The 43,249-nt window shown below is 46.9% G+C and carries 34 protein-coding genes and 1 tRNA gene (1 of these 35 cut by a window edge); 3 read left to right on the plus strand and 32 right to left on the minus strand.

Features of this window, described 5'->3' with window-relative positions:
• From CIK98_RS12860 to CIK98_RS12890, 8 genes are all read right to left on the minus strand, one after another.
• On the minus strand, positions 1-105 hold the 5' portion of the coding sequence (locus CIK98_RS12860; RefSeq protein ID WP_094384837.1) for an HXXEE domain-containing protein. Its footprint begins 405 nt before the window's first position; 105 of the gene's 510 nt are visible here — the first part of the coding sequence; it begins with the start codon at positions 103-105; its stop codon lies off the left edge, out of view.
• An 11-nt stretch (positions 106-116) separates the two neighbouring features.
• Positions 117-251, minus strand: a complete 135-nt coding sequence (locus CIK98_RS18955; RefSeq protein WP_256387777.1) for a hypothetical protein — start codon at positions 249-251, stop codon at positions 117-119.
• Between the two features lie 262 nt (positions 252-513).
• Complete coding sequence (locus CIK98_RS12865; protein WP_253249731.1) at positions 514-1,836, minus strand: nucleoside hydrolase-like domain-containing protein; 1,323 nt, start codon at positions 1,834-1,836, stop codon at positions 514-516.
• Between the two features lie 184 nt (positions 1,837-2,020).
• Positions 2,021-2,407 (minus strand): rhodanese-like domain-containing protein, encoded by a 387-nt coding sequence (locus CIK98_RS12870; RefSeq protein WP_094384839.1) that lies wholly within the window; start codon positions 2,405-2,407, stop codon positions 2,021-2,023.
• Positions 2,408-2,654: 247 nt separating this feature from the next.
• Complete coding sequence (locus CIK98_RS12875; protein WP_094384841.1) at positions 2,655-4,658, minus strand: alpha-L-arabinofuranosidase C-terminal domain-containing protein; 2,004 nt, start codon at positions 4,656-4,658, stop codon at positions 2,655-2,657.
• Between the two features lie 121 nt (positions 4,659-4,779).
• Positions 4,780-7,758: a protein translocase subunit SecDF gene (secDF, locus tag CIK98_RS12880; protein WP_094384843.1), complete on the minus strand. Its 2,979-nt coding sequence runs from the start codon at positions 7,756-7,758 to the stop codon at positions 4,780-4,782.
• A 114-nt stretch (positions 7,759-7,872) separates the two neighbouring features.
• Positions 7,873-8,958, minus strand: coding sequence for an endonuclease/exonuclease/phosphatase family protein (locus tag CIK98_RS12885; protein ID WP_094384845.1), 1,086 nt, complete (start codon positions 8,956-8,958; stop codon positions 7,873-7,875).
• Positions 8,959-8,966: 8 nt separating this feature from the next.
• Entirely contained in the window at positions 8,967-9,887 is a 921-nt protein-coding gene (locus tag CIK98_RS12890; protein WP_094384847.1) for a rhomboid family intramembrane serine protease, read from the minus strand.
• Positions 9,888-10,106: 219 nt separating this feature from the next.
• On the opposite strand from CIK98_RS12890, the gene CIK98_RS12895 reads away from it, so the two are divergent.
• Positions 10,107-10,379, plus strand: coding sequence for an HU family DNA-binding protein (locus CIK98_RS12895; protein ID WP_094384849.1), 273 nt, complete (start codon positions 10,107-10,109; stop codon positions 10,377-10,379).
• A gap of 131 nt (positions 10,380-10,510) precedes the next feature.
• Here the strand turns inward: CIK98_RS12895 and CIK98_RS12900 are convergent, their stop codons facing one another.
• The 11 genes from CIK98_RS12900 to miaB all read right to left on the minus strand — a co-directional run bounded on the left by CIK98_RS12900 (position 10,511) and on the right by miaB (position 20,857).
• Positions 10,511-11,314, minus strand: coding sequence for a gluconate 5-dehydrogenase (locus CIK98_RS12900; RefSeq protein WP_094384851.1), 804 nt, complete (start codon positions 11,312-11,314; stop codon positions 10,511-10,513).
• Positions 11,315-11,350: 36 nt separating this feature from the next.
• Positions 11,351-12,196: a 5-dehydro-4-deoxy-D-glucuronate isomerase gene (kduI, locus tag CIK98_RS12905; RefSeq protein WP_094384854.1), complete on the minus strand. Its 846-nt coding sequence runs from the start codon at positions 12,194-12,196 to the stop codon at positions 11,351-11,353.
• Positions 12,197-12,345: 149 nt separating this feature from the next.
• Positions 12,346-12,416 (minus strand) — tRNA-Gln (locus tag CIK98_RS12910).
• A 68-nt stretch (positions 12,417-12,484) separates the two neighbouring features.
• Positions 12,485-13,783 (minus strand): tyrosine--tRNA ligase, encoded by a 1,299-nt coding sequence (gene tyrS / locus CIK98_RS12915; protein ID WP_094384856.1) that lies wholly within the window; start codon positions 13,781-13,783, stop codon positions 12,485-12,487.
• A gap of 56 nt (positions 13,784-13,839) precedes the next feature.
• Positions 13,840-14,082, minus strand: a complete 243-nt coding sequence (yidD, locus tag CIK98_RS12920) for a membrane protein insertion efficiency factor YidD (RefSeq protein WP_094384858.1) — start codon at positions 14,080-14,082, stop codon at positions 13,840-13,842.
• Positions 14,066-14,485 (minus strand): ribonuclease P protein component, encoded by a 420-nt coding sequence (gene rnpA / locus CIK98_RS12925; protein WP_094384923.1) that lies wholly within the window; start codon positions 14,483-14,485, stop codon positions 14,066-14,068. Before rnpA ends, yidD begins: the two co-directional genes overlap by 17 nt.
• Before the next feature lie 42 nt (positions 14,486-14,527).
• Complete coding sequence (locus CIK98_RS12930) at positions 14,528-15,280, minus strand: uroporphyrinogen-III synthase (protein ID WP_094384860.1); 753 nt, start codon at positions 15,278-15,280, stop codon at positions 14,528-14,530.
• A 6-nt stretch (positions 15,281-15,286) separates the two neighbouring features.
• Positions 15,287-16,303 (minus strand): DUF4271 domain-containing protein, encoded by a 1,017-nt coding sequence (locus CIK98_RS12935; RefSeq protein ID WP_094384862.1) that lies wholly within the window; start codon positions 16,301-16,303, stop codon positions 15,287-15,289.
• A gap of 23 nt (positions 16,304-16,326) precedes the next feature.
• Entirely contained in the window at positions 16,327-17,583 is a 1,257-nt protein-coding gene (metK, locus tag CIK98_RS12940) for a methionine adenosyltransferase (RefSeq protein ID WP_094384864.1), read from the minus strand.
• A gap of 114 nt (positions 17,584-17,697) precedes the next feature.
• Positions 17,698-19,530, minus strand: coding sequence for an ABC transporter ATP-binding protein (locus tag CIK98_RS12945; protein WP_094384866.1), 1,833 nt, complete (start codon positions 19,528-19,530; stop codon positions 17,698-17,700).
• A gap of 19 nt (positions 19,531-19,549) precedes the next feature.
• On the minus strand, positions 19,550-20,857 hold the full coding sequence (gene miaB, locus CIK98_RS12950; protein ID WP_094384868.1) for a tRNA (N6-isopentenyl adenosine(37)-C2)-methylthiotransferase MiaB: 1,308 nt from the start codon (positions 20,855-20,857) through the stop codon (positions 19,550-19,552).
• Between the two features lie 220 nt (positions 20,858-21,077).
• Here miaB and CIK98_RS12955 point away from each other — a divergent pair, with 220 nt between their 5' ends.
• A complete protein-coding gene (locus tag CIK98_RS12955) occupies positions 21,078-23,378 on the plus strand; it encodes a glycoside hydrolase family 2 TIM barrel-domain containing protein (RefSeq protein WP_094384870.1) in 2,301 nt (766 codons plus the stop codon).
• 103 nt (positions 23,379-23,481) lie between these two features.
• Here the strand turns inward: CIK98_RS12955 and CIK98_RS12960 are convergent, their stop codons facing one another.
• The 4 genes from CIK98_RS12960 to CIK98_RS12975 are packed head-to-tail and all read right to left on the minus strand — an operon-like array spanning position 23,482 to position 28,699.
• Positions 23,482-24,333: a DUF5119 domain-containing protein gene (locus CIK98_RS12960; RefSeq protein ID WP_094384872.1), complete on the minus strand. Its 852-nt coding sequence runs from the start codon at positions 24,331-24,333 to the stop codon at positions 23,482-23,484.
• Between the two features lie 14 nt (positions 24,334-24,347).
• A complete protein-coding gene (locus tag CIK98_RS12965; protein WP_094384874.1) occupies positions 24,348-25,166 on the minus strand; it encodes a DUF3108 domain-containing protein in 819 nt (272 codons plus the stop codon).
• A gap of 4 nt (positions 25,167-25,170) precedes the next feature.
• Positions 25,171-27,126, minus strand: coding sequence for an Ig-like domain-containing protein (locus CIK98_RS12970; RefSeq protein ID WP_094384876.1), 1,956 nt, complete (start codon positions 27,124-27,126; stop codon positions 25,171-25,173).
• A gap of 58 nt (positions 27,127-27,184) precedes the next feature.
• Positions 27,185-28,699, minus strand: a complete 1,515-nt coding sequence (locus CIK98_RS12975) for a GH3 auxin-responsive promoter family protein (RefSeq protein ID WP_094384878.1) — start codon at positions 28,697-28,699, stop codon at positions 27,185-27,187.
• A 175-nt stretch (positions 28,700-28,874) separates the two neighbouring features.
• On the opposite strand from CIK98_RS12975, the gene CIK98_RS12980 reads away from it, so the two are divergent.
• Positions 28,875-30,182 carry a DUF389 domain-containing protein gene (locus tag CIK98_RS12980; protein ID WP_253249732.1) on the plus strand — a complete coding sequence of 436 codons (1,308 nt, stop codon included), beginning with the start codon at positions 28,875-28,877 and terminating at the stop codon, positions 30,180-30,182.
• A gap of 71 nt (positions 30,183-30,253) precedes the next feature.
• Here the strand turns inward: CIK98_RS12980 and CIK98_RS12985 are convergent, their stop codons facing one another.
• The 9 genes from CIK98_RS12985 to CIK98_RS18295 form a co-directional block, all read right to left on the minus strand.
• Complete coding sequence (locus tag CIK98_RS12985) at positions 30,254-31,129, minus strand: carbohydrate kinase (RefSeq protein ID WP_094384882.1); 876 nt, start codon at positions 31,127-31,129, stop codon at positions 30,254-30,256.
• Between the two features lie 7 nt (positions 31,130-31,136).
• Complete coding sequence (locus CIK98_RS12990) at positions 31,137-32,297, minus strand: MFS transporter (RefSeq protein WP_094384884.1); 1,161 nt, start codon at positions 32,295-32,297, stop codon at positions 31,137-31,139.
• A 5-nt stretch (positions 32,298-32,302) separates the two neighbouring features.
• Positions 32,303-34,006 carry a DUF4980 domain-containing protein gene (locus tag CIK98_RS12995; protein WP_094384886.1) on the minus strand — a complete coding sequence of 568 codons (1,704 nt, stop codon included), beginning with the start codon at positions 34,004-34,006 and terminating at the stop codon, positions 32,303-32,305.
• 315 nt (positions 34,007-34,321) lie between these two features.
• Positions 34,322-35,860: a glycoside hydrolase family 32 protein gene (locus tag CIK98_RS13000; protein ID WP_094384888.1), complete on the minus strand. Its 1,539-nt coding sequence runs from the start codon at positions 35,858-35,860 to the stop codon at positions 34,322-34,324.
• A gap of 4 nt (positions 35,861-35,864) precedes the next feature.
• On the minus strand, positions 35,865-37,367 hold the full coding sequence (locus tag CIK98_RS13005) for a DUF4960 domain-containing protein (RefSeq protein ID WP_094384890.1): 1,503 nt from the start codon (positions 37,365-37,367) through the stop codon (positions 35,865-35,867).
• A gap of 21 nt (positions 37,368-37,388) precedes the next feature.
• Positions 37,389-39,122 carry a RagB/SusD family nutrient uptake outer membrane protein gene (locus tag CIK98_RS13010; RefSeq protein WP_094384892.1) on the minus strand — a complete coding sequence of 578 codons (1,734 nt, stop codon included), beginning with the start codon at positions 39,120-39,122 and terminating at the stop codon, positions 37,389-37,391.
• Between the two features lie 25 nt (positions 39,123-39,147).
• Complete coding sequence (locus tag CIK98_RS13015; protein ID WP_094384894.1) at positions 39,148-42,264, minus strand: TonB-dependent receptor; 3,117 nt, start codon at positions 42,262-42,264, stop codon at positions 39,148-39,150.
• 158 nt (positions 42,265-42,422) lie between these two features.
• Complete coding sequence (locus tag CIK98_RS18290; protein ID WP_172409944.1) at positions 42,423-42,545, minus strand: smalltalk protein; 123 nt, start codon at positions 42,543-42,545, stop codon at positions 42,423-42,425.
• A 264-nt stretch (positions 42,546-42,809) separates the two neighbouring features.
• The coding region (locus CIK98_RS18295; RefSeq protein ID WP_172409945.1) for a DNA-binding protein at positions 42,810-43,249 on the minus strand (440 nt) is incomplete at its 5' end.

Below are 43,249 nucleotides of genomic sequence, written 5' to 3' on the forward strand. Positions count from 1 at the left end.
ATGAGATAGTATCCAACGATGTTGTACTATTGCTTCCTCCGCATCATGCAAAATGAATGCGAGCGGAAATGGAAGGGCTAAATATAATATACTTAATGCGCTCATATTGTTGGTGTTCAGAAATTGACAACCGATGTGTCAGAATTGAGCAACCGCGTCTTTCCCACTTGGCGTGCGCCGTTGACGATAAGTGTTTTATGCCGTGGATTATTCTTCCATTCCAACAATTGCTTGTAAGCTTTTCTTTCCATTGTTTACATTTTTATGCACGAACTTTAGTTTATTCGCTACATTTTTATGCATGAACTTTCGCTTTCTTGCTGCACTTTTATGCATGAATATTTTTGGCAAAGTTAATCAAAATATTCAATATATGGAATAATTCCTTGTGATATTTACGGGAATTTAACAGAGACTTATGATATTACAACTCCACTCGTGTTACGAACAGTATGTGACATTGTTATGAAATAGTACGTTTTTGTGACGAATGGATTGCCGATAGTTTTTTGTTCAACCTTTTACATTAATAAATATTCTTCTGTATGAGCAAAGATTTGGCAATGCATTGTCACTTACCTTTAATATAATATGTATGGTCTTGCCTCGTGCTTCCCCGGGAATTAGAATGCGCGTTTTCTCTGTGTTATGGCTTTCTAATAGCAAATTTCCTTTGTAGGAGGATGGTTCTTTGTAAAACTGCCACACAAATGACAGAGGATTATCATCCGGATCAAAACTGTTCTCAGCATTCAGACATATTTCTTTGCCAGCCTTAGCTGAAACTATAATAATACGTCGTGACTTGTCATTCCCAATGACAGCCACAGGATGATGATTGGCATCAGAATACTTATTTGTCACTGTCCATGCCATTCGGGCCATAAAGTCATTATGAATATCATCAGTCCAGATGTTTATTGCCCTGCCTCCCTCCTCTGAAGCGCCATACATCAAATAAGGAGCATATTGCATTTCGTCCAAATTGTTTTTCCTGACCCAATCCATGCTTTCGATATTCTCCTTCCGAATACAGGAGAATCGGCCTCCCCAACCACCATAGTCGATGTGTTCTGGGCAGTTGAGGCCATTATTAATGCAATATAAAAATGAGGGGGAATCACCTTCAGTGGCCCATATTCTCGAAGCATACACCTTTCCCAACGGACCTACCTCTTGTACATGTTTCCTATACCATTCATCATTCTTAGGCCAACCATATACACTCTTGTTACGAATGTAAATTAGCTTAGGATAATTCTTCGCTATCCACGCTCCGGCATCATCCTGCCCGAGAATGTCATACACTCTCAGTTTGCTTACAAATTTATCAACATCTTTCGGAGAGCGAGTATGACTTACTTTCCATAAAGCCTGTGCCAGTGTATTCATTCCCGACCATGCCGCAATCCACAACGGACGGGCATCATTTTTGTCCACTGCTTTGATAATCCATTCCGACCCCTCGGAGTCTTTACCTTCTCCCACACAAGCCATTGCCGCTTGAGGTTGTCCTGTTTTTACCATCTCCCGGATAACGTTTGCGTCAGGATACCGTTTGTCATGAACAATCAGGTTGGGTAATACATCTTCATATGCGTCAATCACGCCATTGATAATGCTATCAGCGCCAGTGCCGTATGGCACCCAAGCGTGTTGAGAAATAATGCCTTCCAGGTCAACATCATTCAGCATCACCATAAGATGTACTAACGACTGAATATCGTCGGGGTCAGAACCTCCGATATCTGTCGTAACAATCAATCTCGTATTACTCTGTGCTAATACAGGATATATTGCGACTAACTGCACAATAATAAAAAAGATCTTTTTCATGTCATCATAAAATTACTTCTATCATTTTACGGCTGGTATGTGTATGCTAACATTTTTCTTATCATCTACAAAGGTACATAAATTCTATCACATAGAGGAATAGATAGTTATAAATAATCGTTAATATTTAACGACACTCCCTAATTATGGTATCTTTTAATAATTGTGTGCAAAAGGTTCTCAATTATCTGACAATCTCCTTTTGGGCATTTATCCATCCCGAAATGCCAGAGTTGAGTTCAATCACTTTATAGCCGTTTTCTACAAGTATTCCGGCAGCCTTCTTGCTTCTTCTTCCGCTACGGCAATATAGCGCAATGGTTTTGTCCTTGGGCAGGAGGGATGTTGCTTTGGTCGTGAAGTCGTCTTTCATCACGTCGATGTTTATAGCCTTGGCAATGTGTCCACTTGCATATTCGTCGATGGAACGAACGTCAAGCCTTACTACCGTTGTGTCAGAAATCACTTTCTCGAAAGCGTCAACGTCGAGGCTTTCGAATTTCTCTTGTTGTGCAGTACATCCCAAAAGGTTGCACAATACTGCAGAGATAATCATAAAAATCTTTCTCATAATGTTATAGTACGTCTTATTTCGGCAAAGATAATAAAAATACTATATATTTAGATATGTATAGTGTGATATTTACGGGAATTTAACAAAGGGAACAGCTCAAATCGGGTTGCAGTCTTACATAAAGTAAAGACCATACAGCGGAAAGCAACAAAAAATATCGTACGTTTGATTTCTATTACAAAAAAGTCATCCTCTGCCAATGCGAGAGGATGACCTTCTATTGTTTGTTTTTGACGAGAAAAGACTACTTGCACTGAATCTTAATCATAATGAAAGAGTAAGGGGCAAGTTCGAGTGTCATGTTTTTCTTTACCTTTATCTGTGTTGTTACAGGAGCAATGGGCTGAGAATCGAAATTGTTTTCGTCTTCAGGCTGTCCGCTCAGGGTAACTTGTGTTGCAAGAGGCTTCATTCCGCTGAAACGCGAGAGGTTTACCTTTGCTGTCTTAGTATTTGCAGTGGCGTTGCAGATCTTCACAAACAGTTCGCGGGTCTTTGTGTTAAGTACCACGCTCTGCTCCTGAAGTAAGCCTTCGCCTTCCGATTTGTCAGGATTGTCGATTGTCACGCAGTTGCCGTAGTAGTAGTTGCCTGCCGACTCGCCAAACATCTTCTGTACATAATAGCTGCAAGTGGGATATACGCGTGAGTTGTCGTAGTATATGAGGTCAGGATTCCACTGTGTACCGTTTTTGCGGGCAAGCAGCGGTGCGTATGATGTCATACATACAACATCTCCGTTACGCTCTATATGTAGTAGGTAAAGGGCCTCAGACAGGGCATCGATGAGTTTTTTGTCCTTTGCGGCATATTCGCCAAGGTACACCTTGGTCTTGCGGTCGCGTGGATAGCTGTCATATTGGCGCGATTTTTGGAAGTATTCGCGTGGCTCGTAGTAGTGTTCGTCAAGAATAGGCATTGCCAGTTCTTCTGCTATTCTCCAACCATTGTCGTAGTCTGGATTGCCTTTGTGTGAACCAGGTCCTGCTGTGCCTACGATAATGATTTCAGGATGAGCCTTTGTCACACGCTCGTAGATATACTTGAAACGCTCTTCGAATTCTGGAGAAATGCGCTCCTCGTTGCCTATGCCAAGATATTTGAGGTTGAATGGAGCTGGATGGCCTGCTTCTGCACGCACTTTTCCCCATTTGGTGTCCACACCGCCGTTTGCCCATTCGATGAGGTCGAGAGCCTCTTCAACCCATTCGTCCATCTGTGCCATGGCAATGGTGTCTTGAGCTTGGTTTTTCATTCCCCAACCTCCGTTTGTGCCTTGACAGCTTACACCACATGGAAGTATTGGCAGTGGCTCCATGCCCATGTCTTCGCAGAGCTGGAAATACTCGTGATAACCTATTTCCATCGACTGGTGGTAGCCCCATGTGTTCTTCAATTGCTTACGCTGATGTTTCGGGCCTACGGTATTTTTCCAACGATATGTGTTCCAAAAACCATCTCCACCGCCGTGTACTACACATCCTCCGGGGAAACGCATGAAGCGAGGACGAATGGCCTCAAGTGTCTCGGCAAGGTCTTTGCGTATGCCGTGACCATGATATGTGTCTTGTGGCATGAGCGACACTTGGTCGACGTCCATCACGCCTGTTTTGAGTGCGAGTATCTGAAGCACTGCTGTGTTACAGTCTTTTGTGGCTGTGATGGTGGCTGAATACTGTTTCCACTGGTTGCCGCTAACGGTTACCGTGGCTTCTCCCAGAACGTTCGGGTCCTTGCCCCATCCTGTTGGTTCGGCAATGACGATGCGTACAGGCTTGTCGTCTCCTTCCACATTGCGTGCGAAGAAAGAGAAATCGTACTTGTCACCAGCCTTGATTGTCATAGCGTCGAATCCATCGTTCTGAATACCGAAACCTGTCCATCCGGTATAGTCATAGTAATGACCTACACGCTCGATGTTTAGTCGCATGTAGTTTGGATTGTTTGGATGAAGCGGTTGCTGCTGCTTTGCTTCGAGGAAGCCTAAGGAATGTCCTGGGCGTATGGTGCGCCATGCTGTACCAGGACCCCAACCGTCGTGGTCGGAAGGAGAATACTCGAACGATCCGTTTTGAACGAGTTGTGCGTTAAGTCCGCCGTCGGCAGAATTGTTGATGTCCTCGAAGAAAATACCGATAAGTTGGTCACTTATCTGCTTGCCTCCAGACGGGGCTTTCATTTGCTTCTGGGCTGAGACACCCAGTGCTGAAGCCAACAATAGGGCTCCGAATAAATAACGTTTGTTCATTATAATATTAGTTTTAGTTAGTAAATGTCTTATTGAAAAGGTTGGCGGCTGCCGTTCGTAATAGAATTGCAGCCGCCTGAAGAGAGGTGTTACCTTATATATAATAAGGTGGGATAGGGTCTTATTCTTCTTCCTTAATCTTGCGGCCCATAGTGCGGAAGGCGATAGGAGCTGCAATGAAGATGGAAGAGCAAGTACCGAAGACAACACCGAGAATCATCGCAAACGAGAAGCTGCGGATGCTGTCGCCACCAAGGATGAAGATGCAAAGTAGCACTATCAATGTGGTAACAGAGGTGTTGATGGTACGTGCCAAGGTCTGGTTCAGCGAGTCGTTGAACAGTTGCTGGCGGTCACGCTTCGGGAAGAGGTTAAAGTTCTCGCGGATACGGTCGAACACCACCACCTTGTCGTTGATAGAATAACCGATAACGGTAAGTATGGCACCGATGAATGTCTGGTCGATTTCGAGCGACATTGGAACGAAGCCCCATAATGCCGAATAGATACCAATAACGATGAGTGTGTCGAGAGCCAAGGCGATGGTAGAACCCCATGAGTAAGCAATGTTGCGGAAGCGGATGAGGATATAGAGGAAAATGGCTATCAATGCGAAGATAACGCTTATGATAGCACCATGTGTGATATCCTTAGCCACAGAAGGACCCACCTTTGTGCTGCTGATGATTGATCCACCTTCGCGTACGTCAGGATTCTTGAAGGCTTCAACGCTCTTCTGTGTCACGAGACCTGCGCTTGACATGGCCTTGTAGAGAATGTTTTCACACTCGTCGTCGACGTTAGGATTGTTTGACTCAATCTTATAGTTGGTTGACACGCGGATGGTCTTGCCGTCAGTACCGAGGGCGATGGCGCTCACATTGGCGTCGCCGAAGGCACCCTGAAGGGCTGTACGAACATCCTCAGGCTCAACGGCCTTCTCAAGTTTCACAACATAGTTGCGACCACCGGTGAAGTCGATGCTCTTGCTCAGTCCGCGGGTGGCGAGACATACGATGAGCAGAACAGCAGCAATACCCCAGATGGTGAAGGTCCTCTTGTAGATGCCCATGAAGTTGAACTTCGTGTTCTGCATAAGGTTCTTGGAGAAACCTGTAGAGAAGGTGAGGTTGAGCCACTTGTCCTTGTTCATGCGGTTCTCGTATACCAGACGTGTGAGGTAAACGGCTGTGAAGAACGAGCAGAAGATACCGATGATAAGAGTGGTGGCGAAACCGCGGATAGGACCTGTACCGAAGGCGTAAAGTATGAAACCTGTGATGATAGATGTCAAGTTAGAGTCGAAGATGGCCGAGAAAGCGTTGGCATAACCTTTCTTTATGGCTTCGCGAACGTTTGAACCTGCTCTAAGCTCTTCCTTGGTACGCTCATAGATAAGCACGTTGGCATCGACTGCCATACCGAGCGAGAGCACGATACCAGCGATACCTGGCATTGTAAGGGCGGCCTGGAACGAGGTGAGGATGCCGAGAGTGAAGAAGAGGTTGAAGATAAGTGCGATGTTGGCCATCATACCTGGGATGACGCCATAGAGGCAGAGCATGTAGATCATCAGGAGGATGAATGCCACGATGAACGACATCACACCTTGCTGTATTGACTGTGCACCGAGTGACGGACCAACCACTTCTTCCTGCACGATACGAGTAGGAGCTGGCATCTTACCAGAGTTGAGCGTGTTGGCGAGGTCCTTGGTGTCCTCGATGGTGAAGTTACCTGAGATTTCTGAGTTACCGCCAGAGATTTCACCATTTACGCGAGGTGCGCTATAAACAGAGTTGTCGAGCACGATGGCAATGGCGCGGTTGATGTTCATCTTTGTGAGTTGAGCCCAGCGGCGTGCACCGTCGCTGTTCATCTGCATTGATACGTTAGGCTGTCCATACTGTGAGAAGCCATCCTTGGCAGATGTGATTACGTCTCCTTCCAGTGGAGCGCGGCCAGAAGGCTCGGTCACCTTGATGGCATGGAGTTCATATACCTGACCCTTTGTGTCGAAATCGGCAGGCTTGGCGCTCCATAAGAGCTTAAGGTCAGACGGAAGCACTTGGCGTGCTATTTCAGAATAGATGACTTTGTTAACATCGGCTGTATCGCGTGCCATGGCATAACCTACAGTACTCAGTCCTTGACCCTGTACAGGCTGGAATACAGAGAACAGAGGGTTCTGCTTCTTTAATGCCTCCGCGCTCTTGTCGGTGCTGGCTTCTGTCTTCTTCAGCTTTGCAAGTGCAGAAGATTCAGCCTTTGCAGTATCAGCCTTTGCAGTATCAGCAACAGCCTCAGTAGTCTTTGTAGAATCAGCAGTAGCCTCTTCTACGTTGCCTGCTGCATAGCGCTGGTTGAGCTGAGCGAGCAGAGGAACGATTTCCTGACTGTTGTATGTCTCCCAGAACTCAAGGTTGGCGCTTCCCTGAAGGAGCTTGCGCACACGCTCAGGCTCTTTGATACCAGGCATTTCCACCATGATACGTCCAGACTGTCCTTCGAGCTTTTGTATGTTAGGCTGAACAACACCGAACTTGTCGATACGGTTGCGCACTACGAGGAAAGAGTTGTCAACAGCCGACTGTACTTCAGCCCTTACGGCAGCCTCCACTTCAGAGTCGCTGCTTTGTGTGTTCACCTTTCCCTTCATCTGCTGTGTTGCAAAAACCTCAGCAAGACGATGGCCTGGAGCATTCTGCTTGTAGTACTTGATGAAGAGTGAGACGAAGTCAGCCTGGCTGGTCTCTTCTTCTTTCTTAGCCTGCTCCATAGACTTTGTGAAGGCAGCGTCGGTTTTGTGGTCAGCCAGAACGGCAACAACGTCGGGCACCGACACTTCGAGGATTACATTCATACCGCCCTTCAGGTCAAGTCCGAGGCCGATTTCCATTTCACGGCACTGCTTAAGCGAATAAGCGCCGAGATACACTTTCTCGTTCATGATTGAGTCGAGGTATTCCTGTCCAGCCTCTTCACCCATCGCAGCCGCCTTGTTTTCATAGTGGCGTGTGACGAACGAGAAGGACAGATAGAATACGCACACCAGAATCAGGACAAGTGCGATAAACTTTACAATTCCTTTGTTTTGCATTTTTTTATTATTATATTTTTAATTTATTATTGTCAAGCTATTGTCGAAAAAAGCATGCAAATATAATGATTTTTTTACAATTTAAAAAATAAAAACAAGATTTTCTCAATTTTTTTATGGTTTATAGTTGAATTTAAGCCAACAATATATGGGATAATGGTCTGATGCGAGGATTTTGTTGTCCACTCGACAGTTGTATGGTGTGAAATGGCTGGAACATAAAATGTTGTCGATACGTACGTTAAAACCTTTCTGATTATATGACAAACCGGGACCATTTGCTGTCTCTATATAGCAGTCTGTGAGACCATCGGCTACGGTGCGGTGTGTGTAGGATATGGGGCTGTCGTTGAAGTCTCCGCATACTATTATAGGGTAGTCGGGATGACTTTTTATATAGTTAGCCACCGCCCTTGCCTGGGGAGCTCTCAGCTTTGCGGCATTTGCCAGTTTGCCTGCAATGTATTGTGTTTCCTTTTTTACCGTGTCTCTTTCTATGTCTCCATGAAACATTTGTTTATAGCGTGTCTTGTCATCGTTTGTCAGATGGTTGCTCTCAAAGTGGTTGTTTATGACTATCACGGTTTTTCCGTTGACATTGAGCCAACATGCAATGCTTCCGTTACGTTTTGACTCGTAGTCAATGCGTTCGGTCTTAATAATCTTGTATTTTGAATATACGCTCACGGCGTTCATTTTCATATCTCCCACTTCAAGTCTTGAGCTATATTGGTAGATGCTGTCGAGATGCACCTTTGGGTTTAGCCATTGTCCGAGATCTTCCTGTATACACAATATGTCGGCCTTGCTGTTTTTCACGTAGTTCATTGTTGTTTCAAATGAATTGTCCACGCCTTTGTCGTATACGTATCCATGTACGTTGAACGACAATACTTTCATACATCCTATTGGAGTGTCGTGAGGAATATTAAATGGTATGTATTTCCTTATCGGCACATAACACATTATGAATCCGATGATGGGAATGAATATCATTCTTTTGCATACTATTAGCCATACCATAAGAAATCCGAGATTTATCAGCAACATTACAGGAAAAGCAAGCCCTATTGTGGCTGCTAACGGATGTACTGATGGATTTATGTAGTCGGAATATCCCACTGCAAGCATTACGACAATAGTGGCGATGTTTGCCCCTGCCACTATGTTTCTGGCAATCAGTTTTATTTTGCTTATCATTGTTTTTCTTATCCGTTGCTGCTGTCGAAGAGTTTTTGCTTTTCTTCTTTTGTCAGACTATCATATCCACTTCGGCGTATTTTGTCGAGTATGCGGTCAATTTCTTCCTGGTTTTGCTTTTTCCTTGCATTAAATTCCCAGTCGTCTTCCCTGTCGTTGGTGCCGCCTTTGTGTACTTTCATTTTTGGCTGGCTTCTCTTTTCGAAGTTTTCCTTAAGCCTGTCAAAAAACTGTCGTCCGTTGCTTCTTCCGTATCCAGCTGTGGGATGGTTGTTCCAATATCGTATCATGAGATATCCGAAAAGCATACCTCCAAGATGTGCCATGTGGGCAACATTGTCTCCAGAAGAGCTCATGGCAGAGAAGAGATCTATAGCCACGTAGAACATCACAAACCATTTTGCCTTGATCGGGATGGGCAGTGGGAAGATGAATATGCGCTCGTTGGGGAATATCATTCCGAAGGCGAGAAGTATGGCATACACAGCTCCAGAGGCTCCAATGGTGGTCCATCCGTTGAGTTGTGTAGATAGCTGATGTCCAATGGCGAACAGTTCGCCGAATCCAACTGTCGGGTCTTGTGCTGAGATGGTGAAATAGAAGGAGAAGAATTGGGCAATCTCCTGCATTATGCCAGCTCCCACTCCGCATGAAATGTAATAAAATAAGAATTTCTTAGGTCCCCAAACATTTTCTATCACAACACCAAACATCCAGAGTGCAAACATGTTGAAGAGAATATGTGTGAAACCAGAATGCAAAAACATGTATGTCAATAACTGCCATACCTGAAAATCGGCAGCCATAAAAAAGTGCAATCCCAATAGGTCGTTGAGGTCTAATCCTCTGAGTTGCAATATCCATGTTGCCACGAATGCTATGATATTGACCAACAATAGATTTTTGGTCACAACAGGAATGTTTCTCATAATCAATTTACCTTTCTATTATTAATAATCATCTTTATGGCCGCAAAATTACTAAAAATCTTCGTCAATTCATACAAAAAAAGGCATGTATAAGAAGAAAATTAGAGAAAAAACTATTTTTTTTTCTTTTTTTGTTTGAATTGTGAATTCTTTACCCTATATTTGCGTACGAAAAGTACAGAAATCATTTTATATAACAACAAATAACTTATTAAAATTATGAACAAGACAGAATTAGTTGAAAAAATCGCCTTAGGTTCAGGTCTTTCTAAGGAAGCATCGAAAAAGGCTCTTGATGCTACAGTGGCAGCCATAAAGGAGGCTTTGGTTGCTGGTGACAAGGTGGCACTTGTTGGTTTCGGTACATTCAGTGTAACTGAGCGTCCTGCCCGTGAGGGTGTGAATCCGTTGACTAAAGAGAAAATCCAGATTGAGGCAAAGAAGAGTGCAAAGTTCAAGGCTGGTGCAGAACTGGCTGATGCCTTGAATTAATATTGTAAAAAAATATTTTACTCTACTACTGCAAGTGGGTAAAGAAGTATAAAGGAGATAAGAGGAGATTACGTTTATCTCCTTTATCTCCTTTTTTATACTCTTTTTCTACCTTATAGTTTTATGAAGCATCAGGGCTGCTTGCCGATGTAGGCAAGTATACCACCGTCTACATAGAGTATGTGGCCGTTCACAAAGTCTGATGCGTCTGAAGCCAAGAATACAGCTGGACCCATAAGGTCGTCGGGTGTACCCCAACGTGCGGCTGGAGTCTTTGAGATGATGAAACGATCAAACGGATGGCGGCTGCCGTCGGGTTGTATCTCGCGCAGTGGAGCAGTTTGTGGTGTAGCTATATAGCCAGGGCCAATACCATTGCACTGTATGTTGTGTTCACCAAACTCAGAGCAGATGTTGCGTGTGAGCATTTTCAGTCCGCCCTTTGCTGCAGCGTATGCCGAAACGGTCTCGCGTCCGAGTTCGCTCATCATTGAGCAGATATTGATAATCTTTCCGTGTCCTTTCTTTATCATTCCTGGAATGACAGCTTTCGACACGATAAAAGGAGCGTTGAGGTCGATATCTATAACCTTACGGAAGTCTTCTACCGACATATCAGTCATAGGTATACGTTTGATGATACCAGCGTTGTTAACAAGTATGTCTATGGTTCCAAGTTCTTTTTCTATGTCTGCCACCATAGCCTTTACTTGTTCTTCGTCGGTCACGTCGCAGATATATCCCTTAGCCTCAATACCTTTTGCCTTATAGTCAGCGAGTGCTTGGTCGAGGTGTTCCTGACCGCGGCAGTTGAATGCTATTTTTGCTCCTGCCAGTGCGTATGCCTCGGCAATGGCGAAGCCGATACCGTAGGCTGCTCCTGTCACGAGGGCCACCTTGCCCTCAAGTGAGAATCTTTTGCTGAATGTATCCATGTGTAGTTTATATTTCGAATATTTTCAACTCCTTAACTACTTCAAGTCAGTGATTAGCGAGAAGTCTTGGTCGCCGTAGTCGAGGTTTTCTCCACCCATACCCCAAATAAAGGTGTAGTTGTGGGTTGCGGCTGCAGAGTGGATGCTCCATTCTGGTGAGAGTACAGCCTGGTCGCCCTTCATCCAGATGTGGCGTGTCTCGTCCACTTCTCCCATAAAATGGCATACAGCCTGGTCTTGTGGCACCTCGAAGTAGAAGTATGCTTCCATTCGGCGGCTGTGTACGTGTGCCGGCATGGTATTCCATACGCTGCCAGTTGCAAGTTCAGTCATACCCATCTGTAGCTGACAAGTGGGCAGAACCTGTGATACGAGCATCTTGTTGATGTTTCTCTCGTTGCTCATTTCGAGCGAGCCCATGTGAGCCACTATAGCGTCTTCCTTTGTCACCTTGCGGCAAGGATATTCTTTGTGGGCAGTGGTGCTATTGAAGTAGAACTTTGCCGGACAATCAGGATTGGTGCTGCTGAATATCACGTCACGGTCACCTCTTCCGATATATAGAGCTTCCTTAAATCCGAGAGTGAAAGTCTCATCTCCCACTTTTATTGTTCCTTCACCCTGGCCAACGTTAAAAATACCGATTTCGCGTCGTGTGGTGAAGAAATCAGCTTTCAGGGGGTCGATAGCCTCGAGCTTCAGAGCCTCGTTAACAGGCATTGCTCCACCAACCACCATTCTGTCATACATAGAGTAAACCATGTTTACTTCGTCGGCAGCGAACACTTTCTCAATAAGAAAGTCGCGGCGGATGCGTGCTGTATCATAGTTTTTTGCATCCTGTGGGTGTGCTGCATAGCGCACTTCATAATTTGTTTTCATATATAATTTGTTTGTTTATATTGATTTGCTTGCACAAAGGTACTTAAAGTTTATTGAAAATCAAAATATAATACGCATTTTCTTTGCTTTTTACTTATTTTTAAGAAAAGAAAAAGGCTGCACGACTATCGTACAGCCTTTTCTTGGAGTTGGACCAACGGGACTCGAACCCATAATGACAGAACCAAAACCTGTAGTGTTACCATTACACCATGGTCCAATCCTATAAAATTTTGTGCAAAGGTAGTGGTTTTTTGTTCCACCACCAAATTTTTTTAGATATTTTTTCTATTTTACCGTGATTAGATAGTAATTTTTCTTCCCTCTTTGCACTAAAAGGTACTTTTTGTCTATCAAATCGTCGGTTGTGATGACACGGTCAAACGAAGCGAGCTTCTCTTTGTTGAGTGAAACACCGCCACCCTGAACGAGCTTTCTCATCTCTCCCTTGCTGGCAAATACGGGTGCAGCCTGTGTGAGAATCTCCACGGCGGGCTGGTTTAGCTTGTCGGCATCGATAGTAAACTGGGGCACTCCGTCGAAGATGTCGAGCAGTGTTTGCTCGTCGAGCTTAAGCAGCGAGTCTTTTGTAGACTTGCCGAAGAGGATGTTGCTTGCCTCAATAGCCATGTCGAGAGCCTCCTGAGAGTGAACGAGAATGGTGGTTTCCTCTGCCAGACGCTTCTGTAGTATGCGTCGTCCCGGATCCTGCTTGTGTTCTTCCACGAGGGCGTCGATGGTAGCCTTGTCGAGACTTGTGAATATCTTTATGTAGCGTTCAGCATCGTCGTCGCTTACGTTGAGCCAGAACTGGTAGAACTTGTATGGCGAAGTACGTTTCGGGTCGAGCCAGATGTTTCCCGACTCAGTTTTTCCGAATTTCTTTCCGTCCGATTTTGTTATCAGCGGGCATGTGAGTGCAAAAGTCTCCACTTCGTTGCCGAGTGTGCGTCTGATAAGTTCTGTACCTGTGGTCATGTTTCCCCATTGGTCGTTTCCTCCGAGTTGCAGTTTGCAATTTTTGTGCTGGTAGAGGTAGAGGAAGTCGTATCCCTGCAGCAGCTGGTATGTGAACTCGGTGAAAGAGAGTCCGTCGCGTGCAGTACCGTTGAGTCTCTGTTGTACGCTTTCCTTAGCCATCATATAGTTCACGGTGATGTGCTTACCTACCTCGCGTGCGAAGTCGAGGAAAGTGAAATTCTTCATCCAGTCGTAGTTGTTCACCATTTCAGCCTTATTGGGAGCGTCAGTGTCAAAGTCGAGGAATTTCGACACTTGCTGTTTGATGCATTCCTGATTATGGCGCAGAGTCTCGTCATTGAGCAGGTTTCTCTCTTGGCTTTTACCCGACGGGTCGCCAATCATGCCTGTTGCACCTCCAACAAGAATGATAGGTTTGTGTCCGCAATGCTGCAGGTGGCGCAGCATCATTATGCCACAGAGGTGTCCGATGTGCAGTGAGTCTGCAGTAGGGTCAGTGCCGAGATATGCGGTCACCATTTCCTTTTGTAGCAACTCTTCTGTTCCTGGCATTATTTGTGCCAGCATTCCACGCCATTTTAGTTCTTCGATAAAATTCTTCATAATTCAAGTATTGTCTTTAACTCCTTAACTCCTTAACTCCTTAACTCCTAACCTCCTTTTCAAGGCACCGGGTCATATCCGCTTCCTCCCCAAGGGTTGCACCTAAGAATTCTCCATATCGCCAGTGCGAGACCCTTTATCGGTCCGTGTTTTATTATAGCCTGGCGAGCATATTCTGAGCAGGTTGGAGTAAATCTGCATGATGGCGGTGTGAACGGAGTGATGAAACGTCTGTAGAAGAGTATAGGCATCAGTAGTGTCCATTTAGCCAAAGCTGAAATGAAATTAACGATTTTCCTCATTATGAAGACTGTTAGCCACTTTTTCACTTAGTCTTGCAAGAAGTTTCCTTATGCTTTCCTCTATGGTTTCAGAAGTCATCAACTCGTCGGCAAGATATATGAACGCCAATGCGAATTTTTTGTTTTCACATTTCTCAACCTCAGATATCAGTAAGGCCTTATTTTTTCTGTAAGCCTCTCTGATTTGTCTTTTCACCCTGTTCCGTTTCACAGCTCTTTTAAAGTGCCTTTTTGAAACGCTGACCATCACTTCCACCGGTACATCGTCCATTTCAGCTTGCATGTATACCATTCTTATGGGGAAAACCACCATCGAACGATTGCCGCCGCTGAAGAGTTTATCGATAGTCTTCCGACTGACGATATGTTCTTTTTTGCTAAATGTCAGTACCGGTTTATCCATCATTATTTATTCAAGTATATCAGTTTGGCCTACCTCCTTGTCCTATTCTTCTTCGTGTTCAAGAAGGTAGTGTTGAAGTGCTCCGGTCATCGAGGGATATTTCTCAGTAGGAGCCTCGAGGTCGAGTCTAAGTCCAGCTTCTTTCACTGCACGTGCCGTTGCGGGTCCGAATGTAGCAATGACAATGTCTTTCTGCTTGAAGTCAGGGAAGTTTTTTGTCAGGGCGTCAACACCCACAGGACTGAAGAACACAAGCATGTCGTAGTCGAAGTTTGCCACTTCTTCCTCAGTGAAGTCATTGCTCACTGTGCGATACATCACACATTCCGTGTGTTTAAGGTTCTTTGAGTCAAGCAGTTCCTTTATATCGTCATTGTGAACATCGCTCATTGGCACGAGATATTTCTCGTTTTTGTGCTTAACCATTTGTGGCAGGATATCGGCCACCTTACCTGTAGAGCCGAAGAAAATCTTGCGTTTACGGTAAGGAACATATTTTTGGATGTATAGTGATATGGCTTCTGTGACACAGAAATATTTCATATCCTCAGAGATGTTTACCCTCAGTTCCTTGCATAGCTTGAAGAAATGGTCGATGGCATGGCGCGACGTGAATACGATGGCAGTATAGTCGGCAATGCTCACCTTCTGCTGGCGAAATTCTTTAGATGTCAGTCCCTCTACCTTTATAAAAGGACGGAAAACCAAGTCCACGTCAAATCGTTCAGCAATGGTGTAATACGGCGACTTCTCGCTTGTTGGCTTTGGTTGTGAAACCAAAATTTTTTTAATCATCTTGTCCTAAAAATTTATGTTCAAATAGTTACCTGTTATGGCCACGGCACCCCAAAAGGCCGCCATAGGCACTGCTTCGAGAGCGCAAAAGTACAAAATTATTTGGAAAAAAGGGTGTATTTGTCGAAAAAAGATTGCATAACTTTTATAAAAGGTAAGCAATTTAACAAAAACTACCACTATTAGGCTATAAATAGTGATACTTTGTATAGGTATGTCAAAATATGACCTTACCATTACTGCTGGAAAAATCATCACTCCTTCCATGGATATCAAGAAGAGTAACGTTTTTTGCCATTGTACGTTTTTTTTACGTTCGAAGAACACGCTGTTCACTATTGCATATATTGCGCTCTTCAAAATGTAGTACGATAAGTTCATGCCAAGGAAGATGGCTATGAGGTGATATTGCGAACTAAGTATGAACGTAGTGCCTATGTAGTGGGTGGTGTAGAAGTATTGTAGCAGCGACCAAAGAAGACTGGTGAGTACAACCATGAAAAACTGGAATCTTATCTCTATCGATGTCTCGCTGATGCTGCTTTCCCGGTGTGAGAGATAGAAGCAGCTTTTTAGTTGTCTCATGAAAAACATCTTTGACTTTGAGAGCGACACCATGACAATGATGAAGCTCAAGATGAGAAGTATGGTTATTGTGTCGTCGCTTTTTACGGTATATGGCACAGGGTCGCCCGCCACACCATATCTTCCGCCGGCTATTTCCGGGTGTAAGAGAGTGTCTTTGGAGAAAAACGACTCCTTGTAGTATTTGGGTATTTCGACGTCCTTGATGCTTTTTCCTATTTCATGTCCTGGAATGTGGAGCGTGTCAGGCCGTGAACTATATCTTATTTCCTTGGGTTGGAATGTGGCTTGTATTGCAGAGTCCTGCTGTGCGGGCGTGGCATCCTTAGGCAGCATCCTTAACACTTGGTAAGGATGCTGCGGTTTTGCCGGTCGTGTTTGTTCTGTCGCCTCGGGCAACAATATGTTGTTTTCAACAGTTATTGAGTCTTGGTGCATTATTTGTCCTCGTGGGTGGGTTGTCAGATGCCAAACTCCTTCTTTATCTTGTCAACGCAGTCGAGCTTTTCCCATGTGAAGAGTTCCACGTCGATGGTTTTTGTCTCGTGGTAGTGGCTCGTAAATGTCTTTTTCTTTTTCTCGGGCTTGCGTCCCATGTGTCCGTACGCGGCAGTTTCGCTGAATATTGGCTGGCGCAGTTTCAGTGTACGCTCGATGGCTTTCGGGCGCAGGTCGAAGAGTTTTTCTATTTTCTTTGCAATCTCTCCGTCAGTCATGTCGACATTGCTTCTGCCGTATGTGTTGACATATATGTTCATTGGCCGTGCCACTCCGATGGCATAGCTTATCTGCACCAGCATCTCGTCTGCCACTCCAGCCGCCACCATGTTCTTGGCTATGTGTCGTGCGGCATAAGCGGCAGAGCGGTCCACCTTGCTTGAGTCTTTTCCGCTGAAAGCTCCGCCACCGTGAGCACCCTTGCCTCCGTAAGTGTCCACAATAATCTTACGTCCGGTGAGTCCCGTGTCACCGTGAGGGCCTCCGATAACGAATTTTCCTGTAGGGTTGACATAGTACTTTATGTCGTCGCCGAATAGTTTCAGTACGTTGTCGTTGGTGATTTTCCCTTTCACTCGAGGCATTAGTATGTTTATCACGTCTTCGCGGATTTTGGCGAGCATGGTGTCATCGTCGGCAAACTCGTCGTGCTGTGTTGAAACCACGATGGTGTCGATGCGCTCAGGAATGTTGTCGTCGCTATACTGCACTGTCACCTGGCTTTTTGAGTCAGGTCTGAGGTATGTCATGAGCTTTCCCTCCTTGCGTATTTCAGCAAGAGTCGACATTATCAGGTGAGCCAAGTCGAGAGACACAGGCATGTAGTTGTCGGTTTCGTTTGTGGCGTAACCGAACATCATGCCTTGGTCGCCGGCACCTTGTTCGTCTTCGTTTTCGCGGTCAACACCCCTGTTGATGTCACCGCTTTGTTCGTGTATAGCGCTTAGAATGCCGCAAGAGTTACCATCGAACTGATATTCCGCCTTGGTGTAACCGATGCGTTTTATAGTATTTCGTGCAATGGTCTGCAGGTCGATGTAAACCCTGCTGCTCACTTCGCCCATTATCACTACCTGGCCGGTGGTAACAAATGACTCGCAAGCCACACGCGCCTTTTCGTCGTAGGCCAGGAACTGGTCTAGGATGGCGTCCGATATTTGGTCGGCCACCTTGTCGGGATGTCCTTCAGAGACTGACTCTGATGAGAATAGGTATGACATAATCTTTGTGGTTTATATAATATAATAATGTGAATTGGGATGCAAAGTTACTTATTAATTGCGTATCATGAATGAAAAGCCAATCTTAATTAACTTTTATTATCATATCAAGCATCATAGGCTCTGCATGTCGTTTAGTCGTTTGTAGTAGCCGTCGATAGAGAGGAGTTCGTCGTGTGTTCCCCGTTCCACTATCTCCCCTTCGTGAATGACGCAAATCTCGTCGGCACTCTTTATTGTAGACAGTCGGTGTGCAATGGCCACTGTGGTACGAGTCTTCATAAGTCGCTCGAGAGCGTCCTGCACTAGTCGTTCGCTTTCTGTGTCGAGAGCCGATGTAGCTTCGTCGAGTATGAGTATTGGCGGGTTTTTCAGTATGGCGCGAGCTATGCTCACTCGCTGCCGCTGTCCTCCCGACAGTCGGCTTCCACGGTCGCCCACGTTAGTGTCCATTCCGTTTTCCGACTCCATGATGAAGTCGTAGGCGTTGGCTATTCTTGCCGCCTCTTCTATCTGTCTGTCGGTGGCTCCGTCCACTCCGAATGCAATATTATTGCGGAAGGAGTCGTTGAAGAGTATGGCTTCCTGGTTGACATTACCTATGAGCTGCCTGAGGTCGTGTATGCCAAGGTCTTTCACGTTCACCCCGTCGATGAGCACTTCTCCCTCCTGCACGTCGTAGTATCTTGGTATCAAGTCTACGAGAGTCGACTTGCCGCCTCCGCTTTGTCCTACGAGAGCTACTGTCTTCCCCTTTTCTATGGTGAGGTTGATGTTTCTGAGAATCCACTTCTTGTCATATTTGAACGAGACATTGCGGAATTCAATATTGTGCTTAAACTCTTTGACGGCAAACGGATTTTCTTTCTCAGTGATGTAGTTCTCAGCATTGAGAATCTTGTCGATGCGTTCCATCGAAGCCAGTCCTTTCGGAATGTTATACCCCGCTTTTGAGAATTCTTTCAGGGGGTTGATAATGCTGTAGAGCATCACGAGATAGTAGATGAACGTAGGTCCAGACAGCGAGGCGTCGCCGGAGAGCACGAGTATACCACCGAACCATAGCACTATCACGATCATCACAGTGCCGAGAAACTCGCTCATCGGGTGTGCCATCTGCTGGCGAATGTTCACCCTCATGATGTCGTTACGGTACTGGCTGTTCACCTTGTCGAATCTGTTGTTCATCTTTTCTTCGGCACAAAAAGCCTTCACTATGCGCAGTCCGCCGAGAGTCTCCTCCACCTGGCTCATGGTGTCGCTCCAAAGAGCCTGCGCCTTTATGGAATTCTGTTTCAGCTTTCTTCCCACCATTCCCATAAACCATCCCATCACAGGCACGAACACGAGAGTGAACAGTGTGAGTTGCCATGAGATGATGATGAGAGTGGAGAAATAGGCAATAATGAGAATCGGGTTTTTAAACAGCATGTCGAGCGACGACATTATGGAGTTTTCCACCTCAGCCACGTCACCGCTCATCCTTGCGATGATGTCTCCCTTTCTCTCTTCAGAGAAGAATCCCAACGGCAGCGACGTGATCTTGCGGTAGAGCTGGTTTCTTATGTCGCGCACCACACCTGTTCTTATAGGAATGATGGTGGCGGAAGACAGGAAGTAGGCACCAGTCTTGAGGAATGTCATGAAAGCGAGAAAAAGCCCTATGACCAGCAGCGTCGTTGTAGGCCCTATGTCAGCAATGAGAGCCCCGATGTAATAGTTGGCGTTGTTGGAGAACGCCTCCTGAAGGTTGTCCCAAGTGATGGTCATCAGTTCCTGGGGAGCCTGCGAGCCGTCGGTCTGGAACAGAATCTGCAGAATAGGAATGATAGCCATAAACGAGAAGATGTTCAGTATGGCCGACAAAATGTTAAACACCACCGACCACACAAGATATTTCTTGTATGGAGGAACAAACCTTCTTAGAACTTGTATGAACTCTTTCATGTTGCTATGGTAATAATTTCTATTTCACTTCTTCACCCATCAGTGTAGCGCTTGAACTTCCAGTTATTCTTACCTTTACAATTTCTCCTATATGGTGGTTTCCCTTGTCAAACACCACCATTTTGTTTTGTTCCGTCCTTCCGCAGAGTTGCTCCCTTGATCGTTTGCTGAATCCTTCCACAAGCACGTCAAACACCTTTTCTTCGTCCTTTTTGTTAGCCTTTGCCGACATTTCAGTCTGAAGGTGTATCATCTCGTTGAGGCGTCTTATTTTCACGTCCTCAGGCACGTCGTCTGGCAGGTGTTTTGAAGCGTAAGTTCCAGGTCGTTCAGAATATTTGAACATAAATGCAGAGTCATATCCCACCTCTCTCATCAGCGACAGCGACATCTGGTGGTCCTCTTCCGTTTCGCTGTGATAACCCACGAAAATGTCGGTCGACAGTCCGCAGTCAGGGATGATGCGTCTGATGGCAGCCACTCTGTCGAGATACCACTCCCTTGTGTATTTTCTGTTCATGAGTTTCAGAATCCTGTTGCTGCCGCTCTGCACAGGCAGATGGATATGTTTGCAGATGTTAGGCATCTCCGCTATCACCCTCAGCGTCTCGTCGCTCATGTCCTTAGGGTGCGAAGTGGTGAATCGAATTCGCATGTCGGGAGCAGATTCCGCCACTTTTCTAAGCAGCGCCGGGAAGTTTACGGAGCCGCAGAGGTAAGAGTTCACGTTTTGTCCCAGCAGGGTCACCTCTTTAAATCCCCTTTCGTTCAGGTCGCTCACCTCTCTCAGTATGCTATCCACGTCACGGCTTCTCTCCCTTCCTCTGGTATAAGGCACTATGCAGTAGTGGCAGAAGTTGTTGCATCCTCTCATGATGCTAACAAACCCGCCTATTTTTGTTCCGTGCAGTCTTTGCGGCACAATGTCCTTATACGTCTCCGAAGTCGAGAGTTCAATGTTTATGGCCTTGTGTCCGGTTTCCGCCTGAGCGATGAGGTCAGGCAGGGTAAGATAAGCGTCAGGTCCCGCCACGAGGTCAGCGTGGTGGTTTTTCAGCAAGTCTTCCTTCACCCTTTCCGCCATACACCCGAGCACCCCGATTATGAGTTTATGTCCCTTTTTCCTTTCCGCATTCAGAGTGTCGAGTCTGTTATATATTTTTTGTTCCGCATTATCTCTTACGGAGCAAGTGTTGAGAAACACCGCGTCAGCCACGTCGAGGTTGTCGCAAGTCTCGTATCCAGCCATGAGCATAACCGAAGCCACAACCTCCGAGTCAGCCACATTCATTTGGCATCCGTAAGTTTCGATATATAATTTCTTCATTGTCAATAAGTTTGAAAATTGCGTGCAAAGTTACAGAAAAAAAACCATACTTCAGCCATTTTGCCGAAAAAATACCTAAAAAAATAATTACTACTTTCTAAGAAGATATAAATAATCCTAAAAATGAATATCATATTTCGAATTTATAAATCAAATAAGTATATTTGCAATGTTATTCGCATAAATTTTGCCTATCCTAATTAATTACAATAAAGAAAATATGAAGAAAACAATATTTGTCATATGTCTGTTAGGGACGTTTGCCGCTTACGTGCATGCCCAGAGTAAAGTAAAGTGTTTTGATTTCGGTTGGAAATTCACAAATCAGGAAATAACAGACGGACAATCAGTTTCGCTTGACGACTCCAAGTGGAAAAGTATCGACCTACCACATGATTGGGACATCAGTCACAGTCCAGTAGCCAATGCCCCAACTGGCAAAGGAGGAGGATATTTTCCCGCAGGAAAAGGATGGTATCGAAAGCATGTGAAGGATTCGGAACTAAATGTGAATGAAGGTGAAACCATGTGGCTTCACTTTGAGGGAGTATATCAGGATTGCAAGGTGTATGTCAACGGCAGACAGGCGGGCAATCACTTCTATGGATATACCCCATTCAAGGTAAATATCACTCCGTATATCTGCAAGGGGATGAATACTATTGCAGTAATGGTGGATAATTCACGTCAACCAAACTGCCGGTGGTATAGCGGTTCGGGAATATATCGCCACGTATGGCTTGAGACATACGACAAGAACAAGATGGACGATCCACAGAAGCTTTTTATACGCACAGAGAGGATTTTTGGCATTTCAGCCGACGGAACACATGCCGACTCAGCAGCAGTGCGAGTTACTTATGACAACCAATTGGACGAGACACGCATGCTACGCAATGTAGAGCTATGGTCGCCCGACAGTCCCAAGCTATATGACATCAAGGTAGGTGAGTTGACGGTGAAGCACGGTGTGCGCACCTTCAGTTATGACGCAAAAAAAGGATTTTTGCTCAACGGCCAGCCGACACTTATCAATGGCGCATGCGTGCATCACGACAATGGAGTGTTGGGAGCTATGGCATTTGATGCTGCCGAGATACGCAAGGTTAGACTGATGAAGGAGGCTGGATTCAATCTCATACGCACATCTCACAACCCCCAGACTCGTGCCATGCTCGATGCCTGTGACAGTTTGGGCATGATGGTGGTGGATGAATCATTCGACGGATGGTATTCGGAGAAGAATCCTTATGATTACCATATATCTATCGACTCATGCTATACCGAAGACATCACCGCCATGGTGCTTCGCGACCGCAACCATCCTTGCATCATATCATACAGCATTGGAAATGAGGTGATTGAGCGCAAGGATATTCGTGTGATTCATACAGCCGGCAAATTCAAGAATGTCATAACATCACTCGACAACACACGTCCCGTGACCGAAGCCTTATGTGCATGGGACAGCGACTGGGAAATCTATGACCCTCATGCTGCCGTGCTCGACATCGTGGGCTACAACTATATGATGCACAAGGCAGAAAGCGACCATGAGCGTTGCCCTGAGCGTGTGATGTGGCAGACAGAAAGCTATCCTCGCGATGCTTTTGCCAACTGGAAGCACACCGTTGAGCGTCCATATATCATAGGCGATATGGTATGGACGGGCCTTGACTATTTAGGGGAGTCTGCCATAGGCCTTTGGCATTACGAGAATGAACCCAGGGATGAACATTGGCAAGCGGAGCATTTCCCTTATCATGGTGCATATTGTGGTGATGTAGATCTGACTGGATGGCGCAAACCGATTTCTCATTATCGTGACATGTTGTGGAACGTGGAAGAAGGTGCTGCTGATGTCTATCTGGCTGTTCGTGAACCAGATTACTATGTTAATGGACATGTGACGGAAACGATGTGGTCGGTATGGCCTACATGGGAGTCGTGGAACTGGCGTGGATGGGAAGGAAAAGACATCGAAGCTGAAATCTACACCAAGGCTCCCAAAGTAAGACTCTATCTTAATGACAAGCTCATTGCTGAAAGGGATGTAAACATTGACACTCAATACAAGGCTGTGATTAAACTGCCTTATCAGCCTGGCATCCTAAAAGCAGTGTCAGTGGATGCCAATGGTAAGGAGATGGCTGAAAGCACACTTCGCACCAGTGGAGAGCCAGCCGCCATCCGCTTGACCCCCGACCGCAAGATTATCAGTGCCAACGGTCAAGACCTTGCCTTCATCTATGTTGATGTTGTGGATAAGGACGGGAATATTGTAGCTGATGCTGACATTCCTGTCACTGTCAGTGTAAAAGGACAGGCTTCATTGCTTGCTGCGGCAAGTGCCAATCTGAAAGACCTTGAACCGAAAACTTCTCCTAATGTGACAACATACAAGGGAAAAGCCATTATCGTTGTGCGCAGTGGAAGAAAAGCAGGAAAGGCTATCATATCAGCCACCATGCCCAAAGAAAACGGTAGTAAAAGTACATCGTTGACAATAACTTGCAAGTAACCAAATCGCCTGACTTGTAGATACGTTTAATAATCAATGGTTTAACCTTGAAAGATGTCGAGTGTAGAGTTGTAGCGACATCCCTATTGCCTCAACCATCTCATCATATCTTCACATGAATGAATTCGGTGTTGCTTGGTTCTATGTCTATGTTGCCATTGTCTGTCGGGTTGACAGGTTGTGCCGACTGGGCGTCGACAGTGCGCGAAATGGTGGTGCCTTTCTGATGTTTCAGCATGTCGTCGGTAGGGTCTATTGTGAGGTATGTTGCAATGTTGTCTTTGTTCAGTAGTCTTAGTCTGATTGTTGCAGTTGGTTGTTTTCCGAGGGGAAGTCCAAAGGTATTGAAATGACCGGTTATGTGCTTGTCGTTGGTGTATTCTACGTGGAAATACATTGCGGCTGTGCTGTCTGATCGTGTTCCGCTTATGATGTCTACCGACCGCGCCACTCCTTCTATCGACGCTTCTGTGCAGTCTTTTATGTTGTTGTTGTCGTTGAGGCTTATGTCGATATTGTATGTAAACACCAAAGGTTTCACTTCTGCCGTTTCTACCTCGTTTCCTTTGGTCACCAGTAGGGTGGAGTAGAGCTTGTCGGGCATGTATACGATGGGATGTCGTCCGATATAAGCCTGTTCGTTGAGCCTGTCTGTTGTGGCTGTTGCCATGACGTTGTTTTCTGTGTAGTATACTTTTGTGGTTTTAGTGTCGTTGTATATCAATATTGTAGTGTATGTATCGTATATTTCAACCCTCTGGTCTTCAGTTGTATAGCTTGTGTCGAGATATCCGTTTTCGTCAAATAAGTCAAAATGCCATCCCTTTGGTATGTTTTCGTCGTTACATACCACAGAGACGGCAATAGTTTTAGTGCTTTCGTTTTCTGGGTCGATATAGTTGCATGACGTGAATAGAAGAGACACGACTATTGCAATGACGAAAGCTTTGTTCATATATGTCCGTTGTCTTATTTGACAATCGACGTCATTTTGTTTCTCACTCCCTTGTATCCTTTCAGGAAGGCCTTTGCCGAGCCGAAGCTTAGGAACATGTCGAGTCTCACCGGTATGTGGTTGGCATCGTCGGTGACGTAGAATCTTATTAGTTCGTGGTTTTTACCGTCTTCCCTTTCGATGAACGAGAATACGAGACATCTGAACTTCTGTTTCGACTCTTCCATTTCGAATGTTTCCTTTCCCTGATATTTCAGCCAGGAGTTTGACAATCGCTTGGCGTCGCTGATGGGCATTGGGATGTTTTCTCCTACCTTCATCTTCGAGGCGTCGAAGTTTCTGGCCCTTAGGAAGATGCTCATCATGTCGTAGATGCAGTCTTTGTATTTCGACTCTTTCCATACGTGCTCGCCGCTGTTTTCTATTCTGTGCTGCTTCAGGTGGCATGTGTTTTTCGGGTAGCTGTACCATATTTCGTCAACATAGTATCTGTCGCCTTCCCTTGCTCCCTTTCTGAAGTAGAGTGGGGCGAGGTCTTGCGTGGTGTAAGAGAGCAGAGTGTCTCTGAGGGTGAACACCTTGTCGAGCTTGCTGTTGCTGCGTGTGGTGAGGCTGCTTCTCCATGCAGTCTGTCCCTTGTAGCGTGACTGCACTGTGCTCATAGATGCCGATCCCACCTTCACCCATACGAATTTCCAGTTGAAGTACAGGTCGTATGACAGGTATTCACCCGACTTGAAAGCCTTGTTCTCTATGCCGCATTGTGCGTTTGCCGTCATTGCAGCCGTTGCCAGTACCATAGCCAGCAGTATTTTTCTAAAGAAGTGTGCCATGTCGTTATAATTTATGTTTGTTCAACACCTTTTTGTAGTCAATGCCCAACTTGTTAGCCCTTTCCGCATTTCTGTTTTGCAGTTTCTTTTCCTTTTCCGACTTTTGCTTCTTTATGGCGTCGGGCTTTTGTCTTGTCAATGGAGTGGCGTTGACGTCCCATCCGATGGTGATGTCCCATTTTTCTTTTGTCTCCACCACTTTTGGGTAATAGTACATCTCTTCGGGCTGCAGGTCGGCATAGTAGTCGCCGGTGTCCCATATTCCGTTGCCGTTTCTGTCAACAAACGCCCTAAGGTATAGTTTCTCTGCCTTGAGATAGTAGAATTCCGCCGCCCCGTCGACGACTACGGCTTCTTTCTTCACCGCGTCGCTTGAGCTGAGCAGTTGCACTATTACAGTCGCGCTGTCGGCATTTAAGCCGCTCACGTTGACAATCAGCGATCCGAACTCGTCGTTGGAGCTCACCTTTATACCTTCCTTTCTTGGAGCCGAAGCCAGTCCGTAGATGTCGATGAAGGCAGCGGAGTCGAGTTCGAGGCTATATTCCACGTCAGGTCTCCATTCAGCCCTGAGCATATATTTCCTGATGTTTCCCTCAATCTGTTGCCATTCAAACCTTGCGTTATACCAAAGAGTGTCGATTTTTGAGTAGAGATGAATCTTTGCCGTGTCGCATGTTGCCAATGGTGTAGGCATGGTGAAGAAGACATTTTGCTCAGGTGTGATTTTTCCGTTGCCTGTAATTTGCAGTTCAAGCGGTTTAGGTGCCATGATGGAGTCGTAGCTTTCACCCCTTTTCTTCTTTTTGTCCTGCTCTTTCTGCCATTTCTCTATGTCTTTCATCTTTTGTTTCATTCGTTTCTCATACGACATTTTGGGTATCATCTCCAGCGTGTCGGTCTGCATCACGAGTGTTCCTGTAGAGTCTGTCATGAGGTATTTCGCTTCTATCGTGAGCGAGTCGCAGTTTACTAATGTCGTGTCTTTTATCCAGTAGGTCACGGTGTCTTTTTTCAGTGTTGACTCTACCACGAAGGCGCTGTCGGAGTTGAAGTTAAGACCTTTTATCTTTGGCAGCGAGTCGTTGCCGTAGCTGAAGAAGAAGTTCAGCCGGTCGGGTTCGCTTCTGTCGCTTTTCACGAGATACCGGTCTGTTTGTTTCACGGCGAAAGCCCTCAGCACAATGTTGTCGGGATAGAAGTGAGTGTAATTTACGCGTGCGATGGAGTCGATGCGCAATGTGTCTCGCCACACGGTGTCTTGTCTTACGTCAGGTTTGGCGTAAGGTTCGAAGGTTTCGTGGTTGAATGCTATCATCTCGCTTTTCTGGCTGTAGATATAGTCGCCGTCGGCATCCTGTAGTGCGTATACCCTGTAAGTGCCCGGTGCGACACCTTTTATCACGAATCGTCCGCGGCTGTCGGTGCGCGACACCCTTATGAAAGGTTTACGTGCGAACACCGTGTCGGAGAGGTCGTCGTAGAGTCCCACGAGAATGCCTTTCACGGGTTCGAGGTTGCTGGCGTCGAGCACGTTGCCCGAAACCTCAAATGTGTCTATCCTTTCGCCTGTGGAGAAGCTGTAGGTATAGTTGCCCATGGGGTTTCCCTCGTTGTTGTCGCTTATGGCGTCGGAGAAGTCGATGGTATATGTGGTGTTGTCCTTCAGTGAGTCATTCAGTTCCACGATAATGTTCTTTCCCGAGCTTTTGATGTCAGCAGGTTCTATCTGTGGTGGCGACACGACCACCTTATTGCTGGCATCCTCCAGTTTTATGAATTCGTCGAAAGTGATAGTCACTTTCTTCGACTTAACTTTTGTTCCCTTTTCTACCGGATTGGTCGATACCACACGTGGCGGAGTGTCGTCAAACCATCCACCGTCAGGCTGTCCCATTCTTGCACACGACACAATCATTGTCAGCAAAAGGGTAACAAAAAACCATTTCTCTTTCTTCATTCCACCCTCTTTAATCTTTTAATCTTTTAATTCTTTAATCTTTTAATTTTTTAATTTTTTAATTTTCCTTGTTCATTCCCAGCAGCTGGTCGATGATGTCCCGGCTGTTGCTCAGTCGTGGCACCTTGTGCTGTCCGCCCAGTTTGCCTTTCATTTTCAGCCAGTCGTTGAAGAGGTTGTGTCGAGCTACTACTATTTCCAGGGGCTGTAGAGTGATGTCCTTATGTCGTTTAGCCTCGTAGTCGCTGTTTATCTCCTGCATATTTTTGTCGAAGAGGTCGGCAAAGCGGCTGAGGTCTTCCGGTTCCTTTGAGAATTCTATCAACCACTGGTGGCGGCATTTTCCCTTGGAGTCCATAAACACCGGCGCTGCAGTATATTCCAGCACCTGAGCTCCAGTCATCCGGCAAGCGTAAGCCAGACCTTTTTCCGCGTTGTCAACAATGAGTTCCTCGCCGAAAGCGTTGATAAAATGCTTTGTGCGTCCGGTGATTACAAATTTGTAAGGGTTTGTAGACGTGAATTTCACTGTGTCGCCTATGACATATCTCCATAGTCCGCACGAGGTGGATATGAGCATGGCATAGTTGCGTCCGGTCTCCACTCCCCAGAGAGGCACCACGGTAGGCTTTTCGCTTCCGAACTCGTCCATAGGTATGAACTCGTAGAACACGTCGTAGTCGAGCATCAGCAGCATAGACTTGTCGGCAGGGTCGTCCTGCAGTCCGAAGAAACCCTCGCTGGCATTGTATGTTTCCATATAGTGCATGTCGGGCTTGGTGATGAGTTGCTCGTATTGTTTTCTATAAGGAGTAAACGCCACTCCACCGTGGAAGAACACCTCGATGTTTGGCCACACCTCCTCCAAATGACTTTTTCCCGAGAGTTCCATCACTCGGCTCAACACCGACAGCATCCAAGAAGGCACACCGCTGAGGTTGGTCACGTTTTTCTTCAGTGTCTCATGAGCGATCCTGTCACGTTTCACCTCAAAGTCAGATAGCAGGGCAGTCTGTTTCTTAGGCACCCTTACCAAGTTAGCCAGAGGGTTGATGTTCTCTATGAGGATGGCGCTGAGGTCACCCACGAGGCTTCCGTGGATGTTATAGTTAGGAGAATGGCTACCGCCGAGTATCAGGGCACGTCCGTCGAAGAGTCTGCTCTTGGGGTAGTTGCGCAGGTAGAAAGCCACAGCGTCGGTACCTCCGTTATAGTGAATGTTGTGCAGTCCGTCCTCGCTCACAGGAATAAACTTGCTTTTGTCGTTGGTGGTGCCCGACGACTTTGCATACCATTTCACCTTTCCCGGCCACAGTATGTCACGTTCACCATGCCTCATTCGGTCGATGTCGCCCTTGAGTTCCTCATAGGTGTTGACAGGCACGTTATGAGAGAAATCCTCATATCCCTTGGCAGTAGAAAAAGCATGGTTACGGCCATATTCAGTGTCAGAGCCACGCTTGATGAGGCTTTTCAGCACGTCGCGCTGCAGTTGCTCGCCTTGGGTGTAATGCCTTTCAAGTTCCACTTGACGAGGCACGAATACTTTTCTTATAAATTGAGTTAAGCTCATAATCTGTTACTTTGAACGTGCAAAATTAAGCGTTTCTTTTGTAAATCGTGAATAATTCACATTATTTAATGTAATCTAAGGACATGATATGAATTAAATTGCCTATTTTTGCACAAAATATTCAAATATGGGAAACAATAATATTATTAGCAAAATACGGGCTCATTTCAACATTATGCCCGACAAGGAAGACGAACAAGAGATAATCAGTCAGATTACCAGCGGCATCAGTTTCAGGGGAGCCAACCTCTGGGTGCTCATCTTTGCCATCTTCACCGCCTCGCTCGGACTGAACGTCAACTCCACGGCCGTCATCATCGGCGCAATGCTCATATCGCCTCTCATGGGGCCAATCATTGGCATGGGACTTGCCATGGGCATCAACGATCTCGACCTTCTTCGCCGTGCAGCCAAAAACTTTGGTGTAGCCACGCTCATCAGTGTGCTCACAGCCATGGTCTACTTCCTTATCACACCGCTTGGCGAAGCCCAGTCAGAACTGCTTGCCCGCACCTCGCCCACCATCTACGACGTGCTCATAGCCACCTTTGGCGGTGCCGCCGGCATTCTTGCCCTCTGCACCAAGGGCAAGGGAAACGTCATTCCGGGCGTAGCCATAGCCACAGCCCTCATGCCTCCGCTTTGTACGGCAGGCTTCGGTCTTGCCACAGGACATTTCTTCTATTTCCTTGGCGCTTTCTACCTCTTCTTCATCAACACCGTGTTCATCAGTCTCGCCACATACGTAGGCGTTCGCCTCATGCACTTTGAACGAAAGGAGTTCAAGACGCCGGGACTGGCAAAGAAGGCGCAGAGAATGGTTATGGGCATTGCCATCGTGACCATGATACCTGCAGCACTGATGACCGTAGGCATAGTGCGCCGCAGCATTTTCGACAACAATGTCAACCGCTTCCTAAAGGTAGAACTATCGCAAAACGGCACGCAGATTATATCAAGCGAAGTGGACAAAAACAAATCGGTGCTGAACATTGTGGCTGTGGGACGCGAGATAAAGGACTCTACAAAGAAGGAGGCTGAAAGGCGAATGGAGCAATACGGACTGGCACAATACTCGCTCAACATCATACAGGGAGAGCAGTCAGACAGCGTGCTCAGGCTCAACTACAGGCTTTCGCAGATAAACAACAGCAGGGAAGACGAGAAAAAGAAAATCATGGAGATGTCGGCACAGATTACCGACCTCAACAGTCGTCTCTCCGACTACACACGTCTTGAAACCATGTCGTCTGACGTGAGCAGTGAGATGAAAGCCCTTTTCCCTCAGGTGAAGACCATCAGCCTTTCGCGTGTGGTTGAGGCCAACCGCGACACTTCCGCCACTCGTCGTTTCGTGGCAGCCATCATTTCTCTCGACGGCAGAAAGCGTATGACTCCCGAAGACACAAAGAGGCTGCACGACTGGTTGCAGACAAGGGTGAAAGCAGACAGCCTTGCAGTCTATTCTTCTTCAACGAGATAGGATGGATATAAGAACAAAGCCGGTCGTAAATGCATTACGACCGGCTTTGTCTATATGAGCGATTATTGTTGTTATTTCTTCAGTTCCTCAGGAATCACTGGCATGGCACCGTTTTGGGTGCAGACATAGGCGCTGACGTTTACGCCTATACGATGTGCCTCGGCAATCGGTTTGCCATTGAGGATTGAGGCTACGAACGAACCAGTGAACGAGTCGCCGGCACCTACAGTGTCTGCCACCTCCACTTTCGGGGTCTCAAGATAAGACATGGCACCCTTGGAGAACACATAGCTGCCGTTGACACCACATGTGAGCACGAGCATGTCGAGGTCGTACTTGCCGAGGATGAGCCAGCACTTGTTTTCGAAATCCATGCCTGGATAGCCAAACATACGACCGATGAGCACCAGTTCCTCGTCGTTGATTTTCAGTACGTTGGCGCGCTTCAGCGACTCCTGAATTATCTCCTTGGAGTAGAAATTCTGACGCAGGTTGATGTCGAAGATGCGCATGCAGTCCTTGGGAGCGGCATCGAGGAAGCGGTAGATGGTTTCGCGCGACACCTTGTTGCGCTGGGCAAGAGAGCCGAAGCAAACGGCACGACACTTCTTTGCCAATGCCTCAATCTCGGGAGTGAACGGGATGTTGTCCCATGCCGAACCCTCCTTGATGTCGTAGGTGGCAATACCTTCCTCGTCGAGACTAACCTGCACCTGACCCGTTGGGAAATCCACACGAGGCATCTCGAGTTTCAAACCATTAGCTTTCAATGCCTCTATTGTCTCATCGCCAAGGGCATCGTTGCCCACTGCACTCACTGCATAAGAATCAAAGCCAAACTGTGAAGCGTGATAGGCGAAGTTGGCTGGCGCACCACCAATCTTTCTGCCTTCTGGGAGGCAATCCCAAAGAGCCTCGCCGAGGCCCACTATTATTTTATTGTCCATATATTTGTTATTTTGAAGTTTTAATGCGCGAGATATAAGTGAAGAGGTAAATAACACCGAGTGCCATCACAGCCACAGCACCTGCTTGTCCAATTGCATCGCTGGCTATTCCCATGAACAACGGGAAGATGGTTCCACCGAAAAGTCCCATAATCATGAGTCCACTGATTTCATTCTGACGCGACTTGTCGGAGAGAAGTGCCTGGGTGAACACAAGCGAGAAGATGTTGGAGTTGCCATAACCTACGAGGGCGATGGAAACATAGAGTATTGTCTTGGATGTGCCAAAACCGAGTCCTAGCATTGCAAGTGCCATCATCACAACACTGATGACAAAGAACAGGCGGTTGCTTATGACACGAAGGAAGAATGAACCTGTGAGGCAGCCTATGGTACGGAAGATGAAATAGAGTGATGTGGCGAAGGCAGCATCGTTGAGTGTCATCTCGTGACGTTCCATGAGTATCTTCGGTGCGGTGGTGTTGGTACCGACATCGATGCCTACATGGCACATAATACCGAGGAACGACAGCAGGATAACAGGGCGAGAGAGCAGTTTCACACAGTCGAGAACCGAAGATGCATTGTCTGCAGGTTCTTCCTCAATAGGGGTGGAGAGCAGGAATATGCTTGCCAGAATACCTATTATCATATATACGGGGAATAGCACTCTCCAACCGAGACCGAAGGTGGGCATTGTTGCCATCGCACCCCACATGGCGATATATGGAGCCATAAACGAGGCTATTGCCTTTACAAACTGTCCAAAGGTGAGTGTGGAAGCGAGATTGCCGCCCTTAATCACCGACGATACCAAGGGATTCAGAGAGGTCTGCATCAGTGCGTTGCCTATGCCAAGCAAAGAAAACGACACGAGCATCAGAGGGAACGACTCGCCGAAGAGTGGCATCAGAAGCGACACTACGGTCACTACAAGCGAGACGAGAACGGTATTCTTGCGTCCGATCTTGTTCATCAGCATTCCCGTAGGTACGGAGAAGATGAGGAACCAGAAAAATACCAGAGACGGCAATACGTTAGCTGTTGAGTCGCTCAGTTGTAAATCTTCTTTTACATAGTTAGAGGCAATGCCGACCAAATCGACGAATCCCATGGCGAAGAAGCATAGCATCACGGGAACTATAGCCATTTTATTTGTTTTGCTCATGATTATCAGATTTTGAGTTTGTAGATTGTAGCCTTTGCCTTACCCTTCACGATGAGCTTGTTGTATGGCTCGGATGGGAACACAAGATTGGTCATCGACATCTTTCCGTCGCCTTCAAACATTTCAATGCTGCAGCGGTCGACGAAGATACGCAGGGTTTTTGCCTGTCCGTAGGTAGGAGAGGTTACTATGCATGGGAAGGCTTCGCTGAACGAAACGTCGCCACTGCGACGGCGGTCGAAGTCGATGGTTTGTTCAACAGCATCGTAGGTGATAACCACTTTTTCTCCCTTACTGTTGCGCAATGTGAGTTGGGCGTCACCCTTGAGCTGTACAACTATCTCACATGTCTCCGACGGTGAGCTGATGCGCTGACCGCGCACTGCATCCATCTCCTTGACTGGAGAGACGCTGCAATAGGTTTCGCCATTATATTCAAACAAGCCAAAGTCGCGTGCAATTGAGTTGGCAGAGCGGAACTGCTTTGTAGGCACTTGGTTGGCATACTGCCAGTTGCTCATCCATGCTATACCGACACGGCGTCCTTCGGGAGCGTTGTCGAAAGTAATGGTTGCATAGTGGTCTTTACCGTAGTCCATCCACTTGGTCTCAGAAGGCTCGTCCTCGCAAGTGAACTTATGTCCGTCAAACTCACCTATAAAATATTGTGTAGCAGAACCGCCGAAAGGTCCACCAGGGTTGATGTTGCAGATAAGCATCCACTTTTCCTTGTCGGTGCCAGCCACTTTCATCTTCATAAGGTCAGGGCATTCCCAAACACCACCATGGTTGCCATACTCAGCACCAAAATCACTCTCGTGCTTCCATTCCTTCAGGTCTTTTGACGAGTAGATGCTCATCTGCTGGCCAGCAGCAAGAATCATGTTCCAGAATCCAGCTTCAGCGTTCCAGAAGACGTGTGGGTCGCGGAAGTCGGGCACATTAGATGTGATAACGGGGTTGTTTTCGTATTTAGTGAATGTCTTGCCGCCGTCGGTGCTGTAAGCCATCGACTGCGTCTGTCTTGCTCCGGCAGAAGTATAGAAAGCCACTATGGCATTGTTGCCGAAGCTAGCGGTATTGTTTTTGTCAACCACGCAGCATCCACTGAAGATGGTTCCGAGCGCATCGGGCGTTATTGCCGTGGGTTCTGCTTTCCAATGCACGAGGTCGGTGGATGTGGAGTGTCCCCATGTCATGTTCTCCCATTGTGAACCGTAGGGGTTGAATTGATAGCAGAGATGCCATACACCATCCTTATAGAACATACCGTTGGGATCGTTCATCCATCCATACTGTGGTGTGTGATGATAGACAGGACGATGTTTCTCTACATTCTTTGTGTCGAAAGAGTCGGAATAGCTCATACGCTTCCAGCAGGCAAAGTCGTTGATGGCTCCCGTAGCTCGCGTATTGCCATTAAAGGAGATGTCGAAGAGTTCGCCTTCTCCCACCTCGTAAGGCACGAAATAGTCAACTTTGTCAACCGCCAGTCTGCAATTCAGAGTCTTTACAAGCTGGTTGTTGCGCACCACCCTTATGTGGGCGTATTCCTCTTTTTCCTCAACAGGCAGGAGCAAGAATTTTTTCTGCTTGTCGAGTCTTAGCATAGCATGTCGGTCGCCGAGAATTTTCGGAGCCACCTGTGCATTACATCCAAGAGCCATGAACAGAGCGGCGAGGCATGCGATTGTTTTGTTCTTTTTCATATCGTTATTCAATTTTAGTTTACTCTATTTTTTTAATGTTATCCTTTAAATACAATCTCTTCACCTCCTCAGGCCGATACACATTGAACAAACAACCTTTAATAACTAAAAACCTAATTAACTAAAAACCTAACTAACTAAAAACCTAATAAAAAGTACTAACCTAAAAAAATTATCTGAACCAAAAAATCTGCTGCAAAATTATCAACTTTATGGCTTATAGGCTTTAAAATATGATACAAATAATAAAAAAATTCGTTCAATGTAACATTATTGCGATTATTTGTCTTTTTTATTTCTATCTTGAATACATTTTTATTTCCAAACACGACGCAGGTTTCTCACTTTTGCCTCATAATTGGCACCACTAACTGAAAGTGTGTTATATAATGCCTGTGGGAATACGAGATTTGTTACTGAGGTAAGTCCGTCGGAAGCAATCAACTCAACTGACGACTGGTCTACATAGAAGTCAAGCGTGAGCTTGTTGCCTGTGGCATTCAGCGGAGCATTCATAGTCGGGATGGAGAATGTCGGGGCAAATGATGCAACACCGGTAGAAGTATTTCTGTGTACGGAAAGCGACTGGGTGGATACATTTACATCGATAGCATACTTTTCGCCTTGCGCGTTGCTCAAGGTGATAGTGCTGTTGGCACTAAGGTCCATTTCGAGATGAAGCTGGTAGGCATCTTTTGCGTCAAACGAAGATGTCACAGCAGTCCACTCATCGGCTATATCGTTGATTTCGCTTATCACAGGACATGCAAGATGCGGAGTGCCATTATGCTCCACAAGTTTCAGTTCGCGAGGCAGCGACATGGCCGATCTCCATGGGTCGCAAGGCACACGGTCGGCATATTGCCAGTTGTTCATCCAGCTGATCAGAAGATGTCTGTCACCTGTATTGTTCCAAGTAACACCTGCATAGAAGTCCATACCATAGTCCAACCAAAGCGGATAGTCCAAATTGTCGGGTGTGAACTTCTTTCCGTCGAAGTCGCCGACGAAATACATCATTCCTGAACCGATGACAGGACCGCAGGGATTAACACTGACGAGCATCACCCACTTGCGCTTTCCATTATAGTCAAACGGAATGAGGTCGGGACATTCCCACTGGAAGCTGGGACGTCCGGTAAGTTCTACTAAGAACTCACTCTCCTTGGTCCAGTTCTTCAAGTCTGGAGAACTCCATATTTCCATACCTTTCTTCCAGCCCTTGGCAAGCGACATTATCCATTTCTTGCTCTCTGCATGCCAGAATACCTTCGGGTCGCGGAGGTTGTCGTCGTTGTTCTTGATTACAGGATTGCCTTCGTAAGTGGTGAATGTCTTTCCGCCATCCTTGCTGTAGGCAATAGACTGCTGCTGGGCAGCATCGGCAGAGGTGTAAATGGCAACAAGGGTATTGGCGCCGAAGCCCGCAGTGTTGTCCTTGTCACAAACGGCAGAACCTGAGAAAATCATGCCAAGAGCATCTGGCTGGAGAGCTACAGGCTGCTCTTCCCAATGAAGCATGTCGGTGGAAGTGGCATGTCCCCAGCTGAGGTTGCCCCAACCATTGCCCTGAGGGTTATACTGATAATAGAGATGGTATGTGCCATCCACATAAATCATACCGTTGGGATCGTTCATCCAGTTTTTGGCAGGCGTAAAATGTATCTGCGGACGATATTTCTCGTTGCGGCTGCTGGCCACTTCCTCTCCTGGTACTTCTGGAGCAGGCTCTTCCGTTTGGGGATTATCAATGATTGGATTATAATCCTGCTTGATGTCGTCTTCAGAACAACCAGTGAAGGTAGCCGCCATTGCAGCGGCTACCAACATGATAATGCTTTTATGTATCTTCATAAAATTATCTGGTCTTTAGATATTCAAGTGAGTTCTTTGCCAAAGTGAGGACATTGTCCTGATAGATGTTGTTCTTTGGATGAGCACTCTTGTCAGGTGTGCCATCAGCATTCTTCATCGAGAACTCGCAACCACCGTTACCGATGCAGAGCAATGTGCCCTTGTATTCGGTGTTGCCCTGCTGGGCTTCCCATACGTTCATCTGAGACACCCAGTCAATCTGTGAATCCCATGTTCCGAGTGGGTAGATGCCGTAGGTCTGCGTGAGCTGTGTATAGCAAGCTTCCTCCTGATTGCCAATACCGGTAAGCAGCGACGGGAGATTGAAGTAGAGACAGTTGTGGTCTTCTGTCCAACCCGGTCCCTTGAAGGCGATGAGCTTGGTGCGGTCGTTGCTTGTCACCTCAAGACCCTTGTAGATGGGATGACCGGAGTGGTCCTTGGTGAAGCGGCTGCCTGGGTGAAGCTGTACTGCCATGCTCCAAACATCGTTGTTGATACCACCTATGCCAAATCCGAAAGCATGGTCGTTGCCCTTCATGTCGTCGAGGTTGATTCGTCCGAGATAGCCGGCATATACAGTGGCGTGACTCCAGAGCAGCAAGCTTCCGCCGTTCTTGTACCATTCGGTGATTACAGGAGTTGCAGCATTTACCACCTCAGGCATAGCCCATACGTCGTCCTCGCCCTCGCCTTCAAGGTCGCGCAACCAGAACAGTACGCGGAAAGGCTCAACATCGTCAGCCGACTTGATGGAAGAGAACGGCAGGAACTGTGCCGATGGATAGGTCTCGTGCAACCAGAGCCATGCAGAAGCCTCGTCGTCATCACCATTCTCAACGAGTTCCTCCGGTGTGTCATAAACACTCAGGAAACCGATGGCAGTCTTACCAATTCTCAGCGAGGCGGTTGATGCGAGAGATGTACCTTTTTCATTCACAGCCACGAGTGTTACTGTCCATGTGTCGCCAGTAACCACATTTTGAATGGTGTACATGGTGTTGTTGGCAGAGAGAGTCTCAGATATTGTCTGCTTGCCGTTGGTAGCGGTAAACTGGATGCTTGAGGCATCGGCAGGCTTATTCCATTCCACTACCGCGTCGTAGCCTCCAGCCTTGTCCACCTGGCGCATCTGTATGCCCGTAATACTTGTAGCTCCTTCGCGGGTATAGGTCTTCACCACGCCCTTAGAGAAGTTTGTGCCGTCGGTGAGTTTGAATACATATTCGTATGACTCATTGGTCGGGATGTTCTTGTGGGCATAGCTTGTGCCGCTTACTGTCTCAGACGAGGAGAGCGTACCATTGCGATAAACGGTAACGTTCATCGAAAGGTCGGCCGACTGCTGGGGCCACGACCATACATAGTCGTCGCCCTGAAGCTGTCCGTTAATGTTTGCTGCGTCAGGTGTAGCAACAATCATCGCACTGCGGTCGAAGTCGTTGTCCTGACATGATGTTATGACACATGCAAGAAGTGTCATTAATATTATCGATAACTTTTTCATAAGTATTGCTCTTTTGTAGAATTAATAACCTTTGTTCTGAGAATAGAGTCCCGGAACATAATACAACTGGTTGTAAGGCACGGGATAGAACTCGTTCTTGCCCGGAGTGTAGTGGGCATCCTTCAGATACTGTGCGTATGTCTGTCCGTCGTAAACGTCGTTCTTCTCTGTCTCGAAATATGCGTTCAAGGTCTTTGAGGCGATACCCCAGCGGCGAAGGTCGAAGTAGCGGCCGTTCTCCATTGCCAACTCAAGGCGGCGCTCCCACTGCAGACACTTGCGTGCTGTCTCCTTATCCTTGAAATATGTGTCGGGATAGAGTGCGATTTCACACTGGTCGGCAGCATATTGTATGTGCTTTGCCACTGAGTTCTTGGCACGCTGGCGGATGTCGTTGATGATAGAGCGGGCTTCCTCGAGCTTGCCTGTCTCGATAAGAGCCTCGGCACGCATCAGCATCACGTCAGAATAGCGGAAGACATAGTCGTTCATGTCGAATGCCTGCCATGGGCTGTTGTAAGTCTCACCCTTTGAACGCTGCGGCACTTCCTTCAGTGAGGTGTAGTAGCCGTAGGTGTTTGGTGTACGTGAGTTATCCTTTGTAAGGGTGTAAGACTCCTCATACTTGTATGGGAATGTAGGCATACCAACGGTGTGGAAGAGGCGCGGATCCCACTTCTGTGCTGTAGGAACACCATTTACAGGATAGTCGATGGTCTTGTCGAAGTTGTCGAAGTCAGGCAGACCGTCCTTTGTCTTGAATGCGCTTACGAGGTTCTGCGAAGGCTTGTGGAAGTCCCATCCGCAAGACCAGATGCCCCAGCAGCCGTTGAGCATGTTGCTCCAGTTGGCACGTCCGAAGGTGGTGTTGTCATCCTTATAGTCAGAGCACTGCACTGCAAAGATGCTCTCCTTGGAGTTTTTGTACTCAGGCAGGAAGATGTCGCCGAAGTCCTCAAGATAACCATACTTTGACGATTTTACAACGTCGGTATATTCCACCACCTTATTCATATAGTCCTGGTTGATGTGGCTTACACCATTGGTTGCCTCATAACCGTCACCCCAAGCGAGAGTGAGGTAACACTTTGCGAGATAACTTGCGGCGGCAATCTTGTTGACACGTCCACCGTCCTTCTGCTCTGCAGGAAGCACGTCGTATGCCACCTTGAAGTCGTCGATAATCTTCTGGAAGAGCTGCTCGTAGGTAAACTCGTCGTTGCGGGTCTGCTCCTGTGCATTGTTCTTATATACTTCCTCGTCGATCCAAGGAATCTGACGGAACATGGTCAAAAGCTTGAAATAGAAGTGGGCACGGAGGAAACGGACCTCTGCGTCGCGCTGCTTGGCTGTCTCGGCACCGAGTGTGCCTTCACCGTATTCAGCAACGGAAACGAGTGCACGGTTGCAGCGTGAGATGGCGCAATAAAGACGATACCAGAGTTCGTCAAACTCACCTGGAGTGGAAGTCAGTGTTGACCATATCTCCATAGGATGATAGCCAGTGTCGGTAGTTCCCGAACCGCCCTTGAGACAGTCGTCACTTGCCACGTCGCCGTATGGCCAGAGGTTGAACGGATAGGTGTACCAGCAGTCACCGAGCATTGCATAGGCTGCAGTGACCATCTTGTCTGGATTCTCCATGGCGAGCTGCTCATCGATAACACCCTCTGGCTCAACCTCGATGAAGCTGTCGCATGATGTGGCAGAGAATAATGACACTGCCACAAGTATATATTGGAATATCTTTTTCATTGCTTATAATATATTAAATATGTGATTAGAAACCAAGCTGAAGACCGAATGACACTGATGTGGCATGAGGATATGCCCAATTAGGATTCTCAGGGTCGGACACTGTGAAGCCATCAGACTTGAGTGTGAAGAGGTTTTGTCCTGATACATAGAAGCGTGCGCTTGTCATATTGACTTTCGAAAGCAGGCTTGACGGCATGTTATAGCCAATCTGCAGCGAGCGCAACTTCAGCCATGAACCATGCTCAACAAAATATGTTGAGGCGCGACCCTCGTCACCGGTGTTGTTGGTGGTCAGGGCTGGGATGGAAGAGGCGGCGTTGTCCTGTGTCCATGCCTGGAGCATACGGTTACCCTTGTTGCTACCTGCATCGGTGATGCTGTAGAAGTCGGTCTGGAACTTCTGACCATTGTAGATGTCAACACCGCAAATGCCCTGGAAGAACATTGAGAGGTCGAAATCCTTGTAGTTGAGTGATACATTCAGACCCCAAGAGAAATTGGGCACCGGATTGAAGATCCAAGTCTGGTCGTCGGCATTGATACGTCCGTCGCCATTGAGGTCGGCATACTTCAGACCTCCGACGCGTGCGTTCTCCTGTCCGCATGCAAGCACTTCCTCGCGGTTCTGATAGAGTCCGTCAACAACATATCCTACGATTGAACCATAAGGCACCTTTGCCTCTACGAGGTTCTCTTTGGTGGTGTGAGCATAAGAACCGGTTGTGGTCTCGGGCAGGTAAGTCACGCGGTTACGGAAGAAGTCGAGGTTTCCGCTGATGTTATAACCGAATCCGTAAGCTGTGGTATGGCGATAACCAACGGTGAATTCCATACCCCAGTTCTGCAGTGAAGGACCGTTGCTCCATGATGCGCCACCTTCACCGAGTGATGCGAGATAGGCTGGCTGGATAAGCATATCCTTAACCTTCTTGAGATAGATGTCGGCAGTACCGTAGAGTTCGTTGCGGAACAGGGCGAAGTCAACACCGGCGTTGTACTGTATTGTTGTCTCCCACTTCAAGTTAGGATTCTCTGTCTGTATGGCACGGAAGCCTGAAGGGAAGATACCAGAGCCCTGAAGATAAAGGTCGTAGGCGGTAGAAGTGACGCGGTCGTTGCCGTAGTCGGCTATATAAAGACCATAGCGTGCATTGTTGGATATGGCCTGGTTACCGGTTTCACCCCAAGAGAGACGAATCTTCAAGTCGTCGAGCCAGTCTTTCTTCAGGTTCTGCGAAAGGCGATAACCGAGAGTTGCTGCGGGGAATGTACCATAGCGGTTGTTGCGTCCGAAGCGTGAGCTACCGTCACGACGTATGGTGAACGATGCAAGAATAAGGTCTTTCCAGTTGTAGTCGGCCTTGCCGAAGAAAGACACGAGGTTGTAGCCGCTGGCTATACCAGTTGCGCGCTCAGTACCTGTAGCGGCGTCTGGCCACATATATTTATATGTCTCAAGGTCGAACATTTCTGCATAAGAAGAGAACTCATCACGGCCCTGATGGTGCATCTCCATACCGAGGAGCACACCGAAATGATGGTCATTCCACAATGTGAAGTTGTAGTTGGCGGTATTTGACCATGTCCACTTCATGTCGTTTGCCTCACTGAGAGTGGTGCTTGGAGTTGAGTTGTTCACAACGTCTGAGTGGAAGGTGTAATTAACAGAGTGGATGAATCCCTGGTCGTAGTCGATACCGAAGTTTGAACGCAACACGAGTCCTTCGACAGGCTTGATGTCGATATATGCATTTCCGAACACACGCCATACCTTCAGTCTGTTGTCGCGGTTGTGATAGAGTTCGCGCAGAGGGTTCTGGCGGTCGCTCATACCACCCACAGGACCTGCGAATGTCGCGTTGTCTTCCTCATAAACCGGCACTGTAGGAGCCATCTTGAGTGCATTCTCCATCGGGAAGCTGTTCACCTGGTTGGTGTAGCTGATGGTAAGGTTTTCACCGATAGTGACAAGCTTGTTGATATTATAGCTTGTGTTCACACGTCCTGAGAAATTCTCAAAGTCGGTGTATTTCAATATACCATTGTTTTTCTTGTAACCCAACGACATGAGGGCTGAATACTTGTCGGTGGCGTTGGAAATCGACAAGTCGTAGCTCTGTGAGAAACCAGTGCGGGAGATAGCGTCGAGCCAGTCGGTGTCGCTGAATCTCATGGTCTTCTTGGAATTGATATATCCATCATACAGACCATTTACGGTGTATTCATTATACTGACCAGTCTTAGGGTCGTACGCCTTGATGCCGATACCTTGTGTAGCTTTGAGGTTAAGACCATAGTTGCTTGCGTAAGCCACAGGGTCAAGACCATCGTTCAAAGCTGCCTGTGCCATTGCAGTTGCATATTCTGCAGAATTACACAAGTCCATTGTCGACTGCGAAGTGTAGAACTGTGCTGTAAGGTTTGCGGAGAAGTCAATCTTCACCTTTTCGCCCTTCTTACCCTTGCGCGTGGTAATGATGATAACACCGTTGGCAGCGCGCGAACCATAGATAGAAGCCGAAGCGGCATCCTTCAACACCTGCATACTCTCGATGTCGTTCATGTTAAGAGAGTTGAGAGTGGCAGTTGTGGGCACTCCGTCGATAACGAAGAGAGGGTCCTGTGAAGAGTTGAACGAACCGATACCACGAATGCGCACTGTACCAGTTCCAGAAGGAGAACCATCGGTGGTAACGGTCATACCAGCCACCTTTCCCTGCAATGCCCTCATCGGGTCGCTGTCGGAAGAAGTCTTAAGGTCTTTAGTCTGCACAACAGCCACCGAACCGGTAAGGTCGGCCTTGCGTTGTGTGGTGTAACCTGTCACCACCACCTCCTGTAGGCTCTGAGCATCTTCCTTCAGTGTGATTTTCATTCCCTGTGCGGCGGGAAGTTCTTGGTTGTTGAAGCCGATGTAGCTCACTACGAGCGTTGCACCTTTCTTCACATTGATAGTGAAGTTACCATCGAAATCAGTGATGGCACCATTCGTGGTACCTTTCTCCATGACTGTAGCTCCGATGATGGTTTCTCCTGTTTGGTCGACCACCTGTCCTGTAGCTACAATCGTCTGCGCATACATTATGGTAGTGACCATACATAGTAGCGCCATTGCTGCTAATCTTTTAAACTGTTTCATTTTGTTTGTTATTTAGATGTTTCAAATTGTTTTCGCTGCAAAAGTACGGTGAAAACATATATGAAACAATAAAAAATCGTGCATTTCATGGCAAAAATGATACAATGTAACATTTTTGATAGAGAATGCACGATATTTGTTATTTTTTCAACTTCCGTTTAGAAGTACACATTGGCGCCCATGCAGCTTGTCACTCCGAGAGTAGTGGCTATTGCCGTTGCGATTGACACGATGAGCTGAAGAATCAGCTTCCAAGTATTCGTTTTATTAGTTGTGCTCATAATCGTAATTTTTTAAAGTTCACTTTATTTTACCAAAGAGTTTAAGAGTTTAAGAGTATTTGTATAATGATAGAGGTTGAATGCCAAGGCATTTAGAGCTTATAGAGAGCTGCGCAAAACCTCTTTTCCTCTGTCGCTTGCGACCTACTCCATCAACAAAAACTCTTCCCCTCTTTATCTCTTTGTTTAAAAAATACCCTTCATAGGGAATCACCACTTCTTTAAGGTTTACCTTTTAATCTTTAAGGTTTTACCTTTTAAAGTTTACTGTCCGAGGTCGTCGCCACCGCTTCCGCCGGCACCGGCATCCTCACCTCCACTCGGATTCTCAGGGTCCTCTATCACGCCAGAGTCACTGGAGTTCACGCGCTTCACCACCTTTCCGTTGCGGTCGTAGCAGGTGATGCTCACTGCGGTGGTCATCAGTTCCTTCTTCACGTCAGTAGAAGGCACGAAGATAATCTTTCGGGTGGTGATGAGGCTCGACGCCACCATGTTCACGTCCTCCACACTCTTTGCGTTCAGACCGAATCGCATTGTGCCAAGTCCCGGCACCGGCACCGAATGGCCCTCAGTAGCCCAAGCCTTAATCACGTCGCCGCAAGCAGAGAACGCGGCTTGGAGAGCACCTTTTTGGATACCCGATCGAAGAGAAGCCTCCTCAATCATCTTGCTCTCAGAGAGAGATGAATACTTTTCAGCGG

It is taken from the genome of Prevotella sp. P2-180 (assembly GCF_002251435.1).
GTDB lineage: Bacteria > Bacteroidota > Bacteroidia > Bacteroidales > Bacteroidaceae > Prevotella.

What these genes read in the sequence shown, in the direction of transcription:
- CIK98_RS18955 (WP_256387777.1), bottom strand. Translation starts at nt 251, where the DNA reads ATGGAAAGAAAAGCTTACAAGCAATTGTTGGAATGGAAGAATAATCCA.
- CIK98_RS12865 (WP_253249731.1), bottom strand. Translation starts at nt 1,836, where the DNA reads ATGAAAAAGATCTTTTTTATTATTGTGCAGTTAGTCGCAATATATCCT.
- CIK98_RS12870 (WP_094384839.1), bottom strand. Translation starts at nt 2,407, where the DNA reads ATGAGAAAGATTTTTATGATTATCTCTGCAGTATTGTGCAACCTTTTG.
- CIK98_RS12875 (WP_094384841.1), bottom strand. Translation starts at nt 4,658, where the DNA reads ATGAACAAACGTTATTTATTCGGAGCCCTATTGTTGGCTTCAGCACTG.
- secDF (WP_094384843.1), bottom strand. Translation starts at nt 7,758, where the DNA reads ATGCAAAACAAAGGAATTGTAAAGTTTATCGCACTTGTCCTGATTCTG.
- CIK98_RS12885 (WP_094384845.1), bottom strand. Translation starts at nt 8,958, where the DNA reads ATGATAAGCAAAATAAAACTGATTGCCAGAAACATAGTGGCAGGGGCA.
- CIK98_RS12890 (WP_094384847.1), bottom strand. Translation starts at nt 9,887, where the DNA reads ATGAGAAACATTCCTGTTGTGACCAAAAATCTATTGTTGGTCAATATC.
- CIK98_RS12895 (WP_094384849.1), top strand. Translation starts at nt 10,107, where the DNA reads ATGAACAAGACAGAATTAGTTGAAAAAATCGCCTTAGGTTCAGGTCTT.
- CIK98_RS12900 (WP_094384851.1), bottom strand. Translation starts at nt 11,314, where the DNA reads ATGGATACATTCAGCAAAAGATTCTCACTTGAGGGCAAGGTGGCCCTC.
- kduI (WP_094384854.1), bottom strand. Translation starts at nt 12,196, where the DNA reads ATGAAAACAAATTATGAAGTGCGCTATGCAGCACACCCACAGGATGCA.
- yidD (WP_094384858.1), bottom strand. Translation starts at nt 14,082, where the DNA reads ATGAGGAAAATCGTTAATTTCATTTCAGCTTTGGCTAAATGGACACTA.
- rnpA (WP_094384923.1), bottom strand. Translation starts at nt 14,485, where the DNA reads ATGGATAAACCGGTACTGACATTTAGCAAAAAAGAACATATCGTCAGT.
- CIK98_RS12930 (WP_094384860.1), bottom strand. Translation starts at nt 15,280, where the DNA reads ATGATTAAAAAAATTTTGGTTTCACAACCAAAGCCAACAAGCGAGAAG.
- CIK98_RS12935 (WP_094384862.1), bottom strand. Translation starts at nt 16,303, where the DNA reads ATGCACCAAGACTCAATAACTGTTGAAAACAACATATTGTTGCCCGAG.
- metK (WP_094384864.1), bottom strand. Translation starts at nt 17,583, where the DNA reads ATGTCATACCTATTCTCATCAGAGTCAGTCTCTGAAGGACATCCCGAC.
- CIK98_RS12945 (WP_094384866.1), bottom strand. Translation starts at nt 19,530, where the DNA reads ATGAAAGAGTTCATACAAGTTCTAAGAAGGTTTGTTCCTCCATACAAG.
- miaB (WP_094384868.1), bottom strand. Translation starts at nt 20,857, where the DNA reads ATGAAGAAATTATATATCGAAACTTACGGATGCCAAATGAATGTGGCT.
- CIK98_RS12955 (WP_094384870.1), top strand. Translation starts at nt 21,078, where the DNA reads ATGAAGAAAACAATATTTGTCATATGTCTGTTAGGGACGTTTGCCGCT.
- CIK98_RS12960 (WP_094384872.1), bottom strand. Translation starts at nt 24,333, where the DNA reads ATGAACAAAGCTTTCGTCATTGCAATAGTCGTGTCTCTTCTATTCACG.
- CIK98_RS12965 (WP_094384874.1), bottom strand. Translation starts at nt 25,166, where the DNA reads ATGGCACACTTCTTTAGAAAAATACTGCTGGCTATGGTACTGGCAACG.
- CIK98_RS12970 (WP_094384876.1), bottom strand. Translation starts at nt 27,126, where the DNA reads ATGAAGAAAGAGAAATGGTTTTTTGTTACCCTTTTGCTGACAATGATT.
- CIK98_RS12975 (WP_094384878.1), bottom strand. Translation starts at nt 28,699, where the DNA reads ATGAGCTTAACTCAATTTATAAGAAAAGTATTCGTGCCTCGTCAAGTG.
- CIK98_RS12980 (WP_253249732.1), top strand. Translation starts at nt 28,875, where the DNA reads ATGCCCGACAAGGAAGACGAACAAGAGATAATCAGTCAGATTACCAGC.
- CIK98_RS12985 (WP_094384882.1), bottom strand. Translation starts at nt 31,129, where the DNA reads ATGGACAATAAAATAATAGTGGGCCTCGGCGAGGCTCTTTGGGATTGC.
- CIK98_RS12990 (WP_094384884.1), bottom strand. Translation starts at nt 32,297, where the DNA reads ATGAGCAAAACAAATAAAATGGCTATAGTTCCCGTGATGCTATGCTTC.
- CIK98_RS12995 (WP_094384886.1), bottom strand. Translation starts at nt 34,006, where the DNA reads ATGAAAAAGAACAAAACAATCGCATGCCTCGCCGCTCTGTTCATGGCT.
- CIK98_RS13000 (WP_094384888.1), bottom strand. Translation starts at nt 35,860, where the DNA reads ATGAAGATACATAAAAGCATTATCATGTTGGTAGCCGCTGCAATGGCG.
- CIK98_RS13005 (WP_094384890.1), bottom strand. Translation starts at nt 37,367, where the DNA reads ATGAAAAAGTTATCGATAATATTAATGACACTTCTTGCATGTGTCATA.
- CIK98_RS13010 (WP_094384892.1), bottom strand. Translation starts at nt 39,122, where the DNA reads ATGAAAAAGATATTCCAATATATACTTGTGGCAGTGTCATTATTCTCT.
- CIK98_RS13015 (WP_094384894.1), bottom strand. Translation starts at nt 42,264, where the DNA reads ATGAAACAGTTTAAAAGATTAGCAGCAATGGCGCTACTATGTATGGTC.
- CIK98_RS18290 (WP_172409944.1), bottom strand. Translation starts at nt 42,545, where the DNA reads ATGAGCACAACTAATAAAACGAATACTTGGAAGCTGATTCTTCAGCTC.